Origin of the sequence: Blautia sp. MSK.18.38, assembly GCF_024460535.1 — a bacterium.
Taxonomy (GTDB): domain Bacteria; phylum Bacillota; class Clostridia; order Lachnospirales; family Lachnospiraceae; genus Blautia_A; species Blautia_A fusiformis.
In genome coordinates, this window is the sequence record NZ_JANFYP010000003.1 from 1 (window position 1) to 57,671 (window position 57,671).

General features: G+C 45.5%; 53 protein-coding genes (1 of these 53 running past the window's edge). 47 read left to right on the forward strand and 6 right to left on the reverse strand.

The annotated features are described in order from the left end of the window. Positions 1–64: 64 nt before the first annotated feature. From NE638_RS02685 to pgeF, 7 genes are all read left to right on the forward strand, one after another. On the forward strand, positions 65–940 hold the full coding sequence (locus tag NE638_RS02685; RefSeq protein ID WP_015525317.1) for a methionyl aminopeptidase: 876 nt from the start codon (positions 65–67) through the stop codon (positions 938–940). 138 nt (positions 941–1,078) lie between these two features. Next, complete coding sequence (gene rplS, locus NE638_RS02690) at positions 1,079–1,426, forward strand: 50S ribosomal protein L19 (RefSeq protein WP_015525316.1); 348 nt, start codon at positions 1,079–1,081, stop codon at positions 1,424–1,426. A 96-nt stretch (positions 1,427–1,522) separates the two neighbouring features. Then, positions 1,523–2,131, forward strand: coding sequence for a signal peptidase I (lepB, locus tag NE638_RS02695; RefSeq protein WP_015525315.1), 609 nt, complete (start codon positions 1,523–1,525; stop codon positions 2,129–2,131). Positions 2,132–2,173: 42 nt separating this feature from the next. Continuing rightward, entirely contained in the window at positions 2,174–3,031 is an 858-nt protein-coding gene (gene ylqF, locus NE638_RS02700; RefSeq protein WP_173745749.1) for a ribosome biogenesis GTPase YlqF, read from the forward strand. Further along, a complete protein-coding gene (locus NE638_RS02705) occupies positions 3,031–3,786 on the forward strand; it encodes a ribonuclease HII (protein WP_129975006.1) in 756 nt (251 codons plus the stop codon). The genes ylqF and NE638_RS02705 overlap by 1 nt, the downstream gene beginning before the upstream one ends. A 45-nt stretch (positions 3,787–3,831) precedes the next feature. Further along, a complete protein-coding gene (locus tag NE638_RS02710) occupies positions 3,832–4,191 on the forward strand; it encodes a YraN family protein (protein ID WP_044960433.1) in 360 nt (119 codons plus the stop codon). 18 nt (positions 4,192–4,209) lie between these two features. Continuing rightward, a complete protein-coding gene (pgeF, locus tag NE638_RS02715; RefSeq protein WP_022426627.1) occupies positions 4,210–5,055 on the forward strand; it encodes a peptidoglycan editing factor PgeF in 846 nt (281 codons plus the stop codon). Here the strand turns inward: pgeF and NE638_RS02720 are convergent. Next, positions 5,042–6,214, reverse strand: a complete 1,173-nt coding sequence (locus tag NE638_RS02720) for a ribose-phosphate pyrophosphokinase (RefSeq protein WP_059085936.1) — start codon at positions 6,212–6,214, stop codon at positions 5,042–5,044. The two genes, pgeF and NE638_RS02720, sit on opposite strands and share 14 nt — an antisense overlap. A gap of 144 nt (positions 6,215–6,358) precedes the next feature. Between NE638_RS02720 and NE638_RS02725 the strand changes: the two genes are divergently transcribed. The 4 genes from NE638_RS02725 to NE638_RS02740 are packed head-to-tail and all read left to right on the forward strand — an operon-like array spanning position 6,359 to position 10,713. Further along, the gene (locus NE638_RS02725; protein ID WP_173740319.1) at positions 6,359–7,744 is read left to right on the forward strand and encodes a DUF512 domain-containing protein; all 1,386 of its coding nucleotides are present in this window, start codon (positions 6,359–6,361) and stop codon (positions 7,742–7,744) included. Next, entirely contained in the window at positions 7,707–9,032 is a 1,326-nt protein-coding gene (der, locus tag NE638_RS02730; RefSeq protein ID WP_015525309.1) for a ribosome biogenesis GTPase Der, read from the forward strand. The genes NE638_RS02725 and der overlap by 38 nt, the downstream gene beginning before the upstream one ends. Before the next feature lie 4 nt (positions 9,033–9,036). After that, positions 9,037–9,684: a glycerol-3-phosphate 1-O-acyltransferase PlsY gene (gene plsY, locus NE638_RS02735; protein WP_173745750.1), complete on the forward strand. Its 648-nt coding sequence runs from the start codon at positions 9,037–9,039 to the stop codon at positions 9,682–9,684. Positions 9,685–9,696: 12 nt separating this feature from the next. Continuing rightward, positions 9,697–10,713, forward strand: coding sequence for an NAD(P)H-dependent glycerol-3-phosphate dehydrogenase (locus NE638_RS02740; protein WP_173745751.1), 1,017 nt, complete (start codon positions 9,697–9,699; stop codon positions 10,711–10,713). A 154-nt stretch (positions 10,714–10,867) separates the two neighbouring features. Here the strand turns inward: NE638_RS02740 and NE638_RS02745 are convergent, their stop codons facing one another. Continuing rightward, on the reverse strand, positions 10,868–11,695 hold the full coding sequence (locus tag NE638_RS02745) for an aldo/keto reductase (protein ID WP_022426672.1): 828 nt from the start codon (positions 11,693–11,695) through the stop codon (positions 10,868–10,870). Positions 11,696–12,041: 346 nt separating this feature from the next. Between NE638_RS02745 and NE638_RS02750 the strand changes: the two genes are divergently transcribed. From NE638_RS02750 to NE638_RS02825, 16 genes are all read left to right on the forward strand, one after another. Then, on the forward strand, positions 12,042–12,434 hold the full coding sequence (locus NE638_RS02750; protein ID WP_021650179.1) for a hypothetical protein: 393 nt from the start codon (positions 12,042–12,044) through the stop codon (positions 12,432–12,434). A 64-nt stretch (positions 12,435–12,498) separates the two neighbouring features. Then, positions 12,499–12,681 (forward strand): CooT family nickel-binding protein, encoded by a 183-nt coding sequence (locus tag NE638_RS02755; protein ID WP_021975843.1) that lies wholly within the window; start codon positions 12,499–12,501, stop codon positions 12,679–12,681. A gap of 23 nt (positions 12,682–12,704) precedes the next feature. Then, entirely contained in the window at positions 12,705–13,637 is a 933-nt protein-coding gene (locus tag NE638_RS02760) for a methylenetetrahydrofolate reductase (RefSeq protein WP_059085931.1), read from the forward strand. 112 nt (positions 13,638–13,749) lie between these two features. Further along, positions 13,750–14,520, forward strand: coding sequence for an ATP-binding protein (locus tag NE638_RS02765; protein WP_021975845.1), 771 nt, complete (start codon positions 13,750–13,752; stop codon positions 14,518–14,520). Positions 14,521–14,636: 116 nt separating this feature from the next. After that, the gene (gene cooS, locus NE638_RS02770; protein ID WP_173745752.1) at positions 14,637–16,529 is read left to right on the forward strand and encodes an anaerobic carbon-monoxide dehydrogenase catalytic subunit; all 1,893 of its coding nucleotides are present in this window, start codon (positions 14,637–14,639) and stop codon (positions 16,527–16,529) included. 44 nt (positions 16,530–16,573) lie between these two features. Continuing rightward, positions 16,574–17,347: an ATP-binding protein gene (locus NE638_RS02775; protein ID WP_015525298.1), complete on the forward strand. Its 774-nt coding sequence runs from the start codon at positions 16,574–16,576 to the stop codon at positions 17,345–17,347. Between the two features lie 17 nt (positions 17,348–17,364). Then, a complete protein-coding gene (gene acsB / locus NE638_RS02780) occupies positions 17,365–19,494 on the forward strand; it encodes an acetyl-CoA decarbonylase/synthase complex subunit alpha/beta (RefSeq protein ID WP_059085928.1) in 2,130 nt (709 codons plus the stop codon). 173 nt (positions 19,495–19,667) lie between these two features. Then, the gene (gene acsD, locus NE638_RS02785; protein ID WP_015525297.1) at positions 19,668–20,609 is read left to right on the forward strand and encodes an acetyl-CoA decarbonylase/synthase complex subunit delta; all 942 of its coding nucleotides are present in this window, start codon (positions 19,668–19,670) and stop codon (positions 20,607–20,609) included. Positions 20,610–20,630: 21 nt separating this feature from the next. Next, the gene (acsC, locus tag NE638_RS02790; RefSeq protein WP_015525296.1) at positions 20,631–21,977 is read left to right on the forward strand and encodes an acetyl-CoA decarbonylase/synthase complex subunit gamma; all 1,347 of its coding nucleotides are present in this window, start codon (positions 20,631–20,633) and stop codon (positions 21,975–21,977) included. A gap of 110 nt (positions 21,978–22,087) precedes the next feature. Next, positions 22,088–22,873 carry a carbon monoxide dehydrogenase/acetyl-CoA synthase methytransferase subunit gene (acsE, locus tag NE638_RS02795; protein ID WP_015525295.1) on the forward strand — a complete coding sequence of 262 codons (786 nt, stop codon included), beginning with the start codon at positions 22,088–22,090 and terminating at the stop codon, positions 22,871–22,873. Positions 22,874–23,021: 148 nt separating this feature from the next. Further along, a complete protein-coding gene (acsV, locus tag NE638_RS02800; protein ID WP_015525294.1) occupies positions 23,022–24,962 on the forward strand; it encodes a corrinoid activation/regeneration protein AcsV in 1,941 nt (646 codons plus the stop codon). A 27-nt stretch (positions 24,963–24,989) separates the two neighbouring features. Beyond that, a complete protein-coding gene (locus NE638_RS02805) occupies positions 24,990–25,652 on the forward strand; it encodes a DUF3786 domain-containing protein (RefSeq protein WP_059085927.1) in 663 nt (220 codons plus the stop codon). 98 nt (positions 25,653–25,750) lie between these two features. Continuing rightward, complete coding sequence (locus NE638_RS02810; RefSeq protein ID WP_015525292.1) at positions 25,751–27,436, forward strand: formate--tetrahydrofolate ligase; 1,686 nt, start codon at positions 25,751–25,753, stop codon at positions 27,434–27,436. Positions 27,437–27,534: 98 nt separating this feature from the next. Beyond that, entirely contained in the window at positions 27,535–28,164 is a 630-nt protein-coding gene (locus NE638_RS02815; RefSeq protein WP_021651423.1) for a cyclodeaminase/cyclohydrolase family protein, read from the forward strand. A 14-nt stretch (positions 28,165–28,178) separates the two neighbouring features. Then, complete coding sequence (locus tag NE638_RS02820; protein WP_015525289.1) at positions 28,179–29,030, forward strand: bifunctional 5,10-methylenetetrahydrofolate dehydrogenase/5,10-methenyltetrahydrofolate cyclohydrolase; 852 nt, start codon at positions 28,179–28,181, stop codon at positions 29,028–29,030. Positions 29,031–29,093: 63 nt separating this feature from the next. Next, the gene (locus tag NE638_RS02825; RefSeq protein WP_015525288.1) at positions 29,094–29,822 is read left to right on the forward strand and encodes a glucosaminidase domain-containing protein; all 729 of its coding nucleotides are present in this window, start codon (positions 29,094–29,096) and stop codon (positions 29,820–29,822) included. 437 nt (positions 29,823–30,259) lie between these two features. Here NE638_RS02825 and NE638_RS02830 read toward each other — a convergent pair whose 3' ends face one another. Continuing rightward, the gene (locus NE638_RS02830) at positions 30,260–31,768 is read right to left on the reverse strand and encodes a 4Fe-4S dicluster domain-containing protein (protein WP_173745753.1); all 1,509 of its coding nucleotides are present in this window, start codon (positions 31,766–31,768) and stop codon (positions 30,260–30,262) included. 400 nt (positions 31,769–32,168) lie between these two features. Between NE638_RS02830 and NE638_RS02835 the strand changes: the two genes are divergently transcribed. The 4 genes from NE638_RS02835 to spoIVA all read left to right on the forward strand — a co-directional run bounded on the left by NE638_RS02835 (position 32,169) and on the right by spoIVA (position 37,844). After that, on the forward strand, positions 32,169–32,648 hold the full coding sequence (locus tag NE638_RS02835) for a complex I 24 kDa subunit family protein (protein ID WP_015525285.1): 480 nt from the start codon (positions 32,169–32,171) through the stop codon (positions 32,646–32,648). Then, on the forward strand, positions 32,645–34,516 hold the full coding sequence (locus NE638_RS02840) for an NADH-quinone oxidoreductase subunit NuoF (RefSeq protein WP_173745754.1): 1,872 nt from the start codon (positions 32,645–32,647) through the stop codon (positions 34,514–34,516). The genes NE638_RS02835 and NE638_RS02840 overlap by 4 nt, the downstream gene beginning before the upstream one ends. A gap of 15 nt (positions 34,517–34,531) precedes the next feature. Continuing rightward, on the forward strand, positions 34,532–36,229 hold the full coding sequence (locus NE638_RS02845) for a [FeFe] hydrogenase, group A (protein WP_015525283.1): 1,698 nt from the start codon (positions 34,532–34,534) through the stop codon (positions 36,227–36,229). Between the two features lie 145 nt (positions 36,230–36,374). Beyond that, positions 36,375–37,844, forward strand: coding sequence for a stage IV sporulation protein A (gene spoIVA / locus NE638_RS02850; RefSeq protein ID WP_022426914.1), 1,470 nt, complete (start codon positions 36,375–36,377; stop codon positions 37,842–37,844). A gap of 36 nt (positions 37,845–37,880) precedes the next feature. On the opposite strand, the gene NE638_RS02855 is transcribed toward spoIVA, so the two are convergent. Beyond that, entirely contained in the window at positions 37,881–38,042 is a 162-nt protein-coding gene (locus tag NE638_RS02855) for a hypothetical protein (protein ID WP_015525281.1), read from the reverse strand. 140 nt (positions 38,043–38,182) lie between these two features. Here NE638_RS02855 and NE638_RS02860 point away from each other — a divergent pair, with 140 nt between their 5' ends. The 8 genes from NE638_RS02860 to NE638_RS02895 all read left to right on the forward strand — a co-directional run bounded on the left by NE638_RS02860 (position 38,183) and on the right by NE638_RS02895 (position 46,869). Continuing rightward, positions 38,183–39,013 carry a transglutaminase domain-containing protein gene (locus tag NE638_RS02860; RefSeq protein ID WP_022426913.1) on the forward strand — a complete coding sequence of 277 codons (831 nt, stop codon included), beginning with the start codon at positions 38,183–38,185 and terminating at the stop codon, positions 39,011–39,013. Positions 39,014–39,029: 16 nt separating this feature from the next. Beyond that, entirely contained in the window at positions 39,030–39,692 is a 663-nt protein-coding gene (locus NE638_RS02865; protein WP_161209919.1) for a hypothetical protein, read from the forward strand. A 132-nt stretch (positions 39,693–39,824) separates the two neighbouring features. Beyond that, complete coding sequence (locus NE638_RS02870) at positions 39,825–41,117, forward strand: MBOAT family O-acyltransferase (RefSeq protein WP_330583975.1); 1,293 nt, start codon at positions 39,825–39,827, stop codon at positions 41,115–41,117. Positions 41,118–41,132: 15 nt separating this feature from the next. Continuing rightward, the gene (locus NE638_RS02875; protein ID WP_021653020.1) at positions 41,133–42,530 is read left to right on the forward strand and encodes an alginate O-acetyltransferase AlgX-related protein; all 1,398 of its coding nucleotides are present in this window, start codon (positions 41,133–41,135) and stop codon (positions 42,528–42,530) included. Positions 42,531–42,545: 15 nt separating this feature from the next. Beyond that, positions 42,546–43,535, forward strand: a complete 990-nt coding sequence (locus tag NE638_RS02880) for an SH3 domain-containing protein (protein ID WP_161209922.1) — start codon at positions 42,546–42,548, stop codon at positions 43,533–43,535. Between the two features lie 28 nt (positions 43,536–43,563). After that, positions 43,564–44,523: a transglutaminase-like domain-containing protein gene (locus NE638_RS02885; protein WP_173745755.1), complete on the forward strand. Its 960-nt coding sequence runs from the start codon at positions 43,564–43,566 to the stop codon at positions 44,521–44,523. A gap of 146 nt (positions 44,524–44,669) precedes the next feature. Then, positions 44,670–45,494, forward strand: a complete 825-nt coding sequence (locus NE638_RS02890) for a S8 family peptidase (RefSeq protein ID WP_015525272.1) — start codon at positions 44,670–44,672, stop codon at positions 45,492–45,494. Positions 45,495–45,657: 163 nt separating this feature from the next. After that, positions 45,658–46,869, forward strand: coding sequence for an NADP-dependent isocitrate dehydrogenase (locus NE638_RS02895; protein ID WP_015525271.1), 1,212 nt, complete (start codon positions 45,658–45,660; stop codon positions 46,867–46,869). A gap of 122 nt (positions 46,870–46,991) precedes the next feature. On the opposite strand, the gene NE638_RS02900 is transcribed toward NE638_RS02895, so the two are convergent. After that, a complete protein-coding gene (locus NE638_RS02900) occupies positions 46,992–47,789 on the reverse strand; it encodes a sirohydrochlorin cobaltochelatase (RefSeq protein ID WP_110103277.1) in 798 nt (265 codons plus the stop codon). A 201-nt stretch (positions 47,790–47,990) separates the two neighbouring features. Between NE638_RS02900 and hemA the strand changes: the two genes are divergently transcribed. The 7 genes from hemA to NE638_RS02935 all read left to right on the forward strand — a co-directional run bounded on the left by hemA (position 47,991) and on the right by NE638_RS02935 (position 55,620). After that, the gene (gene hemA / locus NE638_RS02905) at positions 47,991–49,220 is read left to right on the forward strand and encodes a glutamyl-tRNA reductase (RefSeq protein WP_173745756.1); all 1,230 of its coding nucleotides are present in this window, start codon (positions 47,991–47,993) and stop codon (positions 49,218–49,220) included. Then, on the forward strand, positions 49,210–49,701 hold the full coding sequence (locus NE638_RS02910; protein WP_015525267.1) for a precorrin-2 dehydrogenase/sirohydrochlorin ferrochelatase family protein: 492 nt from the start codon (positions 49,210–49,212) through the stop codon (positions 49,699–49,701). The genes hemA and NE638_RS02910 overlap by 11 nt, the downstream gene beginning before the upstream one ends. Beyond that, on the forward strand, positions 49,688–50,581 hold the full coding sequence (gene hemC / locus NE638_RS02915; RefSeq protein ID WP_022426910.1) for a hydroxymethylbilane synthase: 894 nt from the start codon (positions 49,688–49,690) through the stop codon (positions 50,579–50,581). Before NE638_RS02910 ends, hemC begins: the two co-directional genes overlap by 14 nt. After that, the gene (gene cobA / locus NE638_RS02920; RefSeq protein ID WP_173745757.1) at positions 50,578–52,083 is read left to right on the forward strand and encodes a uroporphyrinogen-III C-methyltransferase; all 1,506 of its coding nucleotides are present in this window, start codon (positions 50,578–50,580) and stop codon (positions 52,081–52,083) included. Before hemC ends, cobA begins: the two co-directional genes overlap by 4 nt. Before the next feature lie 2 nt (positions 52,084–52,085). Continuing rightward, the gene (gene hemB, locus NE638_RS02925; protein WP_173745758.1) at positions 52,086–53,069 is read left to right on the forward strand and encodes a porphobilinogen synthase; all 984 of its coding nucleotides are present in this window, start codon (positions 52,086–52,088) and stop codon (positions 53,067–53,069) included. Beyond that, on the forward strand, positions 53,069–54,349 hold the full coding sequence (gene hemL / locus NE638_RS02930; RefSeq protein WP_173732707.1) for a glutamate-1-semialdehyde 2,1-aminomutase: 1,281 nt from the start codon (positions 53,069–53,071) through the stop codon (positions 54,347–54,349). Before hemB ends, hemL begins: the two co-directional genes overlap by 1 nt. Before the next feature lie 188 nt (positions 54,350–54,537). Next, the gene (locus NE638_RS02935; RefSeq protein ID WP_022426906.1) at positions 54,538–55,620 is read left to right on the forward strand and encodes a lactonase family protein; all 1,083 of its coding nucleotides are present in this window, start codon (positions 54,538–54,540) and stop codon (positions 55,618–55,620) included. A 128-nt stretch (positions 55,621–55,748) separates the two neighbouring features. Here the strand turns inward: NE638_RS02935 and aroC are convergent, their stop codons facing one another. Continuing rightward, positions 55,749–56,843, reverse strand: a complete 1,095-nt coding sequence (gene aroC, locus NE638_RS02940; protein WP_022426905.1) for a chorismate synthase — start codon at positions 56,841–56,843, stop codon at positions 55,749–55,751. A 226-nt stretch (positions 56,844–57,069) separates the two neighbouring features. On the opposite strand from aroC, the gene NE638_RS02945 reads away from it, so the two are divergent. After that, a protein-coding gene (locus NE638_RS02945; protein WP_022426904.1) for a magnesium transporter CorA family protein crosses the window boundary here: on the forward strand, positions 57,070–57,671 show its 5' portion. Its footprint extends 340 nt past the window's final position; only the first 602 of its 942 coding nucleotides appear in the window; the start codon lies at positions 57,070–57,072; the stop codon falls past the right edge of the window.

The following is a 57,671-nucleotide window of genomic DNA, read 5'->3' on the forward strand; positions in this document are numbered from 1 at the left end:
GTGAGAGTCTACGTTATCTCGATGTGAGTATATTTACACATATTTTGAGTGGCAGAAGAAAAAGATGTCTAAAAAAATTGAACGAAATGATCCCTGCTGGTGTGGAAGCGGAAAAAAATATAAAAAATGTCATGAAGCATTTGATGAAAAAATGGAACTCATGAAAAAGAAGGGGTATGCAGTTCTTGACCATGATCTGATCAAGACACCTGCACAGATCGAGAAGATCAAAGAGAGCTGCAAGATCAATGTTGCAGTTCTTGATTATGTTGCAGAGCATATCGGACCAGGCGTGACGACACAGCAGATTGATGACTGGGTACATGAAGAAACAGTACGTCATGGCGGAATTCCGGCACCACTTAATTATGAAGGTTTTCCAAAAAGCGTATGTACATCTATCAACGAGGTAGTATGCCACGGAATCCCGGATGAAGAAATTGTCTTAAAAGAAGGTGATATTGTCAATGTAGATGTATCCACCATTTATCAGGGATATTTTTCTGATTCCTCCCGTATGTTCTGTATTGGACAGGTAAGTCCGGAGAAGGAGAAGCTTGTCCGTGTGACAAAAGAATGCATAGAGCTTGGCCTTGAACAGGTAAAACCATGGACACCGATCGGAAATATGGGAAGTGCTGTACACAAACATGCAGTGGAAAACGGCTATACAGTTGTGAGAGAAATTGGCGGACATGGTGTAGGTCTTGAGTTTCATGAAGATCCATGGGTAAGCTACACATCTAAGGAAGATACAGGTGTACTCATGGTACCCGGAATGATCTTTACTATTGAACCAATGGTCAATATGGGATCTGATGAAATCTATACAGATGAGATCGATGACTGGACAGTGAGGACAGAGGATGGTCTGCCATCGGCACAGTGGGAGATCATGGTCCTTGTTACAGAAACAGGACATGAGGTCCTTTGCTGGTAAAAGCCATCGAAAATCCGGAAAAAAAGTCCTTGCAATGAGAAGTTATCTAGTGTATAATCACATATGTTGTGAAAAAAGATGGTCCTCTGTTACCATATGTGTATTAAGAACATCCAGTATAATTAAGGAGAGAAAGAAATGAACGAAATTATTAAGAACATTGAGTCCGCTCAGCTGAAAGCTGAAGTACCGCAGTTCCGCGTAGGAGACACAGTAAGAGTACACGCACTGATCAAAGAGGGAACACGTGAGCGTGTTCAGATCTTCGAGGGTACAGTACTTAAGAGACAGGGTGGAAGCACAAGAGAGACTTTCACAGTAAGAAAGAGCTCCAACGGTGTTGGTGTTGAGAAAACATGGCCGCTTCATTCCCCACATGTAGTTAAGGTTGAGGTTATCCGTCATGGTAAAGTACGCCGTGCGAAACTGAACTACCTGAGAGATCGTGTAGGTAAAGCAGCTAAGGTTAAAGAGCTTGTAAAATAATTTCATAAGTAAAGAGGCAGGGACAATAACATTTGCTATTGTCCCTCTTTTTACATCAGTGCGTATGCGTGTAAAGACACATACAGGGGATAGAATATGGGATTAAATAAGAAGATTAATATCGAAAATCTGAAGGAAAACAGAGCTGTTTCCGAAGCAAGGGAGAAGCTTCGTGATGACAGGACAAGAGGAATCGTGAAATGGGTGTTTGAAATTATTGTGACCCTGGTTTTTGCTGTGCTGGTTGCAATCTCTGCATTTCAGACTGTGACATTGCAGGAAAGTGCCATGGAACCCACGTATTCTGTAAGTGAAAAGTTTTTTGTAAACAGGGCTTTATATAAGGTCAGTTCACCAAAACGTGGAGATGTGATCGTTTTTAAAACAAGCGCCAGTGACTCGGCAGCCCTGCATATCCGACGTGTGATCGGCCTTCCCGGGGAGACTGTTCAGGTTAAAGACGGGAAGATCTATATCAACGGCAAGGTTTATGAAGAAAACGGAGCTTATCAGGATATGACAGATGGAGGACTTGCAAATAGTGCTATAACTCTGGAAAGCGGGGAATATTTTGTCCTTGGTGATAATCGCAATAACAGTGAGGACAGCCGCTTCAGCGATATCGGAAATATCAGTAAGAAGTACATTGTCGGGAAAGTTTGGTTTACAGTTTCTCCGAAAAATAAAATAGGTTTTATAAAATAGATCAAAGTAAACAGATTAAAGTATAGATAAATGAGGTGAATTATGAACGTACAGTGGTATCCAGGCCATATGACGAAGGCGAAGCGTCAGATGCAGGAAGATATCAAGCTGATCGATCTGATCATTGAGCTTGTAGATGCAAGAGTTCCTCTTTCCAGCCGAAATCCGGATATTGATGAGCTGGGAAAAAACAAGGCGCGTATGATCCTTCTCAACAAAGCAGATCTTGCCGATGAGAGACAGAACCGTGCCTGGATGGAATATTTCAAAGAAAAAGGAATCTATGCGGTAAGTATTGATTCCCGCAATAAGGGATCTATGAAGGCCGTTTCTGTGGCAATCACAGAGGCATGTAAGGAAAAGACAGAGAGAGACCGGAGACGAGGAATCAAAAACCGTCCGGTACGTGCGATGGTTGCAGGAATCCCTAATGTTGGAAAATCAACATTTATCAATACCTTTGCAGGAAAAGCCTGTGCCAAGACCGGTAATAAACCAGGAGTTACAAAAGGAAAACAGTGGATACGTCTGAATAAAAGTGTGGAGCTTCTGGATACCCCTGGAATTCTCTGGCCGAAATTTGAAGATCAGGAAGTTGGAATGCGTCTTGCCTATATCGGTTCGATCAAGGACGATATTCTGAACATCGAAGAACTTGCCCTGGGTCTGATCGGATATCTGCAGGAGTTTTATCCGGCAGCGATCAGAGAGAGATACAATGTAGAAGAAGAGCTGAAACCGCTGGATATCCTTACTGCAGTTGCGAAAGCAAGAGGATGTCTGAAAAAGGGCGAAGAGCTTGATTATGAGAAAGCATCCCGCCTTTTGCTGGAAGAATTTCGTTCTGGAAAATTGGGAAAAGTGACTCTGGAGTTTCCAAAAGGACCGGAGGAAGCGTAATGGAAACAATGAAAGATATCAAGGCGCGTTTTGCGTCAGCGAAGGAGGGCGAATATAACGCCCTTTTTCGTCATTATGAAAATGATGAGAGAAGCGGTGTACAGAAACTGATCCAGCAGTATCACAAAAAGCTTCAGGCTCTGGAGGATGAGCGTGTACGTACAGAGAGCATGAAGAAATATGAACATGAATATGAGCATCTTGGATATCTTTGCGGGATCGATGAGGTGGGAAGAGGCCCTCTTGCCGGACCGGTAGTCGCCTGTGCGGTGATCCTTCCGAAAGACTGCGATATTTTATGGCTGAATGATTCTAAGAAGCTTACAGCTAAGAAGAGAGAAGAATTGTACGATGTGATCCTGGAGAGGGCAGTTTCTGTTGGAATCGGAATGGCCAGCCCGGAGAGGATTGATGAGATCAATATCCTGCAGGCAACTTATGAGGCAATGCGCCAGGCAGTGAGCAGGCTTTCTGTACAGCCGCAGCTGCTTTTGAACGATGCGGTTACCATACCGGAAATCCAGATTCCGCAGGTACCCATCATCAAAGGTGATGCAAAAAGTGTATCCATTGCGGCAGCAAGTATTGTTGCCAAAGTGACCAGAGACCGGATGATGGAAGAATATGATAAGGTTCTTCCGGAATACGGATTTGCCTCCAATAAAGGATATGGTTCTGCAGCGCATATTGAAGCACTGAAGAAATATGGACCAAGTCCGATACATAGAAAAACGTTTATCACACATTTTGTATAAAAATACTTAAGATACCGACATCAAAAACAGAAAGGTTTTGTTTATCTGAAGGAAAATAGAAGACAGAAGGGCAGCTATTATGAAGGAATTGCTGCAGCGTTCCTGCAAGAAAAGGGGCTGCAGATCAAGGAAAGAAATTTTCGCTGCCGAAGTGGTGAGATCGATCTTGTTGCGCAGGATGGAAGATATCTGGTGTTTATTGAAGTGAAATACAGAAAGAACGGAAAGAGTGGAAGTCCTTTTTCAGCGGTAGGGAGAGAAAAACAGAGGATCATCAGCAAAGTGGCAATGTTTTATCTGATTGCACATGGATACCGGGAGCTGCCTCCCTGCCGTTTTGACGTAGTAGGAATTGATGGAGAGAACATCCACTGGATAAAAAATGCTTTTGATTTTTGCAGTTGAAAGGACTGGTCACATAAGATGAAAATAAAATGGTATAAAGATAAACAGCTAATGAATGTAAATCAGAAGAACAAGGTTACCTGGCTTACATATCCTGCTTTTGAGAAATTTCCCGGGATCGTACATGGCTTCAGTACCCGCCTGGGAGGAGTAAGCCAGGGGATTTATGAATCTATGAACTTAAGCTTCACAAGAGGGGATGAAGAGTCTGCGGTGCGGGAAAATTACCGCAGACTTTCTGCTGCTATGGGATTTTCCATGGAAGATATCGTAACCTCTGATCAGACACACACCACCAATGTACGTGTGGTCACGGAAGAAGACAGAGGAAATGGGATCACAAAACCAAGACCTTATACAGATGTGGATGGAATGATCACCAATGTGCCGGGACTGGTGCTGGCAACGTTTTATGCGGACTGTGTACCACTTTTCTTTATAGATCCGGTACATAGAGCTGTGGGATTATCTCATTCCGGCTGGAGAGGTACTGTAGGAAAGATCGGAAAAGTGACGGTGGAGAAGATGACTGAGGAATTTCAGACAGATCCTTCAGAGCTTTATGCAGCCATTGGTCCTTCTATCTGTCAGGATTGCTATGAAGTCAGTGAAGATGTGATCGATCAGTTTAGAGAGGCGTTTGAAGAAAAATACTGGGATGTGCTTTTTTACAGAAAACCAGATGGGAAATACCAGCTGAATCTGTGGGAGGCGAACCGAAGGATCTTTCTGGATGCAGGCATAAAAGAAGAGCGGATCTCAATGCCGGGCATCTGCACCTGCTGTAATCCGCTCTTTCTTTATTCACACAGGGCTTCTCACGGAAAACGTGGAAACCTGGGAGCATTTATTACTGTTCGTTGACTTTTTTCATGAGATTCATGATCTTTTCGTTGCTGGAACGAACCTTCTCGACAGATACATCATGATTGATGATATCGATGATACTTGCAAGATATTTGCTCATGTTTGCTTCGATATAGTATGGGCGGTCAAGAAGCTCAGGAATACGATAGTTAAGGTTGGTTGTGATGACTCTGTCCAGCCAGCCTTTTTCGTAATATTCATCAAATTTGGCTACGCCATCTGTAAACAGACCGTAGGTTGTGCAGACGAATACACGTCCGGCTTTACGCTCTTTGAGCTGACGGGCAACATCCAGCATACTTTCTCCGGAAGAGATCATATCGTCGATGATGACAACATCTTTGCCCTCTACGGAATCTCCGAGGAATTCGTGAGCAACGATCGGGTTCTTTCCGTTGACAACGGTGGAGTAATCACGGCGTTTGTAGAACATACCCATATCGACTCCAAGGATATTGGAGAAGTATACAGCACGGGACATGGCACCTTCATCCGGGCTGATGATCATGAGATGATCATTGTCAAGCTTGAAATCAGGGACATTTTTGACCAGTGCTTTCAGGAACTGGTATGTGGGGAAAAAGTTATCAAAGCCCTTCAGCGGAATAGAGTTCTGTACACGTGGGTCATGAGCATCAAAAGTAATGATGTTGGAAACACCCATGGCACTTAACTCGCGAAGTGCAAGTGCACAGTCAAGAGATTCTCTCTTGGTGCGTCTGTGCTGACGTCCCTCGTAAAGGAATGGCATGATAACGTTGATGCGGTGTGCTTTACCTGTGGCTGCGGAGATGATTCTCTTCAGATCCTGGTAATGGTCATCCGGAGACATGTGGTTCTCATGACCGCATACGCTGTAAGTAAGGCTGTAATTGGTCACATCTACCATGATATAAAGGTCTGTTCCGCGGACAGATTCCTTGATGTAACCCTTACCCTCACCGGTTCCGAAACGTGGGCATTCGCAATCTACAAGGAAAGATTTTTCTGCATATCCCTGTGGGATGATGGTGGATTTCTTGGCGGCTACAAGTTCTTTACGGAATTTAACCAGCTTTTTGTCAACCTCCTCGGCCAGTTCGCGGCATCCGGCAAGTGCGGCGATTCGGATCGGGGCAACAGGCATAGACTTTTCCAGCAATTCTATGTTTGGCATAATATTCCTCCTAAGTGTATGTCATTAAAAATTCTCAGTCTATTTATAACATCAGACCCACGTGTCAGTCAAGGTGTTTTCTCAAAGTGTTGATTTTTAAGAGCAAAGTTGTTATTATATACGGGATAGAAAAGGGAGATAATGATGAAATTAAGAAAGCATATGATTTCCAGGGTGCTGCCCGACAGTATTGCCGAGGAGCTGGGGCTGGAGCCGGGAGACAGACTTGTGTCTGTAAACGGACAGCCTGTGGAAGATGTCTTCGATTACCGGTATCTCATGAATGAAGAGCTCGTGGTGCTTCTAGTAGAGAAGCCTGATGGCGAAGAGTGGGAGCTGGAGGTAGAGAAGGAATATGAGGAAGACCTTGGAATAGAATTTGAGAACGGAGGACTGATGGATGACTATCGCTCCTGTTCAAATAAGTGTATGTTCTGTTTTATTGACCAGATGCCTCCAGGTATGCGTGAGACGCTGTATTTTAAGGATGATGATTCCAGGCTTTCCTTTCTTCAGGGAAATTATGTTACGCTTACCAATATGAGCGAGAAGGATATTGAGCGTGTGATCCGCTATCATCTGGAACCGATCAACATTTCGTTCCAGGCAATGAATCCGGAACTCCGGTGTAAAATGCTGCATAACCGTTTTGCAGGAAAGGCTCTGGATAAGGTGGATATGCTGTACAATGCAGGAATCACCATGAATGGACAGATCGTACTGTGTAAGGGTGTCAATGACGGAGACGAGCTGGAATACAGCCTCGAAAAGCTTTCCGCTTATGCGCCGGTCCTTCAGAGCGTTTCTGTTGTACCGGTAGGACTTACCAAATACAGAGAAGGTCTCTATCCTCTGGAGCCTTTTAATAAGGAAGATGCTGAAAAAGTCCTGGGGCAGATCGAACGCTGGCAGAAGATCATGATGGAGAAATATGGGATCCATTTTATCCATGCTTCAGACGAATGGTATATTCTGGCAGACAGGGAGCTTCCCTGTGAGGATGAATATGATGGATATCTGCAGCTTGAGAATGGCGTGGGAATGCTCAGACTTCTGGAAACGGAAGTAAAAGAAACGCTGGAGGGGCTTTCCGGTGACGACCGTAAGGTGACAGGCAGGATCGCCACAGGAAAACTGGCAGCGCCTTTTATCGCACGCTATATTAAAGAGATCCAGAAGAAATATCCCAATGTGCAGATTCCGGTCACAACCATCGAGAATCGTTTTTTCGGTGAAAAGATCACAGTGTCTGGCCTGATCACCGGGCAGGATCTGAAAGAGCAGCTTTCCGGTCTTGACCTTGGAGAGAAGATTCTGATCCCGTGCAGCATGCTAAAAGGTGATGAGGAGATTTTTCTGGATGACATGACACTGGAAGAGCTTTCGGAAGCGCTGAACACAGAAATTGTAATCGTAGACACAGGAGGACGTGATCTGGTGGAAGCCGTGATCAACCCTCCGGAACATAAACAAACAAGAAGGAGACAGATTTATGAGCAAACCAGTAGTAGCGATAGTGGGAAGGCCTAATGTAGGCAAATCCACTCTGTTTAACGCTCTGGCAGGTGACAATATTTCCATAGTAAAGGATACACCAGGAGTAACCCGTGACAGGATTTATGCAGATGTCACATGGCTTGACAGGACATTTACTCTGATCGATACAGGCGGAATCGAGCCGGACAGCAGCGATATCATCCTCTCCAGAATGAGAGAGCAGGCACAGATCGCCATTGATACGGCAGACGTGATCATTTTTATCACAGATGTCCGCCAGGGTCTTGTGGATTCCGATGCCAAGGTGGCAGATATGCTCCGCCGCAGCGGCAAGCCGGTACGTCTTGTAGTTAACAAGGTAGACAGCCACCAGAAATATATGATGGACGTATATGAGTTTTACAATCTTGGAATCGGAGAACCGATCCCGATTTCCGCAGCTAACAGACAAGGCCTTGGAGATATGCTGGATGAGGTGATCAAAGAGTTCCCGGATAAGAGTGAAGAGGAAGATCAGGATGATATTCCGAAGATCGCCATTGTAGGAAAGCCGAACGTGGGAAAATCTTCTCTGATCAACAAGCTTCTTGGAGAGGAGCGTGTGATCGTATCCAATATTGCAGGAACCACACGTGATGCTATTGACACAAAGGTTACCTGGAACAAAAAAGATTATATTTTTATCGATACTGCAGGACTTCGACGCAAGGGTAAGGTAAAAGAAGAGATCGAGCGCTATAGTGTTATCCGTACTGTGACAGCTGTAGAGCGTGCAGATGTGGTTGTAGTTGTGATCGATGCCTCCGAGGGCGTTACCGAGCAGGATGCTAAGATCGCAGGAATCGCTCATGACAGAGGAAAGGGTATCATCGTAGCGGTAAATAAATGGGATGCCATTGAGAAAAATGACAAGACCATCTACAAGCATACGGAAAAGATCCGTCAGATCCTTTCCTTTATGCCATATGCACAGATCATCTTTATCTCTGCAAAAACAGGTCAGAGACTTCCAAAGCTTTTCGAAAATATCGATACAGTTATCGAAAATCAGACACTTCGTATCCAGACAGGTGTTCTTAATGAGATCCTTTCTGAGGCAGTCGCTCTTCAGCAGCCGCCGTCTGACAGAGGAAGAAGACTGAAGATCTTCTATATGACACAGGTTGCGGTAAAACCGCCGACATTTGTTATCTTTGTCAATGACAAGGAACTGATGCATTTTTCCTATGTAAGATATCTGGAGAACAAGATCAGGGATGCATTTGGATTTTCCGGAACTTCCCTGAAATTTATCATCCGCGAACGCGGGGAAAAGGAATAAAAGTATGGAACGTATTATTTGTCTTGTTATCGGTTATGTATGCGGGCTTTTTCAGACAGGCTATATTATTGGAAAAGTCCACAAGACAGATATCAGAGATCATGGCAGCGGGAATGCGGGTACTACGAATGCCTTCCGGACCTTTGGAAAGAAAGCGGGAGCGATCACCCTGCTGGGAGACTGCCTGAAGTGTGTACTGGCTATTGTGATCGTGAGAATGGTTTATGGAAATTCCATGAATAGTATCCTTCCGCTCCTTACCCTTTATGCAGCATTGGGATGTATCCTTGGCCACAATTTTCCGATTTCTATGGAATTTCGCGGTGGAAAGGGAATTGCTGCTTCTGTAGGCATGATCATTGCTTTTGACTGGCGGATATTTATTGTATGTGCAGTTGTCTTTTTTGCACTGTTCTTTACAACTCATTATGTATCGCTTTGCTCTCTCAGTGCATATGCGGTGGCTTTTATCCTGGTCCTGTTTTTTGGACATATGGGAAAATATGGGATGGATCAGGCGCATACTGTTGAGCTTTATATCGTGATGGCAGTTCTTACAGCAATGGCGTTCTACAGACACAGGGCAAACATTGTAAGACTGTTTCATGGAACAGAGAATAAGGTGTTTTTAAGCAGTAAGAATAAAAAATAAGAGGTAAGATTTATGGCAAAAATCAGCGTACTGGGTTCGGGGAGCTGGGGATTAGCTCTGGCACTCCTGTTGCATAATAATGGCCATGAAGTCCTTCTCTGGTCAGCAAGACCGGAGAATGCCCGGAAACTCCGGGAAAAAAGAGAAAATCCTGACAGGCTTCCGGGGGTACGGCTTCCGGATGAAATCGATGTCCTGACAGATCTGGAGCGTGCGCTTAAGGATGTGGATGTAACAGTTCTGGCAGTAGCTTCCCCGTATATCCGGAGTACTGCACACAAGATGGCATCGTTTGTATGCAGGGACCAGAAGATCGTCAATGTTGCTAAAGGTATTGAGGAAAAGACACTGAAAACACTCAGCGAGGTGATCGAAGAAGAAATCCCGCAGGGTAATGTAGCTGTACTTTCCGGTCCAAGTCATGCGGAAGAAGTAGGACGCGGACTTCCTACAACCTGTGTGATCAGCGCACATACACAGGAAACTGCGGAATACCTTCAGAGTATTTTTATGAGCCCTGTGTTCCGCGTGTATACAACACCGGATATCCTTGGGGTGGAACTTGGCGGAGCACTGAAAAATGTGATCGCACTGGCAGCAGGTACTGCCGACGGCCTGGGATATGGAGATAATACCAAGGCGGCACTGATCACCAGGGGAATCACGGAAATAGGAAGACTTGGTAAAAAAATGGGGGCGCAGATGGAAACCTTTTACGGCCTGTCCGGGATCGGCGACCTGATCGTGACCTGTGCAAGTAAGCATAGCCGTAATCGAAAGGCTGGATATCTGATCGGCCAGGGATATACGATGGAAGAAGCTATGAAAGAAGTGCAGATGGTTGTGGAAGGTGTTTATTCTGCAAGAGCTGCAAGAGAACTTGCGGAGAAATATGAGGTGGAGATGCCTATCATAACGGAAGTGAACCGCGTACTGTTTGAAGGAAAATCAGCATCGGAAGCAGTAATGGACCTGATGCTGCGTGATAAAAAAGTGGAAACGCCCATGCTCCCGTGGGAGAATGCGTGAGCGGATCAGTTAAATATTTCCGGGTTTCAGATATGTGAAATGCTAAGCAGGGAATAACAGGATCGCCGTATCAACTGAAAAGAAAAAATAAAAAGATATCTGCCAGAAGATCACTTATGCTCTGACAGATATCTTTTTTGCATTATTATGGAAATTAAAACTGAATATCACGGAGATCTTCTGGAACATGAGAAGTATGCAGATCTTCGTTCAGTGTATCAATGATCGCCATATCTTCATCCTCGATGTTGAAGTCAAAGATGTTTCCATTACTGCGGATTCGTTCCGGGTTGATGGATTTCGGAATGACAGAAATTCCCTTCTGTATTGCCCAGCGAAGCCCGATCTGTGCAGGAGTCCTGGCATATTTGGTCCCCAGAACACACATTACATCATTATCAAAATATGCACCTCTTGCCAGAGGAGCATAAGCCTGTACCTGAATACCGAAAGCCTTGCAGTATTCGATCAGTTCAGCAGGGTAACACAAAGGATGGCACTCGATCTGGTTTACAGCAGGAATAACCCCGGATATTTTACGAAGCTCTTCCAGATGCCGGATATCAAAATTACTGACGCCGATACTTAAAGCACGTCCAGATTCCAGAATGGATTCCAGCTCTTTCCAGGTGCTCAAATAGCAGCCGGGAACCGGCCAGTGTATCAGATAGAGATCTACATAACTGACTTTCAGACGGTCGAGACTACGGGAAAAAGCTCCCTGGACATCGCCGAGACGCTGCGCATTGTTCCAGATTTTGCTGGTGATGAAAAGATCCTTTCTGGGAACTCCGCATTTGGCAATGGCACGTCCAACGCTTTCTTCATTTTTATAAACAGAAGCGGTATCGATCATGCGGTAGCCGGCGGAAATAGCAGAAGTGACTGCTGCTTCGGCCTGTACGTCATCGGGCAACTTGTATACGCCAAGCCCCAGAAGAGGCATTTCTCTGTCGTTGTTCAGAAAAACAGTTTCTTTCAAAATAATTCCTCCTTGTATGTTCTGCTTTCCATGCTTTTGCTATTATAGCACAAAAATATGAAAGAATCACATCAATTATATTACAAAAGTGATAAAGCTTAGAGTTGGACAGACGCGCAGACTGGGTAATAAGTTGTGGTTTGAAGAGACTAACTTCGTTAAAAATGAAACAATCGAGTTAATTTACTGTCAAAGTTTTTGGAAAAATAGGAAAAACAGCATATAATTTTGGCTATATTTTATAATTATTTTCTTGATAATAACAGTGAAAAGATGTATAATAAATTTAATTGATAAATTCTTGTCATGAGAGTGTCCGCCCGGCGGATACAGGAAAGGGGTATTTATGCATTTAATCAAAGATGAGAATGGCAATCTTGTTCAGCATGGACATGCAGACAGCCATGAACATACACATGAGCACACCCATGAGGACGGTGTGACTCACAGCCATACACACAGCCATGCGGAAGGAGATAACCATTGTCATACACACGGTGATGGACACTGCGGTTCCTGCGAGAACGGTGACTGCAAGAATGAGACTGTAGCACTTCTTACCTACATGCTGCAGCATAACGAGCATCATGCCGCAGAACTTGATCAGATGGCTGACAATCTTAAGAAGCTTAACATGGATGCAGCTGCGAAGACGATCAAAGAGGCAGTTGCAGATTTTCAGAAAGGCAATATGAGACTTGGACTTGCTCTTACACTTGTTAAGGAAGAGTTGAAATAAAAACCGACAGAATAGTTTTGACAGCATAGTGGTTAAATGATGCCACTTATTTGGAGGAATGATTATGTGTCTTGCAACAGTATATAAGGAAGAAGATAATTCTGTGATCTTTAAGAATGTAAGCCGGATCGATGTGGACGGAAATAAATTGATCCTTCGAGATATCATGGGAGATGAGCGCGTGGTAGAAGGCAGTATCCTTATGGTGGATCTTGCAAACAGCATCGTGAAACTGCAGTGTGACTGATACAAATACGTGGAGGACGATCAATGAAATTATCTGAAGCAATGAGAGAAAAAATGCTGCTTTCCTTTGAACTTTTTCCGCCAAAGACAGAAAAAGGTATGGCAAACCTGCCGGGAACCATTGAACATCTCATGAAGTATAGACCGGAGTATATTTCCTGTACATACGGTGCCGGCGGCGGAAATGTCGGTGCCAACAGGGAAGTATGCCAGATGATCAGGAATGCAGGAACTGTTCCTGTAACACACTTCACAGTGATCAAGAACACAAAAGAAGGAATCAGACAGCAGTTGGAACAGTATCTGGCAGATGGCGTTGACCATATGCTGGCACTTCGCGGAGATATTCCACTTGGTGAGACAACAACCTGCGGAGACTTCAATTATGCGACAGACCTTGTTAAATTTGTCCGTGATGAATTTGGCGATAAGTTCGAGATCGCAGTAGCCGGTTCACCGGAAGGCCATATCGCATGCAGAAGCTTGGATGCTGATATTGCTGTTTTGAGACAGAAACAGGACAATGGTGCTGATTATATCATGACCCAGCTCTGCTGGGATATGGAACAGTTTAAATACTGGCTGGACGCTATCCGCGAGGCTGGAGTGACAATGCCTGTAGATGTTGGTGTAATGCCGATCCTGGATCAGGCAGCTACCATTAATATGGCTCTTTCACGTAACGGCTGTGTAATGGACAGTGAGCTTTGTAGGCTGATCTCCAGAAACTGGCTGTTCCCGAATCCGTTTAACGCTAAAGATGCTGATGGTAAACCATTTGACATGTTCTATGAGGACAAGGTTAAACGATTCAAAGAAGAAGGAATCGAATACACAATCAGACAGATCGATGAGTATCGCGCTCTTGGTGTTGACGGTATCCATCTTTATGCATTAAACAAATGGAAAGACGTATCCGAGATCATTGACAGATCCGGACTTCGTACACTTATCTAATCATCAACGAAATAAATAAGAATTCCGGCACGATGCGGAGGTGCCAGAACAGTATCAGGCACCTCCCTTATGCGCCGGCATAACAGATATAAAATCAGGAGGTGCCCGTTTTATGGCACATGTTATTGCAGTCGCCGGAAAAGGCGGCGTTGGAAAAACTACATTATGCGGAATGCTGATCCAGTATCTCTGCGAAAAGAAAAAAGGACCTGTACTGGCGGTAGATGCAGATGCCAATTCAAATCTGAACGAGGTTCTTGGCGTAGAAGTAGATACAACTCTTGGCGATGTACGTGAGGAGATCGCACATGCTGAGATGACAGAGAAAAGCCCGATCCCCAAAGGAATGTCCAAGGCAGATTATGCAGAGGTACGTTTCGAGGATGCTCTTGCTGAGGAAGATGATTACGATCTTCTTGTAATGGGAAGAACCCAGGGAAAAGGATGCTATTGCTTTGTAAACGGTCTGCTTCAGGCACAGCTTGCCAAATACCAGAAGAATTATCCATATATTGTTGTGGACAATGAAGCAGGAATGGAACATATCAGCAGAGGAATCCTTCCAAGTATGGAGACAGCAATCCTTGTAAGTGACTGTTCCAGAAGAGGAGTACAGGCAGTTGGAAGAATAGCAGAACTTATTAAGGAATGTGATATGAAGCCTTCCAGAGTGGGTCTTATTATCAATCGCGCACCAAAAGCAGAACTGAATTCCGGAATTCTTGAGGAAATCCGGAATCAGGGACTCGATCTGATCGGTGTGGTACCACAGGATGAAGCAGTTTATGAATATGACTGTGACGGGAAACCGACTGTTACTCTTCCTGAGGATAATCCGATGAGAAAAGCAGCTTTTGAAATTTTTGATAAATTAGGTTTATAATTAATATAAACCTTTTTTTAAAAAAGAGAATAACCCATGGGTGGGGATGGGTTCCTGCTCTGGGCTTATTATAAAAAGAAAAATAAAAATAGATGTGCTATTAAAGGAGGTCTATAATGAGTGAATTCAAATTAACTACAGTGGAGGAATTTGAAGCCGCTACAGCCCGTCTTCTCGAGACAGGTGCAAAGGTAGGAGCAGATGCATGGCAGATCCGTGCAAAGAACCAGACTCCGCACTGTAAATTCGGTGAGCAGGGTATTTGCTGCCGTATCTGTGCAATGGGACCGTGTCGTATTACACCGAAGGCTCCAAGAGGAATCTGCGGATGTGATGCCCATGGTATCGTAGGAAGAAACTTCCTTAAATTTACAGCCGGTGGTGCAGCTACTCACTCCGATCATGGTCGTGAGATCTGCCATACACTGTACTGCGCAAAAGAGGGCGGAAATTATCAGGTAAAAGATCCTGAGAAACTGCTTCGCATCGCTAAAGAGTGGGGCGTGGAAACAGAAGGCAAGGATATCTATGATCTGGCTCATGAGATGGCTGAGATCGGTCTTATGGAATATGGTAAACCGTTCGGATATCAGAGATTCCTTGACAGAATGCCTGCAGGACAGAAAGAAAAACTGATCGAGAACGAAATCGCACCACGTGCTATCGACCGTGAGGTTGCAAGTTCCCTGCATATGACTCATATGGGATGTTCTTCTCTTCCGGAAGCACTTGTAAAACAGTCTATTCGCTGCGGTATGGCTGATGGATGGGGCGGTTCCATGATGGGAACAGAGTTCTCTGATGTATTATTCGGAACTCCGAAGCCGCTTGATACAGAGGCTAACCTTGGAGTAATGGTTGAAGAGAACGTAAACATTGTTGTACATGGACATGATCCGAGTCTTTCTGAGATGATCTGTGAGTATGCAGACAGCAAAGAAATGATCGATTATGCAAAATCTGTAGGAGCAAAAGGAATCACCGTTTCCGGTGTATGCTGTACTTCTAACGAGGTAGCTATGCGTCGTGGTGTTCCGATGGCTGGTAACTTCCTGCAGCAGGAGAACGTAGTACTGACAGGTGCCTGCGAGGCGATCGTAGTTGATGTTCAGTGTATCTTCCCTGCATTAGGACCTCTGAGCAAATGCTTCCATACTAAATTTGTTACAACTTCTCCGATCGCTCAGATGCCGGATTCTGAATTTATCAGATTCAACGCTGAGACAGCAGGAGAAAATGCAAAAGCAATCGTTAAGATGGCTATCGATAACTTCAAGAACAGAAAACCTGAGCTTGTACATATCCCACAGCTGAAACAGAAAGCTACTGTTGGTTATTCAGTAGAAGCGATCGTTAAAGTTCTTGATGGTGTTACAAACTCTCAGGTTGATGTAACAGGAACAACCAAACCATTACTTGAGTGCATCACTTCCGGTGTTATCCGTGGTGCTGTTGCTATGGTTGGATGTAACAATCCTAAGATCCGTCCTGACTATGCACATATCGAACTGATGAAGAAGTGTATCGCAAACGATATCATTATCATCGCTTCCGGATGTTCCGCACAGGCAGCTGCTAAAGCTGGTCTGATGGACAAATCCGCAAGAGATCTCTGCGGTGCAGGTCTGAAACGTGTCTGTGAGCTGGCTGATATCCCACCAGTACTTCATATGGGATCCTGCGTAGATATCTCCCGTATGATGATCCTGGCTGCTGAACTTGCAAAAGATGCAGGGCTTCAGATCAATCAGCTTCCTGTAGTAGGATGTGCTCCTGAGTGGATGTCTGAAAAAGCTGTATCCATCGGTAACTACGTAGTTGGTACTGGTATTGATACATTCCTTGGCGTTGATCCATATGTTTCCGGTTCTTCAGAAATGTGCGAACTTCTTACAGAGGGAACAAGAAAATGGACAGGTGCTGCTTACACAGTAGAGACAGACATCGAGAAATTAGTTGATCTTATGATTGAGAGAATTGAAGAGAAGAGAACAGCATTAGGAATCTAATCCGTTGCGATCTTTAAAATGTTATAAAAGGTGGAAGACGTAAAATGAAAATAGCAGTAACCGGTAAAGGCGGAGTAGGAAAGACAACTTTCGCAGCAACACTTGCAAGACTATACGCAGATGAGGGAAAAAAAGTCCTTGCGGCGGATGTGGATCCGGATGCGAACCTGGGTCTTGCCCTTGGATTTGACGAGGAAACCTTGGACTCTATTGTTCCAATCTCAAAAATGCGTAAGCTCATAGAAGAACGCACCGGAGCCAACAGCCAGAATCAGTTTTATAAACTGAACCCAAAGGTAGACGATATTCCGGATACTTATGGAAAAACCTGTAATGGCGTAAAGCTGCTTGTCCTTGGAACTGTGGAAACAGGTGGAGGCGGATGCGTCTGTCCTGAACATGTGATGCTTAAAAGAGTGATCAATAACCTTGTGATCCACAGAGATGATGTGGTGATCATGGATATGGAGGCCGGCCTGGAACATCTGGGCCGGGGCACCACGGAGAGCATGGATGAATTTATTGTAGTGATCGAACCAGGGGCAAGAAGTGTACAGACATATAAGAATGTTAAACGTCTTGCAAAGGATCTGGGAGTTTCTCAGGTTAAGGTCGTGGCCAATAAGGTAAGAAATCCGGAGGATGAGGAATTTATTCGGAGTAAGATCCCGGCAGAGGATCTGCTTGGAATGATCCACTACAATACAGAAGTTATAGATGCTGATCGTCAGGGAAAATCTCCCTACGATTTCAGTGAAACTGTAACAGCTGAAATCAGAAAAATCAAAGACAAAATTGATCAGAATTCAATTCTGTAAAAATAGGAGGTATTACAGTGACTTTATTTGATAGAGTATTCGGCGGAAACGATGCTGTATATGGTTTAACAGAGGGTGCTATTGACGGCGCGATCGCTCAGTATGGCGAAGACAAAGCTGTCAGCTTCCCGAATACCGCTTACAGCCTTCCTTGCTACTATGCTGTAACAGGAACAAAAGTTACAACATTAAAAGAATTAAAAGAAGCTCTTGGCGTTGTAAAAACACTTATGACAAGAGAGAAAAGACTGAACGATGCATTCATGTCCGGTGTTGCTACAGCACTCTGCGCAGAGTTCATCGAGGTTCTGAAATATATCGACGGAGCAACTCCTTACGAAGAGCCATGCTATGGACATCTTGGTGATGCTGTTATCCGTGAGCTCGGTGTACCGCTCGTAACAGGCGATATCCCAGGCGTTGCTGTTATCCTTGGTGCTGCTCCTACTACAGAAGAGGGTGTTGCTCTTGTAAAGAGCTATCAGGCACAGGGTATCCTGGTAACACTTGTTGGCGGAATCATTGATCAGGTCGCAGAAGCCGGAATGAAGACAGGTGCCAACGTTCGTGTTATTCCTCTTGGAAAAGATGTTACATCTGTTGTTCATGTAGTTTCCGTTGCAATCCGTGCAGCGCTGATCTTCGGTAACGTAACACCTGGAGATGCAGGAACACTTATGAAATACACAATGGATCGTGTACCGGCATTTGTTAACGCATTCAAACCTCTGGATGATGTGATCGTAGCATGCGGTGCAGGCGCTATCGCACTTGGATTCCCGGTTGTTACAAATGAGACAGAGAATATCTTCCGTGTACCGAAGAGCCTTATCGTTCAGGAGGATGTAAGCAAATTTAACGCTACTTCTCTTGAGGCGCGTGATATTAAGATCAAGATCACAAATATCGATATTCCGGTTGCTTTTGCATCTGCATTCGAGGGTGAGATCATCCGTCGTAAAGATATGCAGGTTGAGTTCGATGGCTCCCGTGTAGACTGTGCAGAGCTTGTACAGACCTGCGATGCTTCTGAGATCGAGGATCACAAGATCACAGTAATCGGACCTGAAGTAGATGAGATGGAATTCGGCAGCAAGAACAGCATTGCATATGTTGTTAAAGTTGCAGGTAAGAATATGCAGTCTGACTTTGAGCCGGTTATCGAGCGTAAATTCCACAACTACATCAACTGTATCGAGGGTGTATACCATACAGGACAGCGTGATATGCAGCGTATCCGTATCAGCATTGAGGCATTTAATGCAGGCTTCAGAATCAAACATATCGGTGAGGTTCTTTATGCATCTGTTAAGAATGAGTTCGATGCGGTTGTTGATAAATGTGAGGTTGTTATCTATACAGATCCTGCTGAGTGTACAAGAATCCGTCATGAGGTTGCAATTCCGATCTTTGACAAACGTGATGAGCGTCTTGATACTCTGACAGATGAGTCTGTTGACGTATATTACAGCTGTATCCTTTGCCAGGCATTCGCACCAAGCCACGTATGTGTAGTAACACCTGAGAGACTTGGTCTTTGCGGTGCGGTTTCATGGCTGGATGCAAAAGCTACACATCAGCTTGACCCAGCTGGTCCTTGCCAGATCATCACAAAAGAGCGTCCGATCGATGAGAATCTTGGTTCTTATGAGGACGTTGATGAGGCAGTTCAGAAATTCTCCCAGGGTGCTCTGGAGCACGTTACACTGTACTCCATCATGCAGGATCCGATGACTTCCTGCGGATGCTTCGAGTGTATCTGTGGTATCGAGCCATTCTCCAACGGTGTTGTTATTGCTAACCGTGAGTATGCAGGCATGACACCACTTGGAATGACATTCCCTGAGATGGCATCCATGACAGGTGGTGGAGTTCAGACACCTGGATTCATGGGACATGGTAAACATTTCATTTCCTCCAAGAAGTTCATGAAGGCTGAGGGCGGTATCGAGCGTATCGTATGGATGCCGAAAGAACTGAAAGAATTCGTAGCTGACAGACTTAATAAGACTGCAAAAGAGCTTTACGGAATCGATAACTTTACAGACATGATCGGTGATGAGACGATCGCAGAAGATCCGGAGACACTGGTTGCATTCCTTACAGAAAAAGGACATCCGGCTCTCGGACTTGATCCGATGATGTAATTTATCAGGGAGAAAGGATGTGCGGACATCCTTTCTCCTGTAAACTGTTAAAAAGTTTGTTGATTTTTTAACAGAAATATAGTGCTGCATCTTGCCAATAACTGGTGCTATGTAGTATAATATAAGAAGCTCTGTAGTTTTTTAATTATTATTTTTAAGGAGGCTAACGAAAAATGCCGTTTAATCAGAAACCACAAAAGTTCAATGCAAAGATTAATGCTGTCACAATCGGAAGCGGAGATAAGACTGTGACAATTGGTGGGGATTGTACATTCCCATTTTATTCCTTTGACGCAGAGTCAGAGAACTGCCCGAAGATCGGTGTAGAGATCTCTGATATGGGTCTTGAGGGCGTATCTGAAGGTATCAAAGCTTACTATGAAGGCGCTACTACAATGGCTGACATTGCTAAGAAAGCTGCAGCTATGGAGGGTGCTGACTTTGTTGCACTTATTCTTGAGGGCGGCGACCCGAACGGTGTTAACAAATCTATCGATGAGCTGATCGCAGTTGTTAAAGAAGTTGCAGATGCAGTTGACTGTCCACTGGTTGTAGAGGGCTGCAAGAATGTTGAGAAGGATGCAGAGCTCCTTCCGAAGGTTGCAGAGGCTCTTCAGGGCAGAAATGCACTGATCCTTTCCGAGAAAGAGGAGAACTACAAAGCAATCGGTGCAGCAGCAGGTCTTGCTTACAATCAGATCGTAGGCGCTGAGTCTGCCGTTGATATCAACCTTGCTAAACAGCTTAACGTTGTTACTACACAGCTTGGTGTAGATGCTAAGAAGATCGTTATGAATATCGGTAGTGCAGCAGTTGGTTATGGATATGAGTACGTAGTATCTACTATGGACCGTATCAAAGGTGCCGCTTTAGGGCAGAATGATAACATGCTGCAGATGCCTATTATTACACCTGTATCCGCTGAGACATGGAATGTTAAAGAGGCAATGGCTTCTGAAGCAGACATGCCGGCATGGGGACCACAGGACGAGCGTGGAATCGACATGGAAGTTGAGACAGCAGCAGCTGATCTTGCAGCTGGTTCTGATGCAGTTATCTTAAGACATCCGGAATCTGTTAAGACAATTTCCAAGCTGATCAAAGCACTTGCGTAATAAATAGGAGGATAAAGAGCTATGGCACTGAATGGTATTCAGATCTTTAAATTAACACCAAAGAAAAACTGTAAGGAATGTGGATGCCCTACATGTATGGCTTTCTCTATGAAAGTTGCACAGGGCGCTATGAAAATTGAGCAGTGTCCTCATATGTCCGAGGATGCATTAGCATCTCTTTCTGAGGCAACTGCACCGCCAATGAAAACTATCAAGATCGGAACAGGCGATGGAGAGTTTACACTTGGTGGAGAGACTGTTCTTTTCAGACATGAGAAGACATTTGTAAGCAAAACAAGATATGCCGTATCACTTTGCACATGCATGAGTGATGAAGAAGTAGAAGCAAAACTTGCAGAGATCCCACACGTTGACTATGATCGTATCGGTGAGAGAATGCATGTAGAGCTTGTGTATGTAAACTGCGATGAGAATGCAGATGCTGCAAAATTTACAGCACTTGTAGAGAAGGCTAAAGGTCTTGGAAGAACACTGATCCTTGGCTGTACAGATCCTGAGATCGCAAAAGCTGCCCTTGAAGTATGTAAGGACGGCAAACCGGTTCTTAACGGAGCAAACGCTTCCAACTACGAGGCAATGAGCAAGGTTGCTACAGATGCAGGCGTAGTTCTCGGTGTATCCGGTAAGGACATCAATGAGTTATATGATACTACAGCAGCTATTGAGAAACTTGGCAACAAGAATCTCGTACTTGATACAACAGGAGCTGACATCAAAGAGACCTTTGCAAATACTGTACAGGTTCGTCGTGCAGCTCTTAAGAATCAGGACAGAACATTTGGTTATCCTTCTATCGTTAACCTTGTTAAACTTGCGAAGGGTGACAAACATTTACAGGCAGCACTTGCTTCCATGTTTACTATGAAATATGGTTCTATCATCGTTATGGAGCAGATGACATATGCAGAGGCACTTCCGCTGTTCGGTCTTCGTCAGAACGTATTTACAGACCCGCAGAAGCCAATGAAGGTAGAACCGGGCATTTATCCTCTGAACGGAGCAGACGAGAATTCTCTCGTTGTAACAACAGTAGACTTTGCTCTTACATATTTCGTAGTATCTGGCGAGCTGGAGCGTTCCGGTGTTCCGCTTAACCTGGTGATCAATGATGCAGGCGGACTTTCCGTACTTACATCCTGGGCAGCAGGTAAATTCTCCGGAAACAGCATCTCCGAGTATATCAAAGAGAATGTTGAGCCGAAGGTTAAATGCAGAAGACTGGTTATTCCTGGTAAAGTAGCAGTTCTTAAGGGCGATCTTGAGGCTAAGCTTCCTGGATGGGAGATCATCGTAGGACCAAGAGAAGCAGTACAGCTTGTGAAATTCTTAAAAGACCTTGATGCATAAACTTAAGGTTTAAGAAATCAGCTGTCCGGCAATATCGCCGGCAGTTATAAACGGCTGTGCAGGTTTGCTGCACAGCCATATCCTACTAATATGTAAAGGAGAACACGAGTATGGCAAAATTTGTAACAATTGGGGAGAGACTTTCAACAACAGCACCGGCAGTAAATAAAGCATTTACTGAGAGAGATCCTGAGCCGATCATCAAAAGAGCAAAACAGCAGCTTGATGCAGGCGCTACATATCTTGACGTAAACATCGGACCGGCTGAGAACGATGGAGAGGACCTTATGAAATGGGCAGTACAGCTCCTTCAGTCTGAGTTTGACAATGTTCCGCTTGCTCTGGATACTACAAACCAGAAAGCTATTGAGGCTGGTATTTCCGTATACAACAGAAGCAAAGGAAAACCGATCGTAAACTCTGCAGATGCTGGAGACAGAATTTCCAATATCGACCTTGCAGCAGCTAACGATGCGATCTGTATCGCACTTTGCTCTTCCGGTATGGTTGCATCAGACAATGACGAGCGTATGATGCACTGCCAGAACATGCTTGAGAGAGGTCTTGGCCTTGGTATGGAAGCAGAGGATCTCTGGTTTGATCCGCTTTTCCTTGTTGTAAAAGGAATGCAGGACAAACAGATGGAAGTTCTTGAGGCAATCAAGATGTTCTCCGAGATGGGTCTGAACTCCACTGGCGGTCTTTCCAACAACAGTAACGGTATGCCAAAACATATCCGTCCGATCATGGACTCTGCTCTTGTAGCTATGGCTATGATGAATGGTCTTACATCTGCAATCGTTAACCCTAACGACCTTCGTCTTATGGAGACAATCAAATCCTGTGACGTATTCAAGGGTAACACACTTTACGCAGATTCTTACCTTGAGATCTAATTTGGCGTGTGAATAAAACAGGAGCGCTGTTTCAGAGGCTGGGGGCTTCGGCCTTCAGCCTCTTTTTTACTAATATAGTTTAGTCTAACTCCCAACGCCACAGGTGGAAGACGAATAACTTTTACGAGGCGAGAAAGGTGGTTGCCGAATGTTTAAGGTGACTTTTGCTTTTGAAAATGGCAGTACGGTAGAAGCATTTGCCAATGCGGGGGATAATTTACTGGAGGTTGCTCGTAGTGCCAATGTGGCTATCGATGCACCATGTTCCGGAAACGGAGCCTGTGGAAAATGTCGGGTACAGTTAAAAAGCGGAGAACTGGACTCAAAGAAAACTCTTCATATTTCGGATGAAGAATATGGCGCAGGCTGGCGTCTGGCCTGTATGAGCAAGATCAGTGCAGATGTGGAGGTTCTTGTTCCGGATATTGCATCCGCATATAAGAGCCGAATGAAAGTGGCTGATTTGAGCTCAAAAGAAGAAATCGCTATTTTTGAAAATGCCAAGCATGAAGTTGAGATGGCTGGCATAGAACTTACAAACAGTCTTGATGTTGTGGAACTTCAGATGGATATTCCATCACTGGATGATACCATGCCGGATAATGAAAGGCTGACCCGTGCACTTCAGAAGTTTATGAACCTGAAGCGTGTCAGAATTCCGTATGCGGTGCTTAAGAAGCTTCCAGATGTACTTCGTGAGAGTAAATTCTCTGTGAAGTGCGTGGTTCGTACAGCACCAAATGACATGTATGTTTATGATATTTTTGACAGTAAGAAAGATGTTGTGATCGGTGGTCTTGCTGTAGATATCGGTACCACAACCGTTTCGGCAGTCCTGATCAATATGGAAACAGGAGAGATCCTGGCCAAGAGTTCTTCCGGAAACGGACAGATCCGTTTTGGTGCGGATGTTATCAACCGTATCATCGAATCTCAGAAACCTGGCGGAAAAAAGAAACTTCAGGACGCGGTGATCAAAGAGACCATTAACCCGATGATCCATGAGATGTGCAGAAGCATTCATTTCCCGGAGAAACAGATCTACCGGATGTGTGTTGCTTCTAATACAACCATGAATCATCTGTTTGCAGGGATCAATGCGGATCCGCTTCGTATGGAACCGTATATTCCTACGTTTTTCAAAACAAATTCCTTGTTTGCATCGGATGTGGGAATTGAGATCAATCCGGATGCACATATTATCATGGCTCCGAATATCGGAAGCTATGTAGGTGGAGATATCACTGCCGGTACACTGGTAAGTATGATCTGGAACAGACCGGAATTTTCTCTGTTTATCGACCTTGGTACTAACGGAGAACTTGTATTCGGTAATTCCGATTTTATGATGAGCTGTGCATGTTCCGCAGGTCCTGCCTTTGAGGGTGGAGATATCAGCTGCGGTATGCGTGCTACAGACGGTGCTATTGAGGCATGTACCATTGATAAAGAAACTATGGAGCCGACATATAAGGTTGTAGGTGAACCTGGAACCAAACCGGTAGGACTTTGCGGTTCCGGTATCATTGATGTGATCAGTGAACTTTTTATGACAGGAATCATCAATCCGAAGGGGAAATTTGTCCGTGAGGGCAAAAGAATCCGTCACGATCATTATGGCATGGGAAGCTATGTGATCGCGTTTGAGGAGGAAGCCGGTTCTGCCAAGGATGTTGAGATCACAGAAGTAGATATTGATAATTTTATCCGTGCCAAAGGTGCTATTTTCTCTGCAATCCGTACTATGCTGAATTCTCTTGATTTCGATGTGTCCATGATCGATGACGTATATGTTGCCGGTGGAATCGGAAGCGGGATCAATATGGCTAATGCAGTGCATATCGGAATGTTCCCGGATATCCCTCTTGAGAAGTTCCATTACATTGGGAACTCTTCTCTGACGGGTGCTTATCTGATGCTTCATTCCACATCAGCAGAGAAGAAAACCTATGAACTGGCTTCAAATATGACTTACCTGGAGCTTTCTACAGTTCCTACCTATATGGATGAGTTTGTAGGTGCATGCTTTATTCCGCATACGGACACAAATCTGTTTCCGTCTGTTATGGAAGAACAGCAGAAGAGATAAAGCAGACTAAAACAGCAGAGGTAAAACATGGCTTTTAGTATAAATGACTTGAATTATGAAAAAGACAGCAAAGAAAGAATGCCCTGGGAGCATTATACAGAGGAGTTCGCTAAGGCAGACCCGGCAGAAATTGCCGGACGTCTTTCACTTCCTTATGACGAAGAGAAGAAAGAATTGACTCTGAAATTCCTGGGAAGCGTTTATTATATTTCCTGGCCGGATTTTCAGGTAACTCATAAGGAAGATGATGCGGGATTTTATCCTCTTGAGGAAATGCATTATGCAAAGATCCTTGCTATCCGTTTTCTGCTGAACGGGAATGTATCTCAGGGAAGCGGAAGGTTTAAAACATACAGGGAAATGCCCTGGGGAGAGGTTTATCTCCGTCAGTTTGATGGCAGGTGCATCAAACGCCTGGCTTTCACATACGGAAACAGACTTAAGGATTTCAAGGAGATCATGGAACACATCCATGCGGTTCCCGTGGATCATGGAGATATTGCATACCAGGTGGAGATCTTTCCAGGATATGTAGTTCAGATGATCCTCTGGGAGGGGGATGATGAATTTCCGCCGTCCTCACAGATCTTGTTTTCTGATAATTTTCCGGTTTCCTTTGCGGCTGAGGATATGGCCGTTATGGGAGACGTTATCATTGGGTCTTTAAAGGCATTTCTGAAATGTCTTTAAAAATGAAAAATAGTTAAGAACAGGATGGGACCTGTTTTTATAGAGATGCAGTTTTAAGGGATTAAAAACTGTAAAAATACCTAAAGGGAGGTAACATTATGGGATTTAAAAGTGACATCGAAATTGCACAGGAGTGCGAAATGCTTCCAATTACACAGATTGCAGAGAAGGCAGGTATTGACGACAAATATCTGGAGCAGTACGGTAAGTACAAAGCAAAAATTGATTACAATCTGTTAAAAGAGAGTGACAAGAAAGATGGTAAGCTGATCCTCGTAACAGCTATCAACCCGACACCTGCAGGAGAGGGAAAAACAACAACAACCGTTGGTCTTGCAGATGCAATGCAGAAAATGGGCAAAAAAGTAATGGTAGCTCTTCGTGAGCCATCCCTCGGACCGGTATTCGGTGTAAAAGGTGGTGCAGCAGGCGGCGGTTATGCACAGGTAGTTCCGATGGAGGATATCAACCTTCACTTTACCGGTGACTTCCATGCGATCGGTGCGGCAAACAACCTTCTTGCAGCAATGATCGACAACCATATCTTCCAGGGTAATGACCTGAACATTGACCCGAGAAAGATCACATGGAGACGTTGCGTGGACATGAACGACCGTCAGCTTCGTAATGTAGTAGATGGTCTTGGCGGAAGAACAAACGGTATGCCTCGTGAAGACGGATACGACATTACAGTTGCATCTGAGATCATGGCAGTTCTTTGCCTCGCAAGTGACATCAAAGACCTGAAAGAGAGACTTTCCAGAATCATCATCGGATATACCTATGGTAAAGTTTCCGAGCAGAAACCGGTAACAGCTGGTGATCTTCATGCAGAGGGTGCTATGACAGCACTTCTGAAAGATGCCCTGAAACCAAACCTTGTACAGACACTGGAGCATGTTCCTGCAATCGTACACGGCGGACCATTCGCAAACATCGCTCATGGATGTAACTCCGTAACAGCTACAAAGATGGCTATGAAACTTGCAGATTATGCTATCACAGAGGCTGGATTCGGTGCTGACCTTGGTGCAGAGAAATTCCTTGACATCAAGTGTCGTATGGCAGGCCTTCATCCAAGCGCAGTTGTTATCGTAGCTACTGTTCGTGCACTGAAATACAACGGTGGTGTTCCGAAGGCAGATCTGAACAACGAGAACCTTGAGGCTCTTGAGAAAGGTCTTCCAAACCTTCTGAAACATGTAAGCAATATCAAGAATGTATACAAACTTCCATGTGTAGTTGCTATCAATGCATTCCCGACCGATACCAAGGCAGAGCTTGACCTGGTTGAGGCAAAATGTAAAGAGCTTGGCGTTAACGTTGCACTTTCCGAGGTATGGGCAAAAGGCGGCGAAGGCGGCATGAAGCTTGCTGAGGAAGTAATCCGTCTTGTTGAGGAGCCGAATGACTTCACATATGCTTATGAGCTTGAGGGATCCATCGAGGATAAACTGAATAACATCGTACAGAAAGTTTACGGTGGTAAGAAAGTTGTTCTTACAGCAAATGCTCAGAAACAGGCAAAACAGCTGGAAGCACTTGGATTTGGCAACTGCCCGATCTGTGTTGCTAAGACACAGTACAGTCTGACTGATGATCAGACAAAACTTGGTGCACCGACAGACTTTGAGGTAACAGTACGTAACCTGAAGATTTCCGCAGGTGCAGGATTCATCGTTGCTCTGACAGGTGAGATCATGACTATGCCAGGTCTCCCGAAAGTTCCGGCAGCAACCAAGATCGATGTAGATGAGACAGGTAAGATCACAGGTCTCTTCTAATCGGAACATAAGATCAAAAACAACCGGAGGGGGCTTTTTATAAAGCCCCCAATGGGCTCTAAAGAGTGCTAAAATAAGAATATAAGGAGGAGAGTCCTATGGGATTTTCTACCAGTACATGTACTGAATTTGTTGAGGTATTAAGCTCCAAGGCACCGGTTCCAGGCGGCGGCGGTGCATCTGCCCTTGTAGCTGCTGTTGGTACAGCTCTTGGAAATATGGTTGGAAGCCTTACTGTCGGTAAGAAAAAATATGCAGATGTAGAAGATGAAATGTGGGAGCTGAAAAAGAAATGTGATCAGCTTCAGAAAGATTTCCTTCATCTGATCGAGAGAGATGCGGAAGTTTTTGAGCCTCTTTCCAAGGCTTACGGAATGCCGAGAGAGACAGAAGAAGAGAAGGCTGAGAAGGCTCGAGTAATGGAAGCTGCCCTCAAGGAAGCATGCTCTGTTCCTATGGAGATCATGGAGAAATGCTGCGAGGCTATTGAACTTATCGTTGAGTTCGGAGCAAAAGGTTCTAAGCTTGCAATCAGTGATGCTGGTGTAGGTGCTGCATTCTGCAAAGCAGCTCTTAAGGGAGCAAGCCTGAATGTGTACATTAACACAAAATCTATGGCTGACCGTGCGTATGCAGAGGAATTAAACAAAAAAGCAGACGCTATGCTTGAGAAATATACAAAGATCGCAGACGAGACATTTGACAGTGTTCTCGGAAGACTGAAATAGGAGGAACCAGACAAATGGCAAAGCAGTTATTAGGTAAAGAAGTAACAGCGGCTCTCAATGAAAAGATCAAAGCGAACGTTGCAGAGCTTCAGGCAAAAGGTGTAGATCCTACACTTTGCATTATCCGTGTTGGTGAGAATCCAAGCGATATTTCCTATGAGAGAGGTGCTACAAAGCGCTGTGAGACTCTTGGTGTTGCATGTGAGAAGATCCTTCTTCCGGAGGATGTTTCCCAGGATGAGCTTCTTGCAACCATCGATAAAGTAAACAAAGATGACAAGATCCATGGAGTTCTTCTGTTCCGTCCGCTGCCAAAACATCTGGATCAGGCAGTGATCGAGAATGCACTTGCAGCAGAGAAGGATGTTGACTGTATGACAGATCTTTCCATGTCTGGTGTATTTACAGGCAAGAAGATCGGATTCCCGCCATGTACACCGCAGGCATGCATGGAGATCCTTGATCACTATGGAATCGACTGCACAGGCAAAAAAGCGGTTGTTATCGGAAGAAGTCTTGTAGTTGGTAAACCGGCTGCCATGATGCTTGTTAAGAAAAATGCGACAGTAACGATCTGCCATACAAGAACCGTTGATATGCCGTCTGTTGCAAAAGAGGCGGATATCGTCATCGTTGCAGCTGGTCGTGCTGGTGTTGTCGGCGCTGATTATGTCAGAGAGGGACAGACTATTATCGATGTTGGTATCAATGTCAATGCAGAGGGCAAGCTTTGTGGTGATGTTGATTATGCGGCAGTTGAGCCAATCGTTGATGCGATCACACCGGTTCCTGGCGGAGTAGGAAGTGTTACAACTTCTGTTCTTGTAGGTCATGTGGTTGAAGCTGCAATGAGAAAAGCGCAGTAATAACAGTAATAAAGGATTGATCATTTATATATGTACAGATTCCGAAATAGTTTTTGTTTACGGATGATGGTACTTGCAGGCGTTCTGGTGTTCGGAACGCCTGCAGGTGTTTTGGCAGAGGAAGCGGATCATTCTATGGAGGGTCAGATTTCGAAGCCTCAGTCATCTGGAGAGAGTGATACAGAGGGTTTTGTGGATGATTCCACAGATAATACTTATGGATATTATACGATCATGGGGTGTACCACAGTGGATGCGGAGGATATGGTAGTGCAGTATGAGGCGCAGAATGTGGAGTATCCTTCCGGCATCCTGACGGAGGGTGGTGCACCGGATATTGATACGTTTTGCACGATTGTGATAGAGGAAGCGGATGCGGAGGGCGTCCGTGGAGAGGTTGTTTTTGAGCAGGCCATGCTTGAGACCGGATGGCTTCAGTTTGGTGGGGATGCCAGTGCGGGGCAGTTTAATTTTTCGGGGCTGGGAACTACCGGTGGTGGTGTTGCCGGTAATTCTTTTCCTGATGTAAGGACGGGGATCCGGGCGCAGGTGCAGCATCTGAAGGCTTATGCTTCTTCGGAGGAGTTGAACCAGGCTTGTGTGGATAATCGGTTCCAGTATGTTTCCCGTGAGAGTGCGCCTTATGTGGAGTGGCTTGGGATCCAGGAGAATCCTTATGGTGGCGGATGGGCCGCCGGGAGAAGTTATGGATATAAGCTTAGGAGTCTTCTGGCGGAGTTGAAGGGGGAGGAGTATACTTGGCCGGAGAGTACGGAGACGGTGGAGAAGTAGTGGTGGTGGCGAACGGGACGGCCCGGAAGGGAGTGCGGTTCTGTCCGCGGCCGGGCTTCGTCGGCGGCTGGATCTAAGGCGCCGGGATTCTGCTAAAACCATTTTCCAAAAGCCAGAACTCGCGGCTTTTTGCCGCTCAGACAGCTGGCTTTTGAAAAATAACGCAGAAGTCCCGCCGCCTTAGATCCAGCACACCTCCTGCAGAGTCGTCCGCAGACAGTACCGCACTCCCTTCCGGGCCTGTGCGTTGGTTGGGGTAAGTTGTCTGGCTAAACGATAGGATGTGGATGAGGGATGGAGGCGGGCTTTGCCCTGTCCTGGTTGATAAAATAATGGAGATGCAACCTTGAAGATTAAAGATCTAGGTTGCATCTCCGTTTTTTATTCAATCAAATTGAAATATTGGGGGAATTATATAGTGGAATATTTTGAGGTAGTTAGTTCAACTCCAGGTTTTCCAGTTCCTGTGAGGGGAGTTTTGGTTCTGAGCTGTCTACGTATTTTTTGAGGGCCTTGGAGGTTTTTGCGAAGCCGGCGTTGGTTCCGGCGCCTCCGATGCAGCCTCCGGGGCAGGCCATTCCTTCGATCATGCAGTTTTTGATCTTGCCGGCTTTTGCCAGAGTGAGGACTTTTTTGCATTCGGCAAGGCTTTCTGCGTGTTCGATGTGGACTGGTACATCGGGATAGTATTCCTTCAGACAGTTTTCGATGGCTCCGGCTACGCCGCCTGCAATGGCGTAGCCTCGTCCTGCTGCGGTTGCGGCCTGGGTTTCTTCCGGGAGCTCTTCGCAGGTGGATGTGGTGATGCTTTTGGCGTCGAACAGGCCCCAGAGTTCCTCGAAGGTGATCACGAAGTCTACATCACTTCTTACGGAATGACGCATGGCTTCCAGTTTCTTGGAGGCGCATGGTCCGATGAAGACTACTTTCGCATGGGGGTGCTCTTTTTTTACGATCCGGGCAGTTGCCACCATCGGGGTCAGCTCCTGGGAGATGTTGTCGATCATAGCCGGGAAGTATTTTTTTGCCATGACTGACCAGGATGGGCAGCAGGAGGTGAGGAGGAACGGGAGGTGGCCGGTTGCTACTTCTTTGGCGTAGTGGTGTGCTTCAGAGATGCAGCCGATGTCTGCGCCCAGTGCTACCTCATAAATGTTTGAGAAGCCCAGCTGTTTGAGAGCGGAGCGGAATTGGCCCGGGGTGACGTCTTCGCCGAACTGATTGATGTAGGCGGGGGCGATTTCTGCAATGATCTCAGTTCCTTCTCGGAGGGCATGTGCCAGCTGGAAAATCTGGGATTTGTCGGAGATAGCTCCGAATGGACAGCTGACCATGCACATGCCGCAGGATACGCATTTATCCTGGTTGATGGAGGCGCGTCCCTGTTCATCGCTCTCGATGGCTTTTACACCGCAGGCACGTTCGCAGGGGCGTTCTTTATGGGCGATGGCATCGTAAGGACAGACAGCTTTGCATCTTCCGCAATGGATACATTTGTCCTGGTCGATGAAGGATTTTCCGTTTACCATGGAAATGGCGCCTTTGGGGCAGGTGAGTAAACAGGGATGTGCGACACAGCCGCGGCACATGTTGCTGACTTCGTATTTGTTGGATTCGCATGCGGAACATGCGGAAGGGATCACCTGCATAAGAGGTGGTTCATAATATTTCTCGTCAATGTTGCTGGCCTTCACGCCATCGGTAAGGTGGACGGAACGATTTTCCGGGCGGAGGGAAAGTCCCATGGCCAGACGGACACGTTCGCTTGCAACAGCTCTTTCACGATAGATGCTTTCACGGTATTTCGCGCGTTCCTCTACAATATTGTAGGGAATGGATTCGATATCATGGATCATTGATTCGTCCGTGGATTCAAATCCGATCTTAGCAATTTCGGTAAAAATCTTTCGCCGGATCTGTTTTACTGGTGTGTCAAGATTTCGCATAGATGTTCTCCTTTACAAAATAAATTAATTAAATGTTTTCCACGCACTTTTTATCTATCTTAAAGTAATTGAGAAATAAAATCAATAACCGGCTTTAATGTTTTGGGGCAGAAACAAAGAGCAGATTTGTATCTTTATTATCAAAGCTGTTAAAAATTGAACATATTTTATGGAAAATAGATATAAAATCAGTAAGCCGTTGTAAACATTTCGATATATTCTGAAAAAAGCAAAAAAACTGCTTGTGAAAAATGACCATATAAGTTATAATTAAAGGCATGAAATAGTGCAAAATAATGATTTGCATAAATGCGCGGCACTGACAGAGTGTTAAAGCATTAACCTGTAGTGGAACAGGTTGATCAAGTGGAAAATCTATGAGAAACAAGGAGGGAACCGAATGTTAGACCAGACGTATTACAGAAAAACGGACGAGATCATCGAGCACTACGGCCGGAAAGCTGCATCACTGATTCCGATCATGCAGGATATTCAGGCTGAGTACCGTTATCTTCCGGGAGAGCTTCTTACTTATGTTGCGGAACAGATTGGTGTAAAAGAAGCGAAGGCGTACAGTGTAGCTACTTTCTATGAAAACTTTTCCTTTGAGCCGAAAGGCAAGTACATCATCAAGGTATGTGACGGTACTGCCTGTCATGTACGTAAGTCCATGCCTGTAAAGGAAGCAATGCTGAAGGAACTTGGACTGAGTCATAAGAAGCATACTACAGATGATATGATGTTTACCGTTGAGACAGTTTCCTGTCTTGGTGCCTGCGGACTTGCACCGACACTGACTGTAAATGATGAAGTTCACCCGAAGATGACTCCTGAGAAGGCTGTTGAGCTTTTAAATGAATTGAGAGGTGAGAGCGTATGAGTATAACCAGTATGGAAGATCTGAAAAACAAACAGGCTGAGGTTAAGAAGAATCTTGATGGCTATACCTGCCGTGTTCTCGTCTGTTCCGGTACCGGATGTATTGCTTCCGGTGCTCAGAAGATTTATGAAGAAATGTCAAGACTCTGTGAGGGAATCGAGGGTGTTGCGGTTGAGATGCAGAAGGATGTTCCTCATGTAGGAATCGTTAAGACCGGATGCCAGGGATTATGTGAACTTGGTCCTCTTATGAGAATTGAGCCCTATGATTATCAGTATGTACATGTTCAGGTAGACGACTGTCGCGAGATCGTAGAGAAGACCGTGATCTGCGGACTGCCTGTTGAGCGTCTGTTTTATCGTCATAATGATGAGGCCTGTCCACATCCCAGTGACATTCCGTTCCTGAACCAGCAGACAAGGATCGTTCTTGAGAACTGTGGCAAGATCGATGCAGAGTCCATTGATGAATATATTTCCGTAGGCGGATTTTCCGCTATGGCGAAGGCTTTCTTTGAGATGACCCCACAGGGTGTTATCGACGAGATCTCGAAGTCTGGTCTCCGCGGCCGTGGCGGTGCAGGCTTCCCTGCAGGCAAGAAATGGTCACAGGTTGCACGCCAGCCGGAAAAAGTCCGTTATGTAGTATGTAACGGTGATGAGGGTGACCCGGGAGCATTTATGGATGGTTCCGTAATGGAAGGTGATCCTTACAAGATGATCGAGGGTATGGTGATCGCTGCCTATGCAGTAGGTGCAGAAGATGGTTATATTTATGTGCGTGCCGAATATCCTCTTTCTGTACAGAGACTTCGAATGGCTATTGAGCAGGCAGAGTCCTATGGCCTTCTTGGTAATAATATCCTTGGTTCCGGTATTAATTTCCACTTACATATCAATCGCGGTGCCGGAGCGTTCGTATGTGGTGAAGGTTCTGCCCTGACTGCTTCTATCGAAGGCAACAGAGGTATGCCTCGAGTAAAACCTCCGAGAACGGTTGAGCAGGGTCTGTGGGGTAAGCCTACCGTCCTCAATAACGTAGAGACCTACGCCAACGTACCGAAGATAATCCTTCAGGGTGCTGACTGGTTCCACACCATCGGTACAGAGGGAAGCCCTGGAACAAAGACTTTCTCACTTACCGGTTCCATTGAGAACACCGGTCTTATCGAGGTTCCAATGGGAACAAGCCTCCGTCATATCATTTATGACATCGGTGGTGGTCTTAAGAGTGGTGCTGCATTTAAGGGTGTACAGATCGGTGGTCCTTCCGGTGGATGTCTGATCGACGATCAGATCGATCATCCGCTTGATTTTGATTCTGTTAAGAAGCTGGATGCCATCATGGGTTCCGGTGGACTTGTTGTTATGGATGAGAATACCTGTATGGTAGAGGTTGCGCGTTTCTTCATGAGCTTTACACAGCGTGAGAGCTGTGGTAAATGTGTTCCCTGCCGTGAGGGTACCAAACGTATGCTTGAGATCCTGGAGAGAATCGTCGCAGGTAAGGGTGAGCTTTCCGATCTGGATGAGCTGGAAGAGCTTGCAAACATGGTTCAGAGCATGGCCCTGTGCGGACTCGGTAAGAGTGCACCGCTTCCGGTCATCAGTACTCTGAAGCGTTTCCGTGACGAATATGTAGAGCATATCGTAGATAAGAAATGTCGTGCGAAGGTCTGCACGGCGCTCCGTCAATTCCATATCAATCCTGAGTTCTGTATCGGCTGCGGCAAGTGTGCAAAGAACTGTCCGGCTGGTGCGATTTCAGGAAAGATCAAGCATCCACATGTAATCAACAACGACGTATGTATCAAATGCGGATCCTGTAAGGATAACTGTAACTTTGATGCGATTTATGTGGAAGCATAGAAGGGAGGATATCTTATGGGTACAATGACAATTGACGGAAGAAAAGTAGAATTTACCGACGAAAAAAATGTCCTGACAGTCATCAGGAATGCCGGTATCAATATCCCCACACTGTGCTATCATTCAGAGGTTTCCACATTTGGTGCCTGTCGTCTCTGTACAGTTGAGGATGACAGAGGTAAGACATTTGCCTCCTGTTCCGAGCAGCCGAGAGACGGAATGGTTATCTATACCAACTCCGGCCGTATTAAGAAATATCGTAAACTGATTGTGGAATTACTTCTTGCAGCACATTGCCGTGACTGTACAACCTGTGTAAAGAGCGGCGAATGTATCCTGCAGGAGCTGGCACATCGCCTTGGCGTGCGGGATATCCGTTTTGAAAATACAAGAGAACAGCACGAGATCGATGACAGTTCACCGTCCATCATCCGTGATCCGAACAAATGTATCCTCTGCGGCAACTGTGTACGTGCCTGCGAGGAACTTCAGGGAATCGGAGCTCTTGGATTCGCATTCCGTGGAACAGAGGCCATGGTCATGCCTGCATTCAATAAAAAGATTGCTGAGACACAGTGTGTAAACTGTGGTCAGTGCCGTGTTTACTGTCCGACAGGAGCCATCTCCATTCGTACACATATGGATGAGGTTTGGGATGCACTTGCGGACAAGGATACCCGTGTGGTTGCCCAGATTGCGCCGGCAGTCCGTGTAGCAGTTGGTGATCACTACGGCCTCACAAAGGGCAGGAGCGTTATGGGCAAGATCGTCAACGCACTCCACAGAATGGGCTTTGATGAAGTATACGATACCACATTCAGCGCCGATCTTACTATTATGGAAGAGACCAAGGAGTTCCTAAACAGAGTGGAGAAGGGTGAGAATCTTCCGCTTCTGACTTCCTGCTGTCCTGCATGGGTGAAGTTCATCACAGATCAGTATAAGGAATATGTTCCGAACATTTCTACCTGCCGTTCCCCACAGGGAATGATGTCTGCGGTTATCAAGGAATACTTCCGTGATCCGGAGCATGCAGCAGGCAAGAAGACCGTTATGGTTTCCATTATGCCATGTACAGCCAAGAAGGCAGAGGCAATCCGCCCCAACAGCTTTACCGATGGCGAGCAGGATACCGATATCGTTATCACAACCACAGAGCTTCTCCGCATGATCGATAACTTTGGTCTTGATTTTGCAACACTGGATCCGGAAGCATGCGATATGCCGTTTGGATTTGGTTCCGGCGGTGGCGTTATCTTCGGTGTTACCGGTGGTGTTACCGAGGCAGTTCTTCGAAGACTGAGCCCGGATCACAGCAAGGAAGCCATGCATGAGATTGCAGAGTGCGGTGTTCGTGGTGAAGAGGGAATCAAGGAATTTACCGTACCGTACAAGGGAATGGATATCAATGTATGCGTAGCCAGTGGCCTTGCAAATGCAAGAACCGTTATGGAACGTGTAAAGAACGGCGAGGCAAACTATCATCTGATCGAGGTTATGGCATGCCGCCGTGGATGTATCATGGGTGGTGGTCAGCCGACCAGATCCGGTGACAGGACCAAGGCAGCCAGAGCAAGAGGTCTGTACAATGCAGACAATACCATGATCATCAAGAAATCCGATGAGAACCCACTGGTTCTGGAGCTTTATGAGGGACTCCTCAAAGGCAAAGAGCATCATCTGCTTCACAATGAGTTCTATATCAAAGACTGATATGAGGAATACAAAGAGCTGCTGTTCCCGGTGAACAGCAGCATATAAGAAGCCTTCCGGGCATATACTGTGGTATGCGGGAACTGTCTTTTTTAAGACGTTTCCCGGAACTTACAGGCCAGTATATGCAGGGAGGCTTTTTTATATGGAAAACTTTCAGGTTTACCGTGATATCCAGGCGCGGACGGGCGGGGATATCTACATAGGGGTTGTGGGACCGGTCCGTACAGGAAAATCCACATTCATCCGGAGATTTATGGAGCTGATAGCACTGCCATCGATCAGCGAGGGAAAAAGAGCAGAACTTCAGGATGAACTGCCATTAAGCGGTGCCGGAAAAATGATCACCACCGTAGAACCCAAATTTATTCCAAAAGAAGCAGTGGAAGTATCCATAGGGGAAAACCAGAAAATCCGGGTAAAACTCATTGACTGTGTAGGCTTTCTGGTAAAGGATGCATCCGGAAATGTGGAAGAAGGCAGGGAGCGGATGGTCAAAACTCCCTGGCAGGAAAAAGCAATCCCGTTCCATGATGCAGCCCGCATTGGAACGGAAAAAGTGATCAGCCAGCATTCCACCATTGGGATTGTAGTCACAACAGACGGAAGTTTCGGGGAGATTCCCAGAGAAAATTTTATCCCGGCAGAGGAACAGACCATAAAAGAGCTGAAAGTCCAGGGAAAACCCTTTCTGATCCTGGTAAACTCCCAGACTCCCTACAGTGAGGAAACCGGAAAAACTGTAAAACATCTGGAAGAGAAATTTGGAGTATCCGTTCTGGCAGTCAACTGTGAACAGCTTCGAAAAGAGGATGTGACCAGAATCCTGGAGAAGATCCTTTATGAATTCCCGGTCAGTGAGATAGAGCTTTTTGTTCCCAGATGGGTGGAGATGCTTTCTCCGGAACATGAGGTAAAGGCGGCTCTGTTAAATGAGATTCGGGAAAAGATGACCAGACTTACTCATGTGCGTGATGTAAGCAGAGAATCAGTATATCTGGAAAGTCCATATGTGGAAGATACATTGCTTGAGCAGGTCAGTCTTTCCGATGGAAAAGTCCGTATCCGGATCGCAGTAAAAGACATTTATTATTATCAGATGCTCAGTGAAATGAGCGGGATATCCATGGAAAGCGAATATGAACTGATCCAGACCATAAAAGAGCTTGCCGGTATGAAGGAACAATTTGTAAAAGTCCAGGCTGCCCTGGAAGCGGTAAAAGGAACGGGGTATGGGGTTGTGGTGCCTGAGCTTTCCGAGATCACTATTGAGGAACCTGAGGTGATCCGTCAGGGAAATAAATTCGGAGTAAAGATCCGGTCAAAAAGTCCGTCCATTCATATGATCCGGGCGGGAATCGAAACGGAGATCGCTCCGATCGTTGGTACAGAACAGCAGGCGGAGGACCTGATAAAGTATATCAGAGAAAGCCCGGAGCGAGGGGAAAGTATCTGGGAGACCAATATTTTCGGAAAATCCATCCAGCAGCTGGTGGAAGACGGAATCCGGAACAAGCTGGCCATGATCAGCGAAGAAAGTCAGGTGAAGCTTCAGGATACTATGAAGAAGATCGTAAATGACAGCAAAGGCGGACTGGTGTGTATCATCATATGAATGGAGAATAGAATTGCAAAGCAAAAAGGACGTTCTTCAGCAGACGTCCTTTTTTTGATGTTGTTTTTTCCATTCTGCGATAAACTGAAGCTGTTCCTGGTCAGATAGTTCCTGGGAAGCGGCGTCATTTCCTGCAGCGGCACAGCAGAAAAGAACAAAGATCTGGAGTCCGAAGAATACAAGAAAAAAGAGAAGCATAGAAAAACCTCCTTTATTTTTCAGATATGTTAAGTATTGGAGGAGATAATGTATTTTATACATTATATTGCAAGAAAATCAGAGCAATGCTATAATTATCACCGGGTATGAAGATTTTTAAAACAGGAGGAAAAGAAACCATGAAAAAGAGAAGATTCGCACAGCTTGTTCTCATGATTACGATGCTGTTTTGCCTGACATTTGGCACAGTGTGTGCGCAGGCGGCAACAACAGCAACCACAACAACCGCAAAAGCAGCTGTTAAAAATGGCTGGAAAAAAGAGGGCGGTCAGTATTATTACTACATCAAAGGTAAAAAAGTTACCAACAAATTAAAAAAGATCAATGGTGCGATATATTATTTAGGCTCGAATGGTGCAAGAAAGACCGGATGGTATACAGTAAAATCCGGAAATACCTACAAAACCATGCAGTTTGCTTCCAACGGAAAATACACTGGGAAATCCAAAAAAGCAAATGCAGAACTGATCAAGATGACAGATTCAGTGCTTCGCAGCCAGAAGATTTCTGCAAGTCTGACTACAACTGCGCAGAAAAAAACGGCTCTTCAGAAATTGTTTAACTATTCCAAAAAATACGGATATATGAGAATGAAGGGCTTTGACGGAAAACCTTTGCAGTTTACAAAAGGTAAAAGCCAGATGTTTGCATATCTGACCATGGGAATGGAAAAAGGAAACTGCTACGGTGTTGCATCAGCCTTTGCAGTACAGGCTAAACGTGCAACAGGACTTCCGGTCCGTGTATGCTGGGGAAAAAGTAATGTATTTAATAAAAATAAATGGCAGCCACATGGATGGACAGAGATCAAGATTGGAAATACCTGGTATACATTTGATGCAAATGCAGCAGGAAACAAATCCAGAAAAGATGTTAAATATTATATGCAGAAATCTTCATCCATGAAAAAATACTATAAAACTGAAGGAAAAGAAGATATCGTTCTCTAAAGAACAGGAGCAGATCATGAAAAAGTGGACAAAGAAGATCCTGGCAGCAGTACTTTGTCTGATGATGCTCCAGATACCGGCAGCTGAACCGCTTATTGCGGTTCAGACTGTACAGGCAGCATCTACAGCCAAGGCAGCCAAGGTAAAAAACGGTCTCAAAAAAGAGGGCGGACAATACTACTATTATGTGAAGGGAAAAAAAGTAAAGAATACATGGAAAACCGTGACTGTCGCTAATAAGACTACCGGCAAAAAAATGACATACAGATACTATTTTTCCAACACCGGAAAGGCTTATAAAGGTGGAACATTCTTCGGGGAGAACTATCTCCTTGTAAAAAAGATCGGCGGGAAATACTATGGATTTAACCGGTATGCACAGATGGTAAAAGGCGTTTATTATTCCGCATATGGACAGTCCAGAGCCGGATTTTATGCTTTTAATACAAAAACCGGTGTATACGATGCCAGAACATCTTCAAGATTAAGGAAAGCATTTGTAAGAGAAAAGAGTTCTGCAGCACTGCGGAAAGCCCTTGGCAGACCTCTTCGTACCAGAAAGACAGATGGCTGTTATGGTGACGGACAGGAATATCTGTTGGAATACACAAGATTCTGGGTCAATACATACAAAGACAAAAAAGGGAAGGAAATCGTACTGGACGTGATCAGCAAATAAGATTCGCCAGACCGATAAATAAATAGAATTATGGTTTTCAGTTCAATGGTATTTCTGTGTGTATTTCTTCCGGCTGCTTTTTGTCTGCATCTCCTTTTACCTGGGATGCGGGCCAAAAATTTTTTGCTTGTAGTGGCAAGTCTGGTCTTTTATGCATACGGAGAACCGATTTATGTAATATTACTGGTTGCTTCATCGGCGGGCAACTATATTTTAGCGCGTCTGACAGGGGAATGTCCGAAGATCCGTAAGCTCACAATGACATTGGCTGTGGTGATAAATCTCGGTCTTCTTGTGATCTTTAAATATTCCGGATTTCTGGTGGAGACATTTAATTCTGTTACCGGTGCCGGAATTCCGGTTCCGCATGTCCGGATGCCGATCGGAATATCGTTTTTTACTTTTCAGGCACTTTCCTACGTGATCGATGTTTATCGGGGAGATGCTTCGGTTCAGAAGAATTTCGGAAAGGTGCTTCTGTATATCTCATTTTTCCCACAGCTGATCGCGGGACCTATCGTCAAGTATCATGATGTGGAGGCGGAGATCAATAATCGTAAGCAGACACCGGAGGAAATCGGAAAAGGAATCCGGCGTTTCATTGCAGGTTTGAGTAAAAAGATTCTTATCGCCAACACAATGGGACTTGTGGCGGATAATCTCTTTGGTGCGGCAGCAACCGGAATCACTGGTCCGGGTGCTTGGCTGGGCGCAGTTTCCTATATGCTGCAGATCTATTTTGATTTCAGCGGCTACAGTGATATGGCGCTGGGACTCGGAATGATGTTTGGATTTCATTTCCATGAGAATTTTGATTATCCTTATATTTCTGCCAGTATCCGTGAATTCTGGAGAAGATGGCATATGTCTCTTTCAGGATGGTTTAAGGAATATCTGTATATTCCGTTAGGGGGAAACCGCAGAGGGAAATTCCGTACAGTGGTCAATAAAATGATCGTTTTTGTGTGTACAGGTATCTGGCATGGTGCCTCCTTTAATTTTCTGTTCTGGGGAATTTATCATGGCTTTTTCCTGATGCTGGAAGAGTATATCCCATTTATCGGGAAAAAGGGCGGAAAACTCAAGAGCTTTTTTCAGCATGTCTATGCACTTCTGGTAGTTTGTGTTGGCTTTGTGTTTTTCCGTGCGGACACTATGAAGCAGGGATGCTTCTGGATCAGAGAAATGTTTACGGATTTTGGATGGAAGGCTTCCGCAATGAGCCTTACACTGCAGCAGCTGACACCGGTATATCTTGTAACGCTGGCAGCGGCACTGGTCGCAGCAGTTCCGGTAAACAGCATGCTGAAAAAGTATAAATGGTATGAAGGCTTTACCTATGTATTAAGTCTGGCTGGTTTTGCGCTTTGTGTATTGAGCCTTGCCGGCGGAACCTATAATCCGTTCATCTATTTTCGATTTTAAGAGGAGGCAGAAAACATGAAAAAATTGCAGGTGCTTTATATTACTGCATTTTTTGCAGCTTGTCTTGTGCCATCTCTGGGGATGGCGGTGACAAAGCAGGAAGCATCGTCTGAAAACCGAAGACTGGCTGAGTTTCCTGAACTGAAAAAAGAAAACGAGATCAATACCCGTTGGCTGCCGGAAGCAGGCGAATATTTTCAGGAACATTTTGCGTTTCGAAATGAGCTGGTAACGGCAAATGCCCTTCTGAACGGGAAGATTTTCGGAGTATCTACTGCAGATGGTGTGATCCAGGGAACCGATAACTGGCTTTATTATAAGGATTCGCTGGAGGATTATCTTGGAGAGGAGCTTCTTTCCGAGAGAAGCCTTTTTAATATTGCACATACACTGGCCATGATGCAGGAGACATTGAATGAAAAAGGCGTGCAGTTTCTTTTTACTGTGGCACCTAATAAAAACTCACTCTATGGAGAGAACATGCCGTACTATGACAGCCTGAAGGTATCATCGGACAAAAACCTTGTTAATCTTCAGAAATATCTCAGGCAGGAGCAGGTTTCTTACGGAGATCTGTATGAGACTCTTTCAGAAGAGAAAGAAGTTCTTTATCACAAAAGAGATTCACACTGGAACAACAAGGGTGCTGCAGTTGCGGCGGAAACATTGCTGTCTTCTCTGAAAAAGGAGCATGTTTCCTATAAGGAGGAACCCTATACTATAAAAACAGATTTCACAGGAGATCTGGATGAGATGCTGTATCCTCTTGCAACGACACCGGAAGAGGAAGTTTATTATGACAGACAGACAACATTTGCCTATGTGGGAGAAGTGGTAAGTAATTTTGATCCGAAGATCACAACGGTAAATCCTGTGAAGGAAGGAAGTCTGGTCATGTTCCGTGATTCTTTTGGTAATGCACTGCTTCCGTTTATGGCAGATGCTTATTCCAGTGCGTATTTTTCCAGAGGAGTACCTTACCAGATGAGTGAAGTGGATGAGAAGAATGCAGATACTGTGATCGTGGAACGGGCAGAGCGTTTTCTCCCGGAAATGGCACAGTCACCGCCGATCATGGAAGGACCGGAGTGTCAGGTGAATGTTACGGAAGAAGATACGGTTCCTGCCGGTGCCGGAGCAGTTCAGTGCGAGATCCAGGGAAATCTGGAAAAGATCACAGGTTGTATTGAAGAAAAATATCTGGATATAGACAGCAGGATTTATATAAGATTGAACCATGATAAGATTTATGAAGCATTTCCGATGGATGTTTCCACAGAAGATGGAAAAACGGACAGCAGCGGTTTTTGCTTATATCTGGACCGTTCACTTCTTGCAGCAGACGGAAATCAGATCGAAATTCTTACAGGCAACAAAGATTCAGCCCGTATAATAGGCGGACTGACACTATAAAGGAGGATATAAGAAATGAGAAAAAAAACAGTACAGGTGCTTTTAGGGGCAGCATTGATCGCAGCGATGTGTCTGGGGGCACCGACAGCTGCTTTTGCAGGCGAGACAACGACAAAGGAGGAAACCGCAGAGAAAACTGGCGATAAAGATTCCGCAGAAGAAAAAGAGACCGCAGAGGATTTTCAGATCGGAGAGCTTACAGTAAAAAATCAGAGCGGACTTGAGGTGAAATCCGCAGAGCTTCAGGATGCAAAAGAGGATGACAGCAAAAAGAAAGACTCCAAGGATGCGGCAGGTCAGGATCTAGTGATCACCATGAAAGATGGTACAGAGCATACCTTCCGGAATGTGACACCGGATGACTGGAAAGAACCTGTTTTTTATAATGAGTATGAGATCCTTTATATTTCCTACACGGATGAAAAAGGAAAATCTCAGGAAGCGCTGGAAGATGCGAAGGAGACTGAGCTGGAAGAAGCTGCCACTACCTATGCAAAATCCAATGTAAATATCCGTGAAAAAGCGGATACAAAATCAAAATCCCTGAAAGTAACATCTCTTGGAACCGAGTTCAAGGTAACCGGTGTATGCCCTGGATGGCTGAAGGTTGAAGGAGATGGTGTTAAGGGATATGCGGCACATACATACTTCACTTCCAATAAAGATGAGATCGACAAGCTGGTAGCAGAGCAGAAAGCAGCTGAAGAGAAAAAAGCGGCAGAGGCAAAAGCGGCATCAGACGCACAGGCGGCAGCAGAAGCGCAGGCAGCGGCGGACGCACAGGCAGCGGCAGACGCGCAGGCAGCAGCGGACGCACAGGCAGCGGCAGAGGCACAGGCAGCGGCAGACGCACAGGCAGCGGCAGAGGCACAGGCAGCAGCAGAGGCAGCAGCATCAGAACCTACCGAGGTTAGCCGTCAGGCCTATGATGACTGTGACGGAAGTGGCCATGGCTACTATGAGATCACCTATTCTGACGGAAGTGTGAGATACGAAGAGTATTGATCAGAATGAACGATAAGGAAAGATATGTATGAAAAGAGTAAAATTGTTTTTTATGGCGATGGTCATGCTTTTTGCGGTGCAGATCTGCACGGTTTCCGTAACCTGTGAGACGCAGGCAGCAACTACTACGGCAACTGTAAAGAAGAAAACCGGTCTCTACAGAGAAAAAGGAAAATATTACTACTACACCAAGGGCCGAAAGATCAGAAACCAATGGAAGACCGTAAAGGGAAAACGGTATTATTTCGGGCCTAAATATTATGCGTTAACTTACCATAACAAGATCGGTTCCAGGATCTATGTGTTTGATACTGCAGGACGCCTTTTGAACGGAAAGACGTCACGTATCGTAAATGTAGGAAAATATTCCTATTACGTAAATAAGTATGGAAATCCTTCAAAGGGTTGGCTGTGTCTTCCGGACAAAAATCTTTACTATGCGGATTCCTGGGGACGTTTTTACAAAAACCGTACGCTGGAGGGAATCCGGTTCAACGGGAAGGGACAGGCTGTAAAAAATGATATGCGCAGCCTGAAGCTGCATTGTATAGGTGTGGTCCAAAATATTACAAGAAGTGGAATGTCCAAAAGCCAGAAGCTGCAGGCGTGCTGGAGTTATGTGATAAATAATACCTATTATTCATCTGCCTATTATCCGGATTTAAATCAGAATGACTGGTGGAGAATGACTGCGTGGAGAACGCTTGCTACAGGAAAGGGAAATTGTTATGGCTATGCCTGTGCATTTGCCGCACTGGCAAGAGAGATCGGATATGATCCATATGTGGTATGTGGTCGTGTTCCGGGAACCAGAGATGGAGCCGGAGATGGCTTTACAAGACATAGCTGGGTGATCATAAACGGACTTCATTATGACCCGGAAGGACAGGCTAAGGGCTGGCATACCGGTGTTTATGGAAGCTACAGCTACGGAATGGACAATCAGATCCAGAAAACAGTTAATTTCCGTACAGGAAGAGGAAACTAAATAAAATATACAGCAAAGATCCCGGGGATTCAGATGTAAGATCCCGGGGTCTTTTTATATAAAACGAGTAGCGGGAAAGATGTCCGCAGAATAAGCTAAAGAAAGGTCAGCTGTCCGACGGGAGAGCTTTGGAAAGGTATAAAAGGATGTATACAGGAAAAGGGATAGGCGTGGCGGTTCTGGACACCGGTATTTTTCCTCATATAGATTTTGGCAGCCGTATTTCCGTGTTTCGTGATTTTACAGGAGTCAGACGCAGCCCATATGATGATAACGGACATGGGACTCATGTCAGCGGGATCCTTGCAGGGGACGGAACTGCATCAGGTGGAAAATATAAAGGGGCTGCACCTGGCTGCAGTATCGCTGCTCTGAAGGTTCTGGATCGTTTCGGGAACGGAAGCAGGGAGGATGTGATGCGGGCATTTCGGTGGATCATGGAGTTTGGAAGCATTTATCATATCCGTATCGTTAATATTTCAGTGGGAACAACATCCCGGGATCATAAGGAACAGACAGATCTTCTTGAAGGAGTGGAAAAACTTTGGGATCTGGGATTTGTGGTGGTAGCTGCAGCAGGAAATCAGGGACCGGGGGCCGGCACGGTAACAGCACCGGGAAGCAGCCGGAAGATCATTACCGTAGGCTCCAGTGATATGCTGAATGGCAGAAAGGCAGTTTCCGGAAGAGGCCCTACTTTTGACTGTGTGTGCAAACCGGATCTGGTAGCGCCGGGAAGCCAGGTCATTGCCTGTGCACCGGGACTGCCGTACTCATATGGGCTCAAAAGCGGAACCTCCATGTCGACGCCTCTGGTGTCAGGAGGGATCGCCTGCCTTCTGGAAAAAGATCCCCGGCTTTCTAATGTAGAGGTAAAGATGTTGTTAAGAGAAAATGCAGAAGATATGGGACTTCCCAGAAATCAGCAGGGATGGGGGAAATTTAACTGTGAAAAACTGTTGGCAGGCTGAATTATTATACAATTCTTATAAACATAGTGTGGTAAAGCACAAAAGCGTTGACGGAACCGGAAAATATGAGTACAATGTACAGTAAAAGTGCTGAAGAAAGATTCTAAAGGAAAGAGTACCTGGAATCCGAACAGGAGAATAAACCTCAAAAGGAGAAAATAATATGGAAAAAATCAAAATGCAGACACCTTTAGTTGAGATGGATGGAGACGAGATGACACGTATCCTGTGGCAGATCATCAAGGATGAACTTCTCACACCGTATCTGGAACTGAATACAGAATATTATGATCTTGGTCTTGAGCACAGAAATGAGACAGATGATCAGGTTACCATTGATGCAGCAGAAGCAACCAAGAAATACGGAGTAGCCGTAAAATGTGCCACGATCACGCCAAACGCAGCCAGAATGGAAGAGTATGACCTGAAAAAAATGTACAAGAGTCCAAACGGAACGATCCGTGCTATTCTTGATGGAACTGTATTCCGTGCGCCGATCGTTGTAAAGGGAATCGAGCCATGTGTAAAGAATTGGGTGAAACCGATTACACTTGCACGTCATGCATATGGAGATATCTATAAGAATACAGAATTTTATATTGACAAGCCGGGAGATGCATATCTTGTATTTGAGGGCGAAGACGGAGAAGAGCGTAAGGAGCTGATCCAGCATTTTGATGGAGCAGGTGTTCTCCGTGGCATGCATAATCTTGATGATTCCGTAAAGAGCTTTGCGAGAAGCTGCTTTAATTATGCACTGGACACAAAGCAGGATGTATGGTTCGGAAGCAAGGATACCATTTCCAAAACATACGATGGAAGATTTAAAGAGATTTTCCAGCAGATCTTTGATGCAGAGTTTAAGGATAAATTTGAGGAAGCCGGCCTGACCTATTTTTACAGTCTGATCGATGATATCGTAGCCCGTGTTATGAAGGCAGAAGGCGGTTTTATCTGGGCATGCAAGAACTATGACGGAGATGTTATGAGCGACATGGTATCTTCCGCATTTGGCTCTCTTGCCATGATGACCTCTGTACTGGTATCCCCGAAGGGATATTTTGAGTATGAGGCTGCCCACGGAACAGTTCAGAGACACTATTATCGTCATCTTGAGGGAAAAGAAACATCCACAAACTCTGTTGCAACGATCTTTGCATGGACAGGAGCTCTCCGCAAGAGAGGCGAGCTGGACGGAAATGAAGCACTTGCTGATTTTGCAGGAAAACTGGAAAAAGCAACACTGGATACCATTGAAAGCGGAAAGATGACCAAGGATCTTGCACTGATCACTTCCCTGAAAGAGGTACAGGTATTGAACAGCAAAGAGTTTATCCTTGCTGTAAAGACAAAACTGGATGAACTGATGGCATAAATAACAGGAATTTCAGAATTTCAAGTAATTTCATAAAAAATAAAAAACTGCACCGGAAGATCCAGGGATGGATCACGGTGCAGTTTTTTTATGAGGGATATATATGGATCATCTGATCTCTGTCAGATCGAAGCGTTCATGGCCTGCTGTACATGTTCCACAAGGATCTGCCGGACCTGGGGATATTCGCCAAGTCCCTTCAGTACAGGGGTGACTTCATATCCTTCGGAAGAAAGACGGTTCATCCAGGAGTCCGGATCTGCACCGGCCAGATCGTTCTGTGCATGGTCGCCGGCTACGATCATGAAAGGCGCCAGCACGATCTTTTTCGGATGAAAGCTGTCGGCAGCCCGGAGAAGGGAGTCCAGGGCCGGATAGGCTTCTACAGTTCCAAGAAAAATATTTTTATGTCCGGTATCTTTAAAACGGTAATCCAAAGCAGCGTAAACCGTGTTTGCGTAGTGTTCTGTTCCATGTCCCATCAGTACAAGTGCAGTGTCCGGATCCATGTCCCGGAATTCATCTGCAACTACCCGGACGATCGCCTGGTTATCTTCTTCTGTTGTGAGAAGAGGATTTCCGAAAACAATACTGGAAAAACGGTCACGAAAAGAAAGCGCATCGGCTTTCATCTGATCATTTTCGATACCGTTGATCACATGAGTCGGCTGTACGATCACATCGGTGATACCATCCAGAAGCATCTGTTCCAGAGCCTCCTTTACCGTGTGGATCGTAAGACCGTCCCGCTTTTTCAGTTTGGCAATGATCATTTTGCTTGTCCATGCACGGTAGGTGGGACAGGCCGGGAATGCATCGGCAATATCGTGCTCGATGGCCTCGATGGTAAGCTTACGGGTGTTTTCATAGCTTGTGCCGAAACTTACTACTAGGATCGCTTTTTTTGAAGCTGAGTTCATACGGGGATTTCCTCCATCCTGATAATTATGGTGATTATGATAAACTCTTTATATTTCTCCGCTGGAATATAAAGATGATCCGCAATTTCTACCATAAGATATTATAAAAGGGAGGGCTGACATTGTCAATCGTAGTTGACTTTCCTTACGGAAATGTTTATCATTATAAAAGATTGTGGAAACAAAGGAGAAATGTAGGACATGAGTATATTCATGATTGGAATCGATCATAATATGGCACCTGTAGATGTCAGAGCGCAGTTTGCTTTTACCCGTAAAAATACCGGAGAGGCGCTGCATAGGCTGAAAGAAGAAGCTGGGATCTGCGGGTGTATTATTCTGTCGACCTGTAACCGGCTGGAACTGTGGGTAAGTACTGCAGATGAGGAGAAGCCGGACCTGTATCAGTGGCTCTGCTCGTTGAAAGGTGTGCAGGGAGAACAATACCAGAAGTATTTTACCAGCAGAGAAAACGAAGAGGCAGTGGAACATCTTTTTTATCTTACCAGCGGACTGAAATCCCAGATCCTGGGGGAAGATCAGATCCTGACCCAGGTAAAAGAGGCGTTAAGTATGTCAAGGGATGAGTTTACCACAGACAGTGTTCTGGAGGTGCTTTTCCGTATGGCGGTAACTGCAGGCAAGAAGATCAAAACGGAAGTGCCGTTTTCCCATGGAAATCCTTCTGTGATCCATCAGGCCATCCGTTTTCTGGAAGAGGGCGGTTATCATGTTCGCAATAAAGTCTGTATGGTGATCGGAAACGGTGAGATGGGGAAGATGGCTGCCCAGACACTGCGTGAAGCAGGAGCGGATGTGACGGTTACGATCCGTCAGTACAGAAGTGGTGTTGTGAGCATTCCTGTTGGATGCAGCAGGATCAATTATGGCGAGAGAATGGATTATCTGCCGGAGTGTGACCTGGTGGTCAGCGCAACAGCAAGCCCCAATTATACACTGACGGAAGAATTGTTTGAGGATGTACGTGTGGAACGACCTATGATCCTTATCGATCTGGCAGTTCCAAGAGATATTGATCCGGAGATCCGAAAAAAAGATAACATCACACTTTATGATATGGACAGCTTCCGAACCGGCGAGACACCGAAGGAACTTGCAGATAACCTAGAAGCAGCAGGATCCATTGTGAAGGCCCAGATGAACGAATTTTTCCAGTGGCTGGAAGGTCGTGATATCATCCCGCGCATCCAGGAGATCAAAGCGGATGCTGTGGAAGATCTGAACCTGAGGATCGAAAAAATCTTCCGGAAAACTCCTATGGAGGATTCAGACAGAGAAAACCTGAAAAAAGCAGTGGATACTGCAGCCGGAAAGGTTGTGAACAAGCTGATCTTCGGGCTTCGGGACAGCCTGAACCAGGATGCTTTTCTGGAATGTGTGGAAGGACTGGAGAAACTTTATGAAGAATAAACCTTATTTCCCCATGTTTATAGACTTGTCCGATAAAAATATCGTTGTGGCAGGTGGTGGTAATATTGCTACCAGAAGAATAAAGACTCTTCTGAAATTTACAAGAAATATCACGGTAGTGGCTACAAAAGTGACCCAGGAGCTTATGGATCTTGGAAAAGCAGGAACTGTAACTTTATATATCCGTCCCGTGAAACGTTCAGACTTTGCCAACGCATATATGGTGATCGCAGCCACCAATGACTGGAAGCTGAATGATGAGATCCACCGTGTCTGTAAGGAGGAAGGCATTTATGTTAATGTAGCCTCCGACCGGGAAGCCTGTGATTTTTATTTCCCAGGCGTATATATGCGGGATGAAATGGTAGTTGGAGTTACAGCCAGCGGACTGGATCACAAAAAAGCAAAGCGTGTAAGGGAAGAGATCCAGAATGCGCTGGAAAAAGTATTGGGAGAGCAGGATGAAGATGAAGAGAGATAAGATCGTGATCGGCAGCAGAGAGAGTAAGCTTGCAGTGCTGCAGAGCGAAATGGTCCGTGACTACATAAAAGAAAAAAATCCGGATCTGGAAGTGGAAATCCTCACTATGAAAACTACCGGGGATATCATTCTGGATCGTACACTGGATAAGGTTGGCGGAAAAGGGCTTTTTGTAAAGGAGCTGGATAAAGCACTGATAGATGGAAGAAGTATTCTTTCTGTACACAGCCTGAAAGATATGCCTATGGAGGTTCCGGAGGAGCTGCCGCTTCTGGCTTTTTCCAAAAGAGAAGATCCGAGAGACGTACTGGTTCTTCCTGAGGGAGCTTCTGAACTTGATAAAAGCAAGCCCCTTGGATGCTCCAGCTTAAGGAGAACTTTACAGCTTAAAAAACTGTATCCGGATATGGATGTCAGAAGTATCCGCGGAAATCTTCAGACAAGACTCCGGAAGCTGGATGAAGGACAGTACAGTGCATTGATCCTGGCTGCTGCCGGCCTTAAGAGACTTGGACTGGAATCCAGGATCAACCGGTATTTTACAGCAGATGAGATCATTCCGGCTGCTGGTCAGGGAATCCTTGCTGTACAGGGAAGAAAAGGGGAAGCTTATGATTTCCTGGAGGGCTACTGTGATAAGGATGCCTGGACCGCGGGAAGTGCGGAGCGTGCTTTTGTAAAGCTCCTGGATGGAGGATGCTCTTCTCCGGTGGCTGCCCATGCGGAAATTCTCGGGGATGAGATCTATCTCAGAGGGCTTTATTATAATGAAAAAGACGGTTCCTATGTAACAGGAACACTGCGTGGCAATAAGGCAGATGCGGAAAGCTTAGGCAGGGAACTGGCAGAAACTCTTCGGAAAAAAGGAGAAAACAGATGAAAACAGGAAAAGTATGGCTGGTAGGAGCGGGTCCTGGCGATATCGGCCTTTTTACATTAAAAGGCCTCAAAGTGCTGGAACAGGCAGATGTGGTCGTCTATGATAGTCTGGTAGGTCAGGGAGTTCTGTCAAGAATCCCGGAAAATGCCAGGCTGATCAATGTAGGCAAACGTGCCAGTCACCATATCATGCGTCAGGAAAATATCAATCAGGTACTTCTTGAGGAGGCACAGCGGGGTCTTCGTGTGGTGCGCCTGAAAGGCGGAGATCCATTCCTCTTTGGAAGAGGAGGAGAGGAGCTGGAGCTTCTTCGGGAGAATGGGATCCCTTATGAGGTTGTTCCGGGTGTTACTTCCTCCATTGCAGTACCGGCATATAACGGGGTTCCGGTAACACACAGGGATTTCTGTTCTTCAGTCCACATTATTACAGGACATAAGAGGGCCGGAGAAGAATATGATATAGACTTCCGGGCACTTGTTGATACAAAGGGAACGCTTGTATTTTTGATGGGCGTGTCCGCACTTCCGGATATCTGCGAGGGTCTGATAGGTGCAGGAATGGAAAAGGACATGCCTGCGGCGATCCTGCAGAAGGGAACTACAGCAGGTCAGAAACGGATCGTAGCAACAGTTTCTACCCTGGAAGAAGAGGTGAAACGCCAGGGGATCGAGACACCGGCGATCATTGTGGTGGGTAAGGTATGTACACTGGCAGAGAAGTTTGGCTGGTATGAAGAACTGCCGCTTTCAGGATGGAAGGTCCTTGTCACAAGACCGAAGGAGCTTGTTTCCAGAACTGCGGACATGCTTCGTGAAAAAGGCGCGGAGGTTCTGGAGCTTCCGGCGATCCGTACTGTCCCCATGGAAGACCAGAGCCGTCTCTATAAAGCGCTGGATCACCTGGAGGAATATCAGTGGCTTGTATTTACCAGCCCTACAGGTGTAAGGGTATTTTTTGAAGAACTGATCCGCCATGGAAAAGATATCCGTGCCATGGGAAATGCCCGTCTGGCCGTGATCGGGGAAGGAACAAAAAAGGCCCTGCAGGAAAGAGGTCTGCTGGCAGATTTTGTGCCGTCGGTATATGACGGGGATACTCTTGGAAAGGAACTTTCAGAGCTTCTTTCCGGTGGAGAAAAGATACTTATCCCGCGGGCAGAAAAGGGTAATGAAAAGCTCACCGCATTTCTTGCACAGGCAGGCGCTGTGGTCGAGGATGTTCCGACCTATCAGACTCTTTACGAAAAGAGCCAGCTCATCGATGAGAAGAAGGAATTTGAAACAGGACAGATCAGCTGTGCGGTGTTTACAAGTGCCTCCACTGTGAAGGGATTTGTAGAGGGAACAAAAGGACTGGATTATTCAAAGGTTAAGGCGGCCTGCATCGGCAGACAGACGAAGGCGGCTGCTGAGAGCTTTGGAATGAAAGCATATATGTCAGAAAAAGCCACCATTGACAGTCTTGTCAAGCTGGTGGAGGATATGAAAAGGAGCGAATGATCATGGAACTGACAAAAAGACCAAGAAGATTAAGAGGTAGCGAAAACCTTCGTAAGATGGTACGTGAGACAAGAATGGATAAATCTTCTCTTATGTATCCTATGTTCGTAATGGAAGGAGAAAATAAGGAAGAAGAAATTCCGTCCATGACCGGGCAGTACCGTTACAGCCTGGACCGTCTTCCGTATAAACTGGAACAGCTTTCCAAAGCCGGTGTAGGCAGTGTGATGTTTTTTGGTATTCCTGACCATAAGGATGAAGTGGGCAGCGGTGCCTATGATCCGGAGGGGATCGTTCAGAGAGCTCTTCGCATTGCAAAAGAGAAATTTCCGGAGCTTTATTATGTAACAGATGTATGTATGTGTGAGTACACTTCCCATGGCCATTGCGGCGTTCTCTGCGGTTATGATGTGGACAATGACAAGACGCTGGAGCTTCTTGCAAAAACAGCACTTTCCCACGTGGAGGCAGGTGCAGATATGGTTGCTCCGTCTGATATGATGGATGGTCGTGTTGCAGCGATCCGTCAGTGTCTGGACAAGGCCGGACATTATACAACACCGATCATGTCCTATGCAGTAAAATATGCTTCTGCATTTTATGGCCCGTTCCGTGAGGCAGCAGATTCTGCTCCGTCTTTTGGGGACAGAAAAAGCTACCAGATGGATCCTCACAACAGCAGAGAAGGGCTGAAAGAGGCACTTGCAGATGTGGAAGAGGGTGCAGATATCATCATGGTAAAACCGGCTCTTGCATACCAGGACATGATCTGGCAGGTAAAGGAGATCACAAACGTTCCGGTTGCCGCATACAGTGTCAGTGGTGAGTATGCAATGGTAAAAGCAGCAGCTGCAAACGGCTGGATCGACGAAGAAAGGATCGTGGGTGAGATGGCTACAGGAGCATTCCGTTCCGGCGCGCAGATCTATCTTACCTATTATGCGGAGCTTCTGGCGAGACTTATGGATGAAGGGAGGATCGGCTGATGACAAGATCAGAACAGTTATTTGAGCGTGCGGTAAAAAGAATCCCGGGAGGCGTAAACAGCCCGGTAAGATCTTACGGAGCCATCGGTGAGGCACCTCGTTTTATTGAAAAAGCAGATAAATGCTACATCTATGATGTAGATGGAAACCGTTATGTGGATTACATTGATTCCTGGGGCCCGATGATCTTGGGACATAATTTCCCGGAGATCCGCGAGAGTGTGATCAAGGCCTGCGAAAATGGCCTGAGCTTTGGCTGTGCTACAGGAATCGAAGTAGAGATCGCAGAATTTATCTGTGAACATATTCCACATGTAGATATGATCCGTATGGTAAACTCAGGAACAGAAGCTGTTATGAGTGCCATCCGTGCAGCAAGAGGTTTTACCGGAAAAGACAAGATCATCAAATTTGCAGGTTGCTATCACGGACACAGTGACTGCCTTCTGGTAAGTGCCGGCTCCGGTGTCATGGCAAGTGGTATTCCGGATAGCGCCGGTGTTCCGAAGGGCTGTACACAGGATACCATGACGGCTACCTACAATGATGCCGCCAGTGTGGAAGCACTTCTCAAACAGGAAGAGGGAAATGTGGCAGCCGTGATCGTGGAGGCAGTAGGAGCAAACATGGGTGTGGTTCCTCCGAAACCAGGTTTCTTAAAGCGGCTTCGTGAGCTTTGCGATGAGCATAATTGTCTGCTGATCTTTGATGAAGTGATCACAGGCTTTCGACTTGCCTTTGGCGGAGCAGCAGAGTATTTTGGTATCCGTCCGGATCTTGTCACCTACGGGAAAATAATCGGCGCAGGAATGCCGGTAGGCGCTTATGGCGGACGTAAGGAGATCATGGATCTGATCTCACCATGTGGTCCTGTATACCAGGCAGGTACCTTAAGCGGAAACCCGGTTGCCATGGCTGCAGGTTTCACACAGCTGAAATATCTCTATGAGCATCAGGAAATCTACAAAGATCTGTCTGCCAAAGGTGAGAAGCTTTACGGCGGCTTGAAGAAGATCGTGGAGGAAAAAGGTCTTCCATATCAGGTAAACTATGATTCTTCTCTGGCAAGTATTTTCTTTACAGACCAGGAGGTAAAAGACTATGTTTCTGCAAAAACATCCAACCTGGAGCTTTTTGCAAAATATTTCAAGGGAATGCTGAAACGAGGCATTCATCTTGCACCTTCCCAGTTTGAGGCGATGTTCCTTTCCACAGCGCATACAGATGAAGTAATTGATGAAACTCTGGAAGCAATGAGAGGCGCTTTGGGAGATCTGTAAAGAGGCGTAATGGATGCGCAGGAGCCGATCCATTTGCGTGGATTATGTGTGAACGCCATAGTGAACGGTAGCTTTGCATAAAAAATTGCACAAAAGATAACAGGATGGTAACTTGTTCTTGCAGAAGCTTTGTGATAAAATAAACACAAAAATACGTAACCAATGTAAAAAGCAGGAGGCCAGAACTTATGGGAAAAAAGAAGTACGTGGCTTACGTGGGAACATATACCCATGGAACCAGTAAGGGAATTCAGGTATACGATGTAGATGTAGAAAAAGGAACACTCACAGAACGAAGCGAAGTGGAAGTTAGCAATGCTTCTCATCTGGCAGTATCAAAAAACGGTAAATATCTGTATTCCATTGAGGATGAGGGTGTAGCTGTATTTGAAAGAGACAAGAACGGTGATCTTACCCGCCTCAACAGTGTGGATATCAACGGAATGCGAGGCTGCTATCTTGCAACAGATGTGGACGGAAGATATCTTTATGTGGCAGGGTACCATGATGGTAAGGTAACGGTTGTACATACACATAAAGACGGCCGTCTGGGAAGTGTTATGGACGGCGTTTTCCACAAGGGACTTGGAAGCGTGGCAGAGCGTAACTTCCGTCCGCATGTTAATTGTGTACGTCCGACACCGGATAATAAGTATCTCTGTGCGGTAGATAATGGTATCGATCAGGTTAAGATCTATCGTATCAATAAGAAGAAAGACAAACTGGAGCTGGTTGACATTCTTCGCTGCCCGAGAGAGAGCGGCCCTCGTATCATCCGCTTCAGTGATGACGGAAGATTTGCATATCTTCTTTTTGAGCTCAGCAATGAGGTGAAGGTATACAGCTATGACGGAAGCGGTAAGAACCCGGAGTTCCAGCTGCTTCAGAGCATTACCACTCTTGGAAAAGAGGATTCCAATGATGCGCTCCATAACGCAGCTTCCGGTATGTCTCTTTCTGCGGACGGTAAATATCTTTTCTGTACAACAGCAGGGGAAAATACTGTGACTATGTATGCAGTAGACCAGGAAACAGGCCTTCTGACCAAGAAATTTACACTTCCGATCAGTGGTGATTACCCGAAGGATCTTATGATCTTCCCGGATAACAAGCATATTGCTGTTGCCAATCATGCCAGCAACAGTATTACCGTTTTCACTGTGGATTATGAAAAGAATATCATCATGATGAACGAAAAACCAAGAAAGATCGAGACACCGAACTGTATCCATATCTGGCCGGTACCGGATACATGGGAGCAGTTAGATTAAGAACAGGATTGATCAAAGTAAGTCTTGCACAGACAGACAAAAACAGACTCAGGGACGAGTAGGAACTTTCCCTGAGTCTGTTTTTTTGCGCATTTATAATTTTTTATCTGACAGGTCAAAATGTGAAATTACCGCTGATAAAATTCGTGGATACGATCCATCCGTGCACTCATATTGTTAAAAAGTGCATCTGTAATGGTAAGTGCTGCCATAGCTTCCACAACGACTACTGCACGCGGTACGATCACCGGATCATGCCGGCCTTTGATCTCAAGCTCCAGGTTTTCTCCGGTGTTAGTCACAGTAGACTGAGACTGACTGATGGAAGGAGTTGGTTTGATATGTGCACGGAGAATGATATCGCTGCCATCACTCATACCACCCATAATACCACCTGCGTGGTTGGAGGTTTTGGAAATAATGCCGTCTTTCTGTACAAAACCGTCGTTGTCTTCGGAACCGGTAAGACGTGTCACATTGATGCCGTCACCGATCTCAACAGCTTTTACAGCACCGATGGACATGATCGCATGAGCGAGGGTAGCATCCAGCTTGTCAAAAACCGTATCGCCCAGACCGGCAGGAACGTTTTTGATGCGGCATTCGATCACACCGCCGGCACTGTCCTGACTGTTCAGACATTGTTCGAGATAGGCAGATGCCTTTGCGGCTGCGTCGGCATCTGGCATGCAGAGTGCATTATTTCGGATCTCTTCTTCTGAGAAGGACCGGATCTCTACAGGACCGATGGATCTTGCGTAGGTAGTAAATGTAATGCCAAGTTCGTTTAACAGCTTGATGGCAATGGCACCGGCTGCCACACGTCCGGCGGTTTCTCTTCCGGAGGAGCGTCCACCTCCACGGTAATCACGGAATCCGTATTTCTGGTCAAAGGTAAAGTCTGCGTGACCGGGACGATAGGAGTATGCGATATTTCCGTAATCTCTGGAACGCTGATCTGTATTGCGGATCAGAAGAGAAATTGGAGTACCGGTAGTCTTTCCTTCAAAAACTCCGGAAAGGATTTCCACCAGATCTCCTTCCTTACGGGCAGTTGTATAACGGCTCTGACCGGGCTTTCTCCGGTCAAGAAAAACCTGGATATCTTCTTCGCAGAGAGAAAGACCTGCGGGACAGCCGTCGAGAACGGCACCGATAGCCTTGCCGTGAGATTCTCCCCAGGTGGTAACCACGAATTTTTTTCCGAATGATGACTGACTCATTTGTATAACTTCCTTTCGTTGGAATTCTGGAATCATTATATAGGAAGCCGGAAAAAATGTAAAGAACGTGGAAGGCAGAATGAATTTTTATGTAAAGATCATGTGAAATTATTTAAAAGCTCTTTTAAAAAGAAAAGGTATGAATTGACAAAGCTATTTTGACTATTTATAATAAAAAAGAATTTTGCCCTGGCAAAAGAAAAGCAAGAGAAGGGAAGTGGGAATCGTGGTAAGGATTTACAAGACAATAGACGGAGCCATCCACCAGATACAGGAACCGGAGGAAGGCTGCTGGATTGCGCTGACGAATCCGACGGCAACAGAGATTTTTGAATTTTCCGAGAAGTTTGATATAGAGGTTGACGATTTACGATCCCCTTTGGATGAGGAAGAACGGTCACGTATCGAAGTTGAGGATAATTATACACTGATCCTGGTTGATGTTCCTATGATCGAGGAACGTAATGACAAGGACTGGTATGGGACAATACCGCTTGGCATCATTGTGACGGGGTCTATGATCTTTACCATCTGTCTGGAGGACACACCGGTTCTTACCAGATTTATGGAGGGAAGAGTCCGGAGCTTTTTTACCTATATGAAGACCCGTTTTATCTTTCAGATCCTTTATAGAAATGCGAGCATGTACCTGCGTTATCTGCGTATCATTGACAAAAAAAGTGAGCAGGTGGAAGAAAAACTGCATCTTTCCACAAGAAATGAGGAGCTGATCGAGCTTCTGGAGCTGCAGAAATCCCTGACTTATTTTATTACGTCACTCCGGTCCAATGAGGTTGTGCTGGAGAAGCTTCTGAAGATAGACAGCAT

What these genes read in the sequence shown, in the direction of transcription:
- NE638_RS02685 (WP_015525317.1), top strand. Translation starts at nt 65, where the DNA reads ATGTCTAAAAAAATTGAACGAAATGATCCCTGCTGGTGTGGAAGCGGA.
- rplS (WP_015525316.1), top strand. Translation starts at nt 1,079, where the DNA reads ATGAACGAAATTATTAAGAACATTGAGTCCGCTCAGCTGAAAGCTGAA.
- lepB (WP_015525315.1), top strand. Translation starts at nt 1,523, where the DNA reads ATGGGATTAAATAAGAAGATTAATATCGAAAATCTGAAGGAAAACAGA.
- ylqF (WP_173745749.1), top strand. Translation starts at nt 2,174, where the DNA reads ATGAACGTACAGTGGTATCCAGGCCATATGACGAAGGCGAAGCGTCAG.
- NE638_RS02705 (WP_129975006.1), top strand. Translation starts at nt 3,031, where the DNA reads ATGGAAACAATGAAAGATATCAAGGCGCGTTTTGCGTCAGCGAAGGAG.
- pgeF (WP_022426627.1), top strand. Translation starts at nt 4,210, where the DNA reads ATGAAAATAAAATGGTATAAAGATAAACAGCTAATGAATGTAAATCAG.
- NE638_RS02720 (WP_059085936.1), bottom strand. Translation starts at nt 6,214, where the DNA reads ATGCCAAACATAGAATTGCTGGAAAAGTCTATGCCTGTTGCCCCGATC.
- NE638_RS02725 (WP_173740319.1), top strand. Translation starts at nt 6,359, where the DNA reads ATGAAATTAAGAAAGCATATGATTTCCAGGGTGCTGCCCGACAGTATT.
- der (WP_015525309.1), top strand. Translation starts at nt 7,707, where the DNA reads ATGAGCAAACCAGTAGTAGCGATAGTGGGAAGGCCTAATGTAGGCAAA.
- plsY (WP_173745750.1), top strand. Translation starts at nt 9,037, where the DNA reads ATGGAACGTATTATTTGTCTTGTTATCGGTTATGTATGCGGGCTTTTT.
- NE638_RS02740 (WP_173745751.1), top strand. Translation starts at nt 9,697, where the DNA reads ATGGCAAAAATCAGCGTACTGGGTTCGGGGAGCTGGGGATTAGCTCTG.
- NE638_RS02750 (WP_021650179.1), top strand. Translation starts at nt 12,042, where the DNA reads ATGCATTTAATCAAAGATGAGAATGGCAATCTTGTTCAGCATGGACAT.
- NE638_RS02755 (WP_021975843.1), top strand. Translation starts at nt 12,499, where the DNA reads ATGTGTCTTGCAACAGTATATAAGGAAGAAGATAATTCTGTGATCTTT.
- NE638_RS02760 (WP_059085931.1), top strand. Translation starts at nt 12,705, where the DNA reads ATGAAATTATCTGAAGCAATGAGAGAAAAAATGCTGCTTTCCTTTGAA.
- NE638_RS02765 (WP_021975845.1), top strand. Translation starts at nt 13,750, where the DNA reads ATGGCACATGTTATTGCAGTCGCCGGAAAAGGCGGCGTTGGAAAAACT.
- cooS (WP_173745752.1), top strand. Translation starts at nt 14,637, where the DNA reads ATGAGTGAATTCAAATTAACTACAGTGGAGGAATTTGAAGCCGCTACA.
- NE638_RS02775 (WP_015525298.1), top strand. Translation starts at nt 16,574, where the DNA reads ATGAAAATAGCAGTAACCGGTAAAGGCGGAGTAGGAAAGACAACTTTC.
- acsD (WP_015525297.1), top strand. Translation starts at nt 19,668, where the DNA reads ATGCCGTTTAATCAGAAACCACAAAAGTTCAATGCAAAGATTAATGCT.
- acsC (WP_015525296.1), top strand. Translation starts at nt 20,631, where the DNA reads ATGGCACTGAATGGTATTCAGATCTTTAAATTAACACCAAAGAAAAAC.
- acsE (WP_015525295.1), top strand. Translation starts at nt 22,088, where the DNA reads ATGGCAAAATTTGTAACAATTGGGGAGAGACTTTCAACAACAGCACCG.
- acsV (WP_015525294.1), top strand. Translation starts at nt 23,022, where the DNA reads ATGTTTAAGGTGACTTTTGCTTTTGAAAATGGCAGTACGGTAGAAGCA.
- NE638_RS02805 (WP_059085927.1), top strand. Translation starts at nt 24,990, where the DNA reads ATGGCTTTTAGTATAAATGACTTGAATTATGAAAAAGACAGCAAAGAA.
- NE638_RS02810 (WP_015525292.1), top strand. Translation starts at nt 25,751, where the DNA reads ATGGGATTTAAAAGTGACATCGAAATTGCACAGGAGTGCGAAATGCTT.
- NE638_RS02815 (WP_021651423.1), top strand. Translation starts at nt 27,535, where the DNA reads ATGGGATTTTCTACCAGTACATGTACTGAATTTGTTGAGGTATTAAGC.
- NE638_RS02820 (WP_015525289.1), top strand. Translation starts at nt 28,179, where the DNA reads ATGGCAAAGCAGTTATTAGGTAAAGAAGTAACAGCGGCTCTCAATGAA.
- NE638_RS02825 (WP_015525288.1), top strand. Translation starts at nt 29,094, where the DNA reads ATGATGGTACTTGCAGGCGTTCTGGTGTTCGGAACGCCTGCAGGTGTT.
- NE638_RS02830 (WP_173745753.1), bottom strand. Translation starts at nt 31,768, where the DNA reads ATGCGAAATCTTGACACACCAGTAAAACAGATCCGGCGAAAGATTTTT.
- NE638_RS02835 (WP_015525285.1), top strand. Translation starts at nt 32,169, where the DNA reads ATGTTAGACCAGACGTATTACAGAAAAACGGACGAGATCATCGAGCAC.
- NE638_RS02840 (WP_173745754.1), top strand. Translation starts at nt 32,645, where the DNA reads ATGAGTATAACCAGTATGGAAGATCTGAAAAACAAACAGGCTGAGGTT.
- NE638_RS02845 (WP_015525283.1), top strand. Translation starts at nt 34,532, where the DNA reads ATGGGTACAATGACAATTGACGGAAGAAAAGTAGAATTTACCGACGAA.
- spoIVA (WP_022426914.1), top strand. Translation starts at nt 36,375, where the DNA reads ATGGAAAACTTTCAGGTTTACCGTGATATCCAGGCGCGGACGGGCGGG.
- NE638_RS02855 (WP_015525281.1), bottom strand. Translation starts at nt 38,042, where the DNA reads ATGCTTCTCTTTTTTCTTGTATTCTTCGGACTCCAGATCTTTGTTCTT.
- NE638_RS02860 (WP_022426913.1), top strand. Translation starts at nt 38,183, where the DNA reads ATGAAAAAGAGAAGATTCGCACAGCTTGTTCTCATGATTACGATGCTG.
- NE638_RS02865 (WP_161209919.1), top strand. Translation starts at nt 39,030, where the DNA reads ATGAAAAAGTGGACAAAGAAGATCCTGGCAGCAGTACTTTGTCTGATG.
- NE638_RS02875 (WP_021653020.1), top strand. Translation starts at nt 41,133, where the DNA reads ATGAAAAAATTGCAGGTGCTTTATATTACTGCATTTTTTGCAGCTTGT.
- NE638_RS02880 (WP_161209922.1), top strand. Translation starts at nt 42,546, where the DNA reads ATGAGAAAAAAAACAGTACAGGTGCTTTTAGGGGCAGCATTGATCGCA.
- NE638_RS02885 (WP_173745755.1), top strand. Translation starts at nt 43,564, where the DNA reads ATGAAAAGAGTAAAATTGTTTTTTATGGCGATGGTCATGCTTTTTGCG.
- NE638_RS02890 (WP_015525272.1), top strand. Translation starts at nt 44,670, where the DNA reads ATGTATACAGGAAAAGGGATAGGCGTGGCGGTTCTGGACACCGGTATT.
- NE638_RS02895 (WP_015525271.1), top strand. Translation starts at nt 45,658, where the DNA reads ATGGAAAAAATCAAAATGCAGACACCTTTAGTTGAGATGGATGGAGAC.
- NE638_RS02900 (WP_110103277.1), bottom strand. Translation starts at nt 47,789, where the DNA reads ATGAACTCAGCTTCAAAAAAAGCGATCCTAGTAGTAAGTTTCGGCACA.
- hemA (WP_173745756.1), top strand. Translation starts at nt 47,991, where the DNA reads ATGAGTATATTCATGATTGGAATCGATCATAATATGGCACCTGTAGAT.
- NE638_RS02910 (WP_015525267.1), top strand. Translation starts at nt 49,210, where the DNA reads ATGAAGAATAAACCTTATTTCCCCATGTTTATAGACTTGTCCGATAAA.
- hemC (WP_022426910.1), top strand. Translation starts at nt 49,688, where the DNA reads ATGAAGAGAGATAAGATCGTGATCGGCAGCAGAGAGAGTAAGCTTGCA.
- cobA (WP_173745757.1), top strand. Translation starts at nt 50,578, where the DNA reads ATGAAAACAGGAAAAGTATGGCTGGTAGGAGCGGGTCCTGGCGATATC.
- hemB (WP_173745758.1), top strand. Translation starts at nt 52,086, where the DNA reads ATGGAACTGACAAAAAGACCAAGAAGATTAAGAGGTAGCGAAAACCTT.
- hemL (WP_173732707.1), top strand. Translation starts at nt 53,069, where the DNA reads ATGACAAGATCAGAACAGTTATTTGAGCGTGCGGTAAAAAGAATCCCG.
- NE638_RS02935 (WP_022426906.1), top strand. Translation starts at nt 54,538, where the DNA reads ATGGGAAAAAAGAAGTACGTGGCTTACGTGGGAACATATACCCATGGA.
- aroC (WP_022426905.1), bottom strand. Translation starts at nt 56,843, where the DNA reads ATGAGTCAGTCATCATTCGGAAAAAAATTCGTGGTTACCACCTGGGGA.